The 54311-nt window shown below is 71.2% G+C and carries 57 protein-coding genes and 1 riboswitch (1 of these 58 cut by a window edge); of the genes, 29 read left to right on the top strand and 28 right to left on the bottom strand.

Annotated features, from left to right (window positions below; translation table 11 throughout):
* The 4 genes from ACFY0D_RS08020 to def form a co-directional block, all read left to right on the top strand.
* Nucleotides 1-496 carry the final stretch of an HD-GYP domain-containing protein gene (locus ACFY0D_RS08020; RefSeq protein WP_390797537.1) on the top strand. 1013 nt of this gene lie to the left of the window's left edge, so only the last 496 of its 1509 coding nucleotides appear in the window; the start codon falls outside the window, past its left edge; it ends in the stop codon at nucleotides 494-496.
* The gene (locus tag ACFY0D_RS08025; protein ID WP_390797538.1) at nucleotides 493-1752 is read left to right on the top strand and encodes an HD-GYP domain-containing protein; all 1260 of its coding nucleotides are present in this window, start codon (nucleotides 493-495) and stop codon (nucleotides 1750-1752) included. The genes ACFY0D_RS08020 and ACFY0D_RS08025 overlap by 4 nt, the downstream gene beginning before the upstream one ends.
* A 131-nt stretch (nucleotides 1753-1883) precedes the next feature.
* A complete protein-coding gene (locus ACFY0D_RS08030; RefSeq protein WP_030011692.1) occupies nucleotides 1884-2873 on the top strand; it encodes a hypothetical protein in 990 nt (329 codons plus the stop codon).
* Nucleotides 2874-2955: 82 nt separating this feature from the next.
* Complete coding sequence (gene def / locus ACFY0D_RS08035) at nucleotides 2956-3591, top strand: peptide deformylase (protein WP_266604740.1); 636 nt, start codon at nucleotides 2956-2958, stop codon at nucleotides 3589-3591.
* Nucleotides 3592-3606: 15 nt separating this feature from the next.
* Here def and ACFY0D_RS08040 read toward each other — a convergent pair whose 3' ends face one another.
* Nucleotides 3607-4572: a helix-turn-helix domain-containing protein gene (locus ACFY0D_RS08040; protein ID WP_390797539.1), complete on the bottom strand. Its 966-nt coding sequence runs from the start codon at nucleotides 4570-4572 to the stop codon at nucleotides 3607-3609.
* An 81-nt stretch (nucleotides 4573-4653) separates the two neighbouring features.
* Here ACFY0D_RS08040 and ACFY0D_RS08045 point away from each other — a divergent pair, with 81 nt between their 5' ends.
* Nucleotides 4654-4881, top strand: coding sequence for a hypothetical protein (locus ACFY0D_RS08045; RefSeq protein WP_390797540.1), 228 nt, complete (start codon nucleotides 4654-4656; stop codon nucleotides 4879-4881).
* Between the two features lie 108 nt (nucleotides 4882-4989).
* On the opposite strand, the gene ACFY0D_RS08050 is transcribed toward ACFY0D_RS08045, so the two are convergent.
* From ACFY0D_RS08050 to ACFY0D_RS08060, 3 genes are all read right to left on the bottom strand, one after another.
* Entirely contained in the window at nucleotides 4990-6006 is a 1017-nt protein-coding gene (locus ACFY0D_RS08050) for a ribonucleotide-diphosphate reductase subunit beta (RefSeq protein WP_389115646.1), read from the bottom strand.
* On the bottom strand, nucleotides 6006-8384 hold the full coding sequence (locus tag ACFY0D_RS08055) for a ribonucleoside-diphosphate reductase subunit alpha (protein WP_390797541.1): 2379 nt from the start codon (nucleotides 8382-8384) through the stop codon (nucleotides 6006-6008). The genes ACFY0D_RS08050 and ACFY0D_RS08055 overlap by 1 nt, the downstream gene beginning before the upstream one ends.
* A 142-nt stretch (nucleotides 8385-8526) precedes the next feature.
* Nucleotides 8527-8656, bottom strand: a riboswitch (cobalamin riboswitch).
* A 44-nt stretch (nucleotides 8657-8700) separates the two neighbouring features.
* On the bottom strand, nucleotides 8701-9198 hold the full coding sequence (locus tag ACFY0D_RS08060) for a GNAT family N-acetyltransferase (protein WP_390797542.1): 498 nt from the start codon (nucleotides 9196-9198) through the stop codon (nucleotides 8701-8703).
* Between ACFY0D_RS08060 and ACFY0D_RS08065 the strand changes: the two genes are divergently transcribed.
* On the top strand, nucleotides 9197-9340 hold the full coding sequence (locus ACFY0D_RS08065; RefSeq protein WP_390797543.1) for a hypothetical protein: 144 nt from the start codon (nucleotides 9197-9199) through the stop codon (nucleotides 9338-9340). The genes ACFY0D_RS08060 and ACFY0D_RS08065 overlap by 2 nt on opposite strands.
* Nucleotides 9341-9471: 131 nt before the next feature.
* Here ACFY0D_RS08065 and ACFY0D_RS08070 read toward each other — a convergent pair whose 3' ends face one another.
* The 3 genes from ACFY0D_RS08070 to ACFY0D_RS08080 form a co-directional block, all read right to left on the bottom strand.
* Complete coding sequence (locus ACFY0D_RS08070) at nucleotides 9472-9669, bottom strand: CstA-like transporter-associated (seleno)protein (RefSeq protein WP_390797544.1); 198 nt, start codon at nucleotides 9667-9669, stop codon at nucleotides 9472-9474.
* Nucleotides 9666-11885: a carbon starvation CstA family protein gene (locus ACFY0D_RS08075; RefSeq protein ID WP_390797545.1), complete on the bottom strand. Its 2220-nt coding sequence runs from the start codon at nucleotides 11883-11885 to the stop codon at nucleotides 9666-9668. The genes ACFY0D_RS08070 and ACFY0D_RS08075 overlap by 4 nt, the downstream gene beginning before the upstream one ends.
* A 125-nt stretch (nucleotides 11886-12010) precedes the next feature.
* Complete coding sequence (locus tag ACFY0D_RS08080) at nucleotides 12011-12775, bottom strand: GntR family transcriptional regulator (protein WP_301366535.1); 765 nt, start codon at nucleotides 12773-12775, stop codon at nucleotides 12011-12013.
* A gap of 289 nt (nucleotides 12776-13064) precedes the next feature.
* On the opposite strand from ACFY0D_RS08080, the gene ACFY0D_RS08085 reads away from it, so the two are divergent.
* From ACFY0D_RS08085 to ACFY0D_RS08100, 4 genes are all read left to right on the top strand, one after another.
* Nucleotides 13065-14345, top strand: coding sequence for an extracellular solute-binding protein (locus ACFY0D_RS08085; RefSeq protein ID WP_390797546.1), 1281 nt, complete (start codon nucleotides 13065-13067; stop codon nucleotides 14343-14345).
* A 127-nt stretch (nucleotides 14346-14472) separates the two neighbouring features.
* Nucleotides 14473-15498, top strand: coding sequence for a carbohydrate ABC transporter permease (locus ACFY0D_RS08090; protein WP_390797547.1), 1026 nt, complete (start codon nucleotides 14473-14475; stop codon nucleotides 15496-15498).
* Nucleotides 15495-16385 (top strand): carbohydrate ABC transporter permease, encoded by an 891-nt coding sequence (locus ACFY0D_RS08095; RefSeq protein ID WP_390797548.1) that lies wholly within the window; start codon nucleotides 15495-15497, stop codon nucleotides 16383-16385. The genes ACFY0D_RS08090 and ACFY0D_RS08095 overlap by 4 nt, the downstream gene beginning before the upstream one ends.
* A 7-nt stretch (nucleotides 16386-16392) precedes the next feature.
* Nucleotides 16393-17874: a glycoside hydrolase family 3 protein gene (locus tag ACFY0D_RS08100; RefSeq protein WP_390797549.1), complete on the top strand. Its 1482-nt coding sequence runs from the start codon at nucleotides 16393-16395 to the stop codon at nucleotides 17872-17874.
* A gap of 184 nt (nucleotides 17875-18058) precedes the next feature.
* Here ACFY0D_RS08100 and nagB read toward each other — a convergent pair whose 3' ends face one another.
* Nucleotides 18059-18844, bottom strand: coding sequence for a glucosamine-6-phosphate deaminase (gene nagB / locus ACFY0D_RS08105; RefSeq protein ID WP_390797550.1), 786 nt, complete (start codon nucleotides 18842-18844; stop codon nucleotides 18059-18061).
* A gap of 313 nt (nucleotides 18845-19157) precedes the next feature.
* Between nagB and ACFY0D_RS08110 the strand changes: the two genes are divergently transcribed.
* The gene (locus tag ACFY0D_RS08110; RefSeq protein ID WP_390797551.1) at nucleotides 19158-19976 is read left to right on the top strand and encodes a leishmanolysin-related zinc metalloendopeptidase; all 819 of its coding nucleotides are present in this window, start codon (nucleotides 19158-19160) and stop codon (nucleotides 19974-19976) included.
* Between the two features lie 14 nt (nucleotides 19977-19990).
* On the opposite strand, the gene ACFY0D_RS08115 is transcribed toward ACFY0D_RS08110, so the two are convergent.
* Nucleotides 19991-20752, bottom strand: coding sequence for an SDR family oxidoreductase (locus tag ACFY0D_RS08115; protein ID WP_390797552.1), 762 nt, complete (start codon nucleotides 20750-20752; stop codon nucleotides 19991-19993).
* 84 nt (nucleotides 20753-20836) lie between these two features.
* On the opposite strand from ACFY0D_RS08115, the gene ACFY0D_RS08120 reads away from it, so the two are divergent.
* Entirely contained in the window at nucleotides 20837-21433 is a 597-nt protein-coding gene (locus tag ACFY0D_RS08120; protein ID WP_390797553.1) for a TetR/AcrR family transcriptional regulator, read from the top strand.
* A gap of 411 nt (nucleotides 21434-21844) precedes the next feature.
* Nucleotides 21845-23314, top strand: a complete 1470-nt coding sequence (locus ACFY0D_RS08125) for a sensor histidine kinase (RefSeq protein WP_301366527.1) — start codon at nucleotides 21845-21847, stop codon at nucleotides 23312-23314.
* Nucleotides 23315-23464: 150 nt separating this feature from the next.
* Here the strand turns inward: ACFY0D_RS08125 and ACFY0D_RS08130 are convergent, their stop codons facing one another.
* Together ACFY0D_RS08130 and ACFY0D_RS08135 are read right to left on the bottom strand one after the other, a co-directional pair.
* Entirely contained in the window at nucleotides 23465-23722 is a 258-nt protein-coding gene (locus ACFY0D_RS08130) for a WhiB family transcriptional regulator (RefSeq protein WP_003953983.1), read from the bottom strand.
* 324 nt (nucleotides 23723-24046) lie between these two features.
* Nucleotides 24047-25012, bottom strand: a complete 966-nt coding sequence (locus ACFY0D_RS08135) for a diacylglycerol kinase family protein (RefSeq protein ID WP_030011937.1) — start codon at nucleotides 25010-25012, stop codon at nucleotides 24047-24049.
* 84 nt (nucleotides 25013-25096) lie between these two features.
* Between ACFY0D_RS08135 and ACFY0D_RS08140 the strand changes: the two genes are divergently transcribed.
* Nucleotides 25097-25546: a hypothetical protein gene (locus tag ACFY0D_RS08140; RefSeq protein WP_390797554.1), complete on the top strand. Its 450-nt coding sequence runs from the start codon at nucleotides 25097-25099 to the stop codon at nucleotides 25544-25546.
* 27 nt (nucleotides 25547-25573) lie between these two features.
* Here ACFY0D_RS08140 and ACFY0D_RS08145 read toward each other — a convergent pair whose 3' ends face one another.
* The 3 genes from ACFY0D_RS08145 to ACFY0D_RS08155 form a co-directional block, all read right to left on the bottom strand.
* Complete coding sequence (locus ACFY0D_RS08145; RefSeq protein ID WP_301366525.1) at nucleotides 25574-26623, bottom strand: RNA polymerase sigma factor SigF; 1050 nt, start codon at nucleotides 26621-26623, stop codon at nucleotides 25574-25576.
* Complete coding sequence (locus tag ACFY0D_RS08150; protein ID WP_030012703.1) at nucleotides 26620-27033, bottom strand: anti-sigma regulatory factor; 414 nt, start codon at nucleotides 27031-27033, stop codon at nucleotides 26620-26622. The genes ACFY0D_RS08145 and ACFY0D_RS08150 overlap by 4 nt, the downstream gene beginning before the upstream one ends.
* Before the next feature lie 205 nt (nucleotides 27034-27238).
* Nucleotides 27239-27499, bottom strand: a complete 261-nt coding sequence (locus ACFY0D_RS08155; protein ID WP_150259170.1) for a UBP-type zinc finger domain-containing protein — start codon at nucleotides 27497-27499, stop codon at nucleotides 27239-27241.
* A 212-nt stretch (nucleotides 27500-27711) separates the two neighbouring features.
* On the opposite strand from ACFY0D_RS08155, the gene ACFY0D_RS08160 reads away from it, so the two are divergent.
* The gene (locus ACFY0D_RS08160) at nucleotides 27712-29292 is read left to right on the top strand and encodes a Na+/H+ antiporter (protein ID WP_390797555.1); all 1581 of its coding nucleotides are present in this window, start codon (nucleotides 27712-27714) and stop codon (nucleotides 29290-29292) included.
* A gap of 209 nt (nucleotides 29293-29501) precedes the next feature.
* Here the strand turns inward: ACFY0D_RS08160 and ACFY0D_RS08165 are convergent, their stop codons facing one another.
* From ACFY0D_RS08165 to ACFY0D_RS08190, 6 genes are all read right to left on the bottom strand, one after another.
* Nucleotides 29502-30410, bottom strand: a complete 909-nt coding sequence (locus tag ACFY0D_RS08165; protein WP_390797556.1) for a 1-aminocyclopropane-1-carboxylate deaminase/D-cysteine desulfhydrase — start codon at nucleotides 30408-30410, stop codon at nucleotides 29502-29504.
* Nucleotides 30411-30473: 63 nt separating this feature from the next.
* A complete protein-coding gene (locus ACFY0D_RS08170; RefSeq protein ID WP_390797557.1) occupies nucleotides 30474-30830 on the bottom strand; it encodes a hypothetical protein in 357 nt (118 codons plus the stop codon).
* Nucleotides 30827-31765, bottom strand: a complete 939-nt coding sequence (locus ACFY0D_RS08175; protein ID WP_390797558.1) for a MerR family transcriptional regulator — start codon at nucleotides 31763-31765, stop codon at nucleotides 30827-30829. Before ACFY0D_RS08175 ends, ACFY0D_RS08170 begins: the two co-directional genes overlap by 4 nt.
* 155 nt (nucleotides 31766-31920) lie before the next feature.
* Nucleotides 31921-32511, bottom strand: a complete 591-nt coding sequence (locus tag ACFY0D_RS08180) for an N-acetylmuramoyl-L-alanine amidase (protein ID WP_390797559.1) — start codon at nucleotides 32509-32511, stop codon at nucleotides 31921-31923.
* A 128-nt stretch (nucleotides 32512-32639) separates the two neighbouring features.
* Nucleotides 32640-33836, bottom strand: coding sequence for a globin domain-containing protein (locus ACFY0D_RS08185; RefSeq protein WP_390797560.1), 1197 nt, complete (start codon nucleotides 33834-33836; stop codon nucleotides 32640-32642).
* Nucleotides 33837-33991: 155 nt separating this feature from the next.
* Nucleotides 33992-34447 (bottom strand): RrF2 family transcriptional regulator, encoded by a 456-nt coding sequence (locus tag ACFY0D_RS08190; protein WP_390797561.1) that lies wholly within the window; start codon nucleotides 34445-34447, stop codon nucleotides 33992-33994.
* Nucleotides 34448-34683: 236 nt separating this feature from the next.
* Here ACFY0D_RS08190 and ACFY0D_RS08195 point away from each other — a divergent pair, with 236 nt between their 5' ends.
* From ACFY0D_RS08195 to ACFY0D_RS08215, 5 genes are all read left to right on the top strand, one after another.
* Complete coding sequence (locus ACFY0D_RS08195) at nucleotides 34684-36090, top strand: family 2B encapsulin nanocompartment shell protein (RefSeq protein ID WP_390797562.1); 1407 nt, start codon at nucleotides 34684-34686, stop codon at nucleotides 36088-36090.
* A complete protein-coding gene (locus ACFY0D_RS08200; protein WP_390797759.1) occupies nucleotides 36081-37139 on the top strand; it encodes a family 2 encapsulin nanocompartment cargo protein polyprenyl transferase in 1059 nt (352 codons plus the stop codon). Before ACFY0D_RS08195 ends, ACFY0D_RS08200 begins: the two co-directional genes overlap by 10 nt.
* 166 nt (nucleotides 37140-37305) lie before the next feature.
* Nucleotides 37306-37899 (top strand): GNAT family N-acetyltransferase, encoded by a 594-nt coding sequence (locus tag ACFY0D_RS08205; RefSeq protein WP_390797563.1) that lies wholly within the window; start codon nucleotides 37306-37308, stop codon nucleotides 37897-37899.
* 109 nt (nucleotides 37900-38008) lie between these two features.
* On the top strand, nucleotides 38009-38596 hold the full coding sequence (locus ACFY0D_RS08210; RefSeq protein ID WP_390797564.1) for a dihydrofolate reductase family protein: 588 nt from the start codon (nucleotides 38009-38011) through the stop codon (nucleotides 38594-38596).
* Between the two features lie 36 nt (nucleotides 38597-38632).
* On the top strand, nucleotides 38633-38836 hold the full coding sequence (locus ACFY0D_RS08215; protein ID WP_327383332.1) for a hypothetical protein: 204 nt from the start codon (nucleotides 38633-38635) through the stop codon (nucleotides 38834-38836).
* A 1-nt stretch (nucleotide 38837) separates the two neighbouring features.
* On the opposite strand, the gene snpA is transcribed toward ACFY0D_RS08215, so the two are convergent.
* Nucleotides 38838-39506 carry a snapalysin gene (gene snpA / locus ACFY0D_RS08220; RefSeq protein WP_390797565.1) on the bottom strand — a complete coding sequence of 223 codons (669 nt, stop codon included), beginning with the start codon at nucleotides 39504-39506 and terminating at the stop codon, nucleotides 38838-38840.
* Between the two features lie 209 nt (nucleotides 39507-39715).
* Between snpA and ACFY0D_RS08225 the strand changes: the two genes are divergently transcribed.
* From ACFY0D_RS08225 to ACFY0D_RS08235, 3 genes are all read left to right on the top strand, one after another.
* Nucleotides 39716-40651 carry a LysR family transcriptional regulator gene (locus ACFY0D_RS08225; RefSeq protein WP_189972299.1) on the top strand — a complete coding sequence of 312 codons (936 nt, stop codon included), beginning with the start codon at nucleotides 39716-39718 and terminating at the stop codon, nucleotides 40649-40651.
* A gap of 144 nt (nucleotides 40652-40795) precedes the next feature.
* Nucleotides 40796-41425, top strand: a complete 630-nt coding sequence (locus ACFY0D_RS08230) for an RNA polymerase sigma factor (RefSeq protein WP_390797566.1) — start codon at nucleotides 40796-40798, stop codon at nucleotides 41423-41425.
* The gene (locus tag ACFY0D_RS08235) at nucleotides 41422-42537 is read left to right on the top strand and encodes a CU044_5270 family protein (RefSeq protein WP_390797567.1); all 1116 of its coding nucleotides are present in this window, start codon (nucleotides 41422-41424) and stop codon (nucleotides 42535-42537) included. Before ACFY0D_RS08230 ends, ACFY0D_RS08235 begins: the two co-directional genes overlap by 4 nt.
* Here the strand turns inward: ACFY0D_RS08235 and ACFY0D_RS08240 are convergent.
* Entirely contained in the window at nucleotides 42509-43411 is a 903-nt protein-coding gene (locus tag ACFY0D_RS08240; RefSeq protein WP_390797568.1) for a hypothetical protein, read from the bottom strand. The two genes, ACFY0D_RS08235 and ACFY0D_RS08240, sit on opposite strands and share 29 nt — an antisense overlap.
* A gap of 149 nt (nucleotides 43412-43560) precedes the next feature.
* Here ACFY0D_RS08240 and ACFY0D_RS08245 point away from each other — a divergent pair, with 149 nt between their 5' ends.
* Nucleotides 43561-44505: a DUF4097 domain-containing protein gene (locus tag ACFY0D_RS08245; protein ID WP_390797569.1), complete on the top strand. Its 945-nt coding sequence runs from the start codon at nucleotides 43561-43563 to the stop codon at nucleotides 44503-44505.
* A gap of 1 nt (nucleotide 44506) precedes the next feature.
* Nucleotides 44507-45433, top strand: a complete 927-nt coding sequence (locus ACFY0D_RS08250) for a helix-turn-helix transcriptional regulator (RefSeq protein ID WP_390797570.1) — start codon at nucleotides 44507-44509, stop codon at nucleotides 45431-45433.
* A gap of 225 nt (nucleotides 45434-45658) precedes the next feature.
* On the opposite strand, the gene ACFY0D_RS08255 is transcribed toward ACFY0D_RS08250, so the two are convergent.
* The 4 genes from ACFY0D_RS08255 to ACFY0D_RS08270 all read right to left on the bottom strand — a co-directional run bounded on the left by ACFY0D_RS08255 (nucleotide 45659) and on the right by ACFY0D_RS08270 (nucleotide 49021).
* A complete protein-coding gene (locus tag ACFY0D_RS08255; protein WP_390797571.1) occupies nucleotides 45659-46231 on the bottom strand; it encodes a Clp protease N-terminal domain-containing protein in 573 nt (190 codons plus the stop codon).
* Nucleotides 46231-46440: a helix-turn-helix domain-containing protein gene (locus ACFY0D_RS08260; protein ID WP_030013034.1), complete on the bottom strand. Its 210-nt coding sequence runs from the start codon at nucleotides 46438-46440 to the stop codon at nucleotides 46231-46233. Before ACFY0D_RS08260 ends, ACFY0D_RS08255 begins: the two co-directional genes overlap by 1 nt.
* 79 nt (nucleotides 46441-46519) lie before the next feature.
* Entirely contained in the window at nucleotides 46520-47482 is a 963-nt protein-coding gene (locus ACFY0D_RS08265) for a zinc-binding dehydrogenase (protein ID WP_390797572.1), read from the bottom strand.
* Between the two features lie 336 nt (nucleotides 47483-47818).
* Nucleotides 47819-49021 carry an NADP-dependent malic enzyme gene (locus tag ACFY0D_RS08270; protein ID WP_373041019.1) on the bottom strand — a complete coding sequence of 401 codons (1203 nt, stop codon included), beginning with the start codon at nucleotides 49019-49021 and terminating at the stop codon, nucleotides 47819-47821.
* A gap of 526 nt (nucleotides 49022-49547) precedes the next feature.
* Here ACFY0D_RS08270 and ACFY0D_RS08275 point away from each other — a divergent pair.
* Genes ACFY0D_RS08275 through ACFY0D_RS08285 form a run of 3 tightly spaced genes read left to right on the top strand, consistent with a single transcriptional unit; the run spans nucleotide 49548 to nucleotide 52255 of the window.
* Nucleotides 49548-50510, top strand: a complete 963-nt coding sequence (locus ACFY0D_RS08275) for an ABC transporter substrate-binding protein (RefSeq protein WP_390797573.1) — start codon at nucleotides 49548-49550, stop codon at nucleotides 50508-50510.
* 39 nt (nucleotides 50511-50549) lie between these two features.
* Nucleotides 50550-51491 (top strand): amino acid ABC transporter permease, encoded by a 942-nt coding sequence (locus tag ACFY0D_RS08280; RefSeq protein ID WP_390797574.1) that lies wholly within the window; start codon nucleotides 50550-50552, stop codon nucleotides 51489-51491.
* A complete protein-coding gene (locus tag ACFY0D_RS08285; RefSeq protein WP_030009417.1) occupies nucleotides 51491-52255 on the top strand; it encodes an amino acid ABC transporter ATP-binding protein in 765 nt (254 codons plus the stop codon). Before ACFY0D_RS08280 ends, ACFY0D_RS08285 begins: the two co-directional genes overlap by 1 nt.
* Before the next feature lie 83 nt (nucleotides 52256-52338).
* Here the strand turns inward: ACFY0D_RS08285 and ACFY0D_RS08290 are convergent, their stop codons facing one another.
* Nucleotides 52339-53118, bottom strand: a complete 780-nt coding sequence (locus ACFY0D_RS08290; protein WP_390797575.1) for a class I SAM-dependent methyltransferase — start codon at nucleotides 53116-53118, stop codon at nucleotides 52339-52341.
* 82 nt (nucleotides 53119-53200) lie between these two features.
* Between ACFY0D_RS08290 and ACFY0D_RS08295 the strand changes: the two genes are divergently transcribed.
* Nucleotides 53201-53830 carry a CGNR zinc finger domain-containing protein gene (locus ACFY0D_RS08295; protein ID WP_301366503.1) on the top strand — a complete coding sequence of 210 codons (630 nt, stop codon included), beginning with the start codon at nucleotides 53201-53203 and terminating at the stop codon, nucleotides 53828-53830.
* Here ACFY0D_RS08295 and sodX read toward each other — a convergent pair.
* On the bottom strand, nucleotides 53734-54156 hold the full coding sequence (gene sodX, locus ACFY0D_RS08300) for a nickel-type superoxide dismutase maturation protease (protein WP_301366502.1): 423 nt from the start codon (nucleotides 54154-54156) through the stop codon (nucleotides 53734-53736). The two genes, ACFY0D_RS08295 and sodX, sit on opposite strands and share 97 nt — an antisense overlap.
* Nucleotides 54157-54311: the final 155 nt, after the last annotated feature.

Below are 54311 nucleotides of genomic sequence, written 5' to 3' on the forward strand. Positions count from 1 at the left end.
CGGCTTCCTCGGCGAGGCCCGGTCCGCGATCCTGCACCACCACGAGCGGGTCGACGGCTCCGGCTATCCGTACGGGCTGACCGGCGAGCAGATCCCGGTACTGGCCCGGGTGGTGGCGGTGGCCGACGCCTTCGACGCGATGACCTCGACCCGCTCGTACAGCCGGGCCCGGCCGGTGCCGGTCGCCCTCGCGGAGCTGGAACGGTGTGCGGGGGCGCAGTTCGACCCGTCGATGGTGCGGGCGCTGGTCGACGCGATCGGCCGGACCGGCTGGCACCCGGTGGTGACCTCCGACGAGGACCTCCAGGTGATCCCGGCGCGTGCGGCCGCGCCGGGGCCGGGGCCGGAGCCGGACCCCGCGGCCCTGGCCGGTCTGCCGGACCAGGGCTCCCGCCCCCTCGCCCCGGCCCCGCCGCCACCGGGCAGGGTCCCCGCCGTTCCCGGCCCGGCCGGCGGCCGCGGCCCGGACGCGGACGGCGCCGGGGCGGGCGGATGAGGGCCCCGGCCGCGTGGACCGTGCGGGGGGCCGCCGGGGTGCTCACCGGCGCCGCGCTCGGCCACACCCTGTGGAACGGCGTCGCCGAGCCCGGCGCCGCCCTGGCCTTCGCCACCCTGATCACCGTCGGGGAGCTCGCCCGCCGGGACCGCCAGGACCCCCTCGGCCGCCACCCCGCCCCGCTCGGCTCCGCCGGAGCCCTCGCCTACGCCCTGCTCGGCCAGAACGCCGGGCAGCCCACCCACCACGGGGTGCTCCAGACCGTCGCGGTCGTCGTCGCGGCCGTCCTCGCCGGGGTCGTCCCGCACATCGCCCGCGGCCACGGCCCCGCCCTCGACCACCTGTCCCGCCGGGTGCTCACGGTCGCCTTCGCCGCCGCCTGTTTCCAGCCGCTCTACAACTCGGGCCGGCTGGAGCAGTGGGTGGGCCAGGGCCCGTACCTCGTCGGCTACCTGCTCTTCCTCCTCGGCCTCACCGCCCTGTGCGACGCCGTGCTCGCCGCCGCGCTCGCCGGGGCCCGCACCGGCCGGCCGTACGGTCCGCTGCTGCAGGACGAACTGCGCGCCCAGCTCGGCATCGGCTCGGCGATCTGCGCCACCGGGGTCGTGATGGCGCTCGGCGCGGCCGTCGCGGGCCTGTGGGCCCTGCCCGTCTTCAGCGTGCCCCTGCTGCTGACCCAGCTGTCCTTCCACCGGATCACCGCGATCCGCACCACCTACCGCCAGACCATCACCTCCCTGGCCCGCGCCACCGAGATCGCCGGGTGCACGCGGCCGGGCCACTCCCGCCGGGTGGCCGCCCTGAGCTGCGCCGTCGGCCGGGAGCTGGGCCTGTCGGAGCGGGAGCTCACGGTGCTGGAGTACGCCGCCCTGATGCACGACATCGGCCAGCTCTCCCTCGTCGACCCGGTCCCGGACGGGGCCACGGCCGGACTGCCCGACGGCGAGGCCCGCCGGATCGCCGAGCTGGGCGGGGAGGTGGCCCGGCAGACCGGGGTGCCCGCCGAGGTCGCCGTGGTGGTGGAGCGGCAGGCGGATCCGTACCGGGAGCAGCCCACGGCGGCCCGGATCGTGCGTACGGTGAATGCGTACGACGATCTGGTCGGCGGGAGCCGTCACCCGGGTGGCTCACTGGCCGCCCTGGAGCGGCTCCGCCTGGGCACCGGGCATGATTACCAGCCGGAGGTCGTGGAGTGCCTGGCAAGGGTTCTGGCCAGGGGCGGACGTCACAGAGTGGTGCCCGTCCCACCTGGGTAACCCATGGGTAATGAGCGGCCGTCCGAGTGGGCATGGTTGGATGCCAGTAAGAGGGAACGCAGGAGTGTCCGCAAGGCTGCACCGTTGTCCCCCAGCGACCGCTGGGAGGTGCCCCCAGGCAGGCGGGAATCGTGAGGATCTTCGGGAAGGTACGGCATCGGCCCTCCGCCTCGTGGCGGCAGGCCACCGACCGCGCGTTCACGCTGATCGGCGACGGGCGGTACGAGGACGCGGGCGCGCTCCTGACCAGAGCTGCGGACCTGGAGCCCTGGCTGTCCGAGTCCTGGTTCAATCTGGCTCTGCTGCACAAGTTCCGGCACGACTGGGAGCAGGCGCGGGCCGCCGGGCTGCGCGCCGTGGCCCTGCTGGACCGTGAGACGGGCGCCCCGGACTGGTGGAACGTCGGGATCGCCGCCACCGCGCTGCAGGACTGGCCGCTGGCCCGGCGGGCCTGGCAGGCGTACGGGCTGAAGGTGCCCGGGGACGCGGCCGGGGCGGGCGAGCCGGTCGGAATGGAACTCGGCAGCGCCGCCGTGCGGCTCTCGCCCGAGGGCGAGGCCGAGGTGGTCTGGGGCCGCCGGCTGGACCCGGCCCGGCTGGAAGTCCTGTCGATCCCGCTGCCCTCCTCGGGGCGGCGCTGGGGTGAGGTCGTCCTCCACGACGGCGTCCCGCACGGCGAGCGGGTGACCGCGGCCGGGCCCTCGTACCCCGTGTTCGACGAGATCGAGCTCTGGGCGCCCTCCCCGGTGCCGACCTGGGTGGTGCTGCTGGAGGCGGCCACCGAGGCGGACCGCGACGCGCTGGAGCAGCTGGCCTCGGACGCCGGATTCGCCGCCGAGGACTGGTCCTCGTCGGTGCGGCTGCTGTGCCGGACCTGCTCGGAGAGCGAGATGCCGAGCGACGAGGGCGACGGCGAGCAGCACCTCGATCCGCACGACCACAGCGAGCCGGGCCACCCCGGACCGCTCGGGCACCGTACGGCCGGCTCGGGCTCCCTGTGGGTCCCCGAGCGCGAATGCGGGATCGCGGCACCGGCCGGTCTGGTGCGCGGACTGCTCGACGGCTGGGTCGCGGACAGCCCGGGCACCAGGGAGTGGCGGGATCTCGAAGAAGTCTGCTGACCCGGGGCCGTACGCTGTACGGGCACATCGGTGGCCACCACGACCATCGGTGACCGGGACTTACGGAAGGCGTACGGCAGACATGGCGCAGCAGGAGAACGAGGTTGTCGAAAGCGTGAACGACGGGTACGTCGTGGACACCGAGGACTGTGAGGCGCGCGAGCTCGCCCACCGTCAGCGCGGCACGGCCCGTCCGATCACCGTGGTCGGCAACCCGGTCCTGCACCGGGAGTGCAAGGACGTCACCGAGTTCGGCGACGAGCTTGCGCAGCTGATCGACGACATGTTCGCCAGCCAGAAGGCCGCCGAGGGTGTGGGCCTGGCCGCGAACCAGATCGGCGTGGACGCCAAGGTCTTCGTCTACGACTGCCCGGACGACGACGGCAAGCGGCACACCGGTGTCGTCGTCAACCCGAAGCTGATCGAACTGCCGGCCGGCGCACGGGTGCTGGACGACTCGAACGAGGGCTGCCTGTCGGTCCCGACGGCGTACGCCTCGCTGGCCCGCCCGGACTACGCCGAGGTCGAGGGCCAGGACGCGCAGGGCAACCCGATCAAGGTGCGCGGCACCGGCTACTTCGCCCGCTGCCTGCAGCACGAGACCGACCACCTGTACGGCTACCTCTACATCGACCGCCTCTCGAAGCGGGACCGCAAGGACGCCCTGCGCCAGATGGAAGAGGGCACCCCGCGCTACGAGACCGTCCCCAACGCCTGATCGTGAAGTGACGGTCTAGGCCGCCTGCGGGCCCCGGAAGGCGCGCCGGAAGGAGTTCGGCGTCGTGCCCAGGGTCCGCAGGAAGTGGTGGCGCAGGGCGGCCGCGTTGCCGAAGCCGCAGCGGCCGGCGATCGCGTCCACCGTCTCGCCGGTCGACTCCAGCAGCTCCTGCGCCAGCAGGACCCGCTGGCGCAGCACCCACTTGTACGGGGTGGTGCCGGTCTCCTGGAGGAAGCGGCGGGCGAAGGTCCGCGGGGACATGTGCGCGCGCTCCGCGAGCTGCTCGACGGTGATCTCCTCGCCCAGGTGGCGGGCCATCCACTCGATCACCTCGCCCACCGTGTCACAGGCCGTGCGCGGCAGCGGCCGCTGAATGAACTGGGCCTGCCCGCCGTCCCGGTGCGGCGGGACGACCATCCTGCGCGCGATGATGTTCGCGACCTCGGCCCCGTGCTCCTGGCGGACCACGTGCAGGCACGCGTCGATGCCCGAGGCCGTGCCGGCGGCGGTGATCACCGGGCCCTCGTCGACGTAGAGCACGTCCGGGTCGACGACGGCCCGCGGAAAGCGGCGGGTCAGGGCCGCGGCGTGCATCCAGTGCGTGGTGCACCGGCGACCGTCCAGCAGTCCGGCGGCGCCGAGGATGTAGGCCCCGCTGCACACGCTGAGGACCCGCGCACCCCGGTCCACGGCCCGGCGCAGGGCCGCGAGCAGGGGCTCGGGGTAGATGCGTACGCCGGCGTCACTGGCGGCGGGCAGACAGACGAGGTCGGCCTCCTCCAGCCGCTCCAGCCCGTGCGCGGGGGTGATCCCGAAGGCGCCCCCGCCCACGGTCAGCGGTCCGTCCTCCGCCGCGCAGACGGCGAAGTCGTACACCGGTACGCCCATGTCACTGCGATCGATTCCGAACACCTCGCAGAAGATCCCCAACTCGAAGGGGGCGACTCCGTCGACGAGGGCCACGGCCACATTGGTCAGCATGACTCCAGTGTGGCAGTAATTCGGTCTTCTATGACAGTACTGCCACTGTCGATCATGGGCGATCAGGCGGACAGTAGAGCTATGACCACCTTCGTGAACTACCTCGCCGTCCTCGCCCTCGCCGCCCTCGTGCTCGCGCCCAGCCTGTACGGGATCCTGCGCGACCGGCGGATCGACCAGCAGCTGCGGGCCGTCGCGACCCGGCTGGTGTGGCTCCCCCGCCAGCGCGCGGGCGGCCTCCCGCCCACCCCGCGGCGGCGCCCCTTCCGGCCCGCCGCGCGGCGGTACTGGGGCCCCATCGCCCACTGAACACCGGGGAACGCGAGAAGCCGGGACACGGAAATCTCCGCATCCCGGCTCCCCGGTCAAGTCCTGCAAGTCCGCACGTCCTGCGAGTCCTACAAGGCCTGGAAGGCCTTAGAAGTCCTCGTCCAGGTCGACCGTGCCCTCGACCGCGACCTGGTAGGCCGACGGACGGCGCTCGAAGAAGTTCGTCAGCTCCTGCACACCCTGCAGCTCCATGAAGGAGAACGGGTTCTGCGAGCCGTACACCGGCGGGAAGCCCAGACGGACCAGGCGCTGGTCCGCGACGCACTCCAGGTACTCGCGCATCGACTCGGTGTTCATCCCCGGCAGGCCGTCACCGCACAGGTCCCGGCCGAACTGCAGCTCCGCCTCCACGGCCTCCTTGAGCATGTCCGTGACCTGCTGCTGGAGGGCGTCGTCGAAGAGCTCCGGCTCCTCCTTGCGGACCGTGTCCACGACCTCGAAGGCGAAGTTCATGTGCATGGTCTCGTCGCGGAAGACCCAGTTGGTGCCGGTGGCCAGGCCGTGCAGCAGACCGCGCGAGCGGAACCAGTACACGTACGCGAAGGCGCCGTAGAAGAACAGGCCCTCGATGCACGCCGCGAAGCAGATCAGGTTCAGCAGGAAGCGGCGGCGGTCGGCGGCCGTCTCCAGCCGGTCGATCTTCTCGACCGAGTCCATCCACTTGAAGCAGAACTGCGCCTTCTCGCGGATGGAGGGGATCTCCTCGACCGCGTCGAAGGCCGCCGCGCGGTCGTCCGGGTTGGGCAGGTAGGTGTCGAGCAGCGTCAGATAGAACTGGACGTGCACGGCCTCCTCGAACAGCTGGCGCGACAGGTACAGGCGCGCCTCCGGGGAGTTGATGTGCTTGTAGAGCGTCAGCACCAGGTTGTTCGAGACGATCGAGTCGCCCGTCGCGAAGAACGCGACCAGCCGGCCGATCATGTGCTGCTCGGAAGGCGTCAGCTTCGCCAGGTCGGCGACGTCCGAGTGGAGGTCGACCTCCTCGACGGTCCAGGTGTTCTTGATCGCGTCCCGGTAGCGCTCGTAGAAGTCCGGGTAGCGCATCGGGCGGAGCGTGAGCTCGAAGCCCGGGTCCAGGAGGTTCTTCTGGTCGTTGGAGCTCATTACTGGCAGGCCTCGCAGGACTCGGGGTTCTCAAGGGAGCAGGCCAGCGCCTCGGCGTCGACGACCGCCTGCGGCAGCTCGACCGGGGTGGCCGCCTGCGCGGCGCGGGCGATCTTCGTCGCCGGGCGCGAGCGCAGGTAGTAGGTGGTCTTCAGGCCCTGCTTCCAGGCGTACGCGTACATCGAGCTGAGCTTGCCGATGGTGGGCGTCTCCAGGAACAGATTCAGCGACTGCGACTGGTCCAGGAACGGCGTACGGGCCGCCGCCATGTCGATCAGACCGCGCTGCGGGATCTCCCACGCCGTGCGGTACAGCTCGCGGACCTCGGCCGGGATCCAGCTGAAGCCCTGGACCGAGCCGGAGGAGTCGCGCAGCGCCTCGCGGGTCTGGGCGTCCCACACGCCGAGCTGCTTCAGCTCCTCCACCAGGTAGCCGTTCACCTGGAGGAACTCACCGCTGAGCGTCTCGCGCTTGAAGAGGTTGGAGACCTGCGGCTCGATGCACTCGTACACGCCGGCGATCGAGGCGATCGTGGCGGTCGGGGCGATGGCGAGGAGCAGGGAGTTGCGCATACCGGTCTCGGCGACGCGGGTGCGCAGCGCGTCCCAGCGCTCCGGCCAGTTCAGCTCGACGTCGTAGTGGTCCGGGTGCAGGACACCACGGGCGGTACGGGTCTGCTCCCAGGCCGGCAGCGGGCCGCTGCGCTCGGCGAGGTCGCAGGAGGCCTCGTACGCGGCCAGCATGATGCGCTCGGAGAGCTTGGTGGACAGGGCCTTCGCCTCGGGGGAGTCGAAGGGCAGCTTCAGCTTGAAGAAGACGTCCTGGAGGCCCATCGCGCCCAGGCCCACCGGACGCCAGCGGGCGTTGGAGCGGCCGGCCTGCTCGGTCGGGTAGAAGTTGATGTCCACCACGCGGTCGAGGAAGGTGACGGCGGTGCGGACGGTCTCGTCGATCCGCTCCCAGTCGATCTCGCCGTCCACGACGAAGGCGCCCAGGTTGACCGAGCCGAGGTTGCAGACGGCCGTCTCGCCGTCGTTGGTGACCTCGATGATCTCGGTGCACAGGTTCGAGGAGTGCACGACCGTGCCCGGCTCGGCGGTCTGGTTCGCCGTGCGGTTGGAGGCGTCCTTGAAGGTCATCCAGCCCTGGCCGGTCTGCGCGAGGGTGCGCATCATCCGGCCGTACAGGTCGCGGGCGGGCATGGTCTTGCGGGCCAGGCCGTCCGCCTCGGCCTTGCGGTAGGCGGCGTCGAACGCGTCGCCCCACAGGTCGACCAGCTCGGGCACGTCGGCCGGGGAGAACAGCGACCAGTCGGCGTCGGCGTTCACGCGGCGCATGAACTCGTCCGGCACCCAGTGGGCGAGGTTCAGGTTGTGCGTACGGCGCTGGTCCTCACCGGTGTTGTCGCGGAGCTCCAGGAACTCCTCGATGTCCGCGTGCCAGGTCTCCAGGTAGACGGCGGCGGCGCCCTTGCGGCGGCCACCCTGGTTCACGGCGGCGACGGAGGCGTCGAGGGTCTTCAGGAACGGCACGATGCCGTTGGAGTGGCCGTTGGTGCCACGGATCAGCGAACCGCGGGCGCGGATACGGGAGTACGAGAGGCCGATGCCGCCGGCGTGCTTGGAGAGGCGGGCGACCTGGTGGTAGCGGTCGTAGATCGAGTCGAGCTCGTCCAGCGGGGAGTCCAGCAGGTAGCAGGAGGACATCTGCGGGTGCCGGGTGCCGGAGTTGAAGAGCGTGGGGGAGGACGGCAGGTAGTCCAGGCGGCTCATCAGCCGGTACAGCGAGGCCACTTCCTCCACGGCCTGGACGCTGTCGTCGGCGGCCAGACCGCAGGCCACGCGCAGCATGAAGTACTGCGGGGTCTCGATGACCTGACGGGTGATCGGGTGGCGCAGCAGGTAGCGGCTGTGCAGGGTGCGCAGGCCGAAGAAGCCGAAGCGGTCGTCGGCGCCCTCGGCGAGGGTCAGTTCGACGAGCGAGTCGAGCCGGCCCGCGTGGGTGCGGACGAACTCGGCCGTGCGGTCGGCGATGAGGCCCTCGCGGTGGCCGACCTCGACGGAGGCCGAGAAGGAGGTGGAGCCCTGGCTCGCGGCCTCGTCGCGCACGGCCAGCGTCAGCAGACGGGCGGCGAGCCGGGAGTAGGCCGGGTCCTCGGAGATCAGACCGGCGGCGGCCTCCGTGGCCAGCCCGCGCAGTTCGGCGTCGTCGGCGGCGGAGCTGCGGCCGCGCAGCGCGGAGGCCGCGACCCGGCCGGGGTCGGTGTCGGGGAGGTCCGCCGTAAGTTCGGTGAGGGTACGCAGCAGCGTGGCCCCCGGGCCCTCGGTGTTGTCGCCAGAAGTGGACTCGGCGCGCGGTGCGGAAGGCGCGATGGTCACGGCGGGAGCTCTCCCTCGCTCGGCCCGGTCATCGGCGGGGCGGGGCGCGAGCGGGCGCATGCGGGCGCGACGAGAACGCGTACCCCTCATGGCGTCCACCGGCCCAACCGCGAGGCCCGGACGAATCGGCATCCGGTTCGGTCGAGCCGGATGCGCTGTCGGCAGGTCATCGGACTTGGCGTCCGGTAGCCGGACACTTCATACCGTTGCGGGACAGTTCCGGATTCGCACCGGATTCCCCTGCGGCGACAGCAGGCATGAGCATACATGTGGGGGCGGCCCTGTGCGGTAACCCCCACATGTAGTGTCGGCGTGGCTACAGCTTGAGCCGGTAAGTGAGGAGTGTCAGGCCCTCGATCGGCGCCCAGTCCCGCTCCGGAGTGCGTACGAAGCCCAGGCGCGCGTAGATCCGGTGGGCGCCGGCCATGCTGCGCTGGGTGGAGAGAACCAGGCCGGTCACGCCCTCCAGGGCCCGCGCCCGCTCGACGCAGGCCCGCACCAGAGCCTCGCCGGCGCCCTGGCCGCGCGCCTCGTGGGCCACCGCGAGCATCCGGAACTCCGCCTCGTCGGGGGCCGCGATGTCGGCGAGCGGACTGCCCGGAGCGGCGAAGGTCACACCGCCGAGCACCCGCCCGTCCCGTTCGGCGACCAGCACTTCGGCCCGGGCGGCCCGGCCGGCCACGTCGCGCAGCACGTTCAGGTACGCGTCGTCCTCGTTGAAGTCCAGATGCCCGTCGGCGAGGTAGGCCTGCGCCGTGATCTCACCCAGCTCCTCGAAGTCGGCGGGCACCGCCGTTCTGATCACCATGTCCATGCGGTCGAGTGTGCAGGACGGTCCCGGCGGCGGCGCTGTCGTCGGAGACCGCACCGTCGAGCAAGGTGAGCGAGGCAGGACCGTGATCGCCGACCGCCCCCACACGCTGACCGAGGAGTTCGAAGAACTCGCAGGGCGCTGAGTGACGGCAGCCACGCAATGATCGTCCAGTGGCTCACACGGATCTGCGTGCAGCACCACCCCGAGCTCTGGCGCTGAACAGCGCGAAGGCCCCGCCGGAAGCGTCCGGCGGGGCCTTCGGTCGGTGCGGGCTCAGCAGCAGCGGAAGCCCTCGCGGGGGTCCGCCTCGCGGGCGTCCGTACGGGCGCGTTCGAAGGCGCGGCGGGTCAGGACCTCCGCGTCCGGGTCGTGGGAGCGGGAGTGGGCCACGTACCGGTCGTACGCGGCCTCCCCCGAGAACTCCCGTACGTAGAACCGGGCCCTGGCCAGCACGCTCCGTACGGTGCTCACGCCACCGGCTCCTTGACGTGTCCGCCGCCCGCCTCCGGACCCGCCGCGGCGAGCTCCGCCCGCTCCTCGGCGGTCGCGATCAGTCCGGCCGGGGCGACGATCTTCGACTCGGTCCACGGGGTCTCGGAGAGGGTCGCCGACCCCGGGTCGCGGACGGCCTTGAGGCAGGTCCGGGCCGCGTCCGCGAGGACCACGATGATCAGGACCGCGAAGAAGGCGCACAGGACGCCGTCGACCGTGGCGTTGGTGACCACGGTGTGCATGTCGTCCATGTTCTTCGCCGGAGCCAGGACCTTGTCGGCGTCGATTCCGGCCTGGTATTTGTCGCGCTGGGCGAAGAAGCCGACCTTTACGTCCTCGGAGAAGATCTTCTGGTAGCTCGCGGTGAGGGTCACCGTGGCGTCCCAGACCAGTGGAACGCCCGTCACCCAGGCCCACTTGAGCCGGCCCGACTTGATCAGCAGCGTGGTGCAGACGGCCAGTGCGACCGCGGCGAGCAGCTGGTTGGCGATGCCGAAGAGCGGGAAGAGCTGGTTGATGCCGCCGAGCGGGTCCTTGATGCCGACCCACAGGAAGTAGCCCCAGCCGCCGACGACGATCGCGCTCGCGAACCACACGCCGGGCTTCCAGCTGACGTCCTTGAAGGACTTGTGCACGTTGCCGAGGGTGTCCTGGAGCATGAACCGGCCCACGCGGGTGCCCGCGTCGAGCGTCGTCAGGATGAAGAGCGCCTCGAACATGATGGCGAAGTGGTACCAGAAGGCCTTCATGCCGGCGCCGCCGACCACGGCGGAGAAGATCTCCGACATTCCGAGTGCGAAGGTCGGTGCGCCACCCGTGCGCGAGAGCAGACTGGCTTCCTCGACGTCCTTCGCGGCCTGGGCGAGCGCCTCGGGGGAGATGGCGAAGCCGAAGTTGGTCACCGCCTGGGAGGCGGACTCGACCGTGGTGCCGATGACCCCGCCGGGGGAGTTGACCGCGAAGAAGAGCCCGGGCTCGATGATGCAGGCCGCGATGATCGCCATGACGGCGACGAAGGACTCGGTCAGCATGGCGCCGTAGCCGATCATGCGGACCTGGGTCTCCTTCTGGATCATCTTCGGGGTGGTTCCCGAGGAGACCAGGGCGTGGAAGCCGGAGAGCGCGCCACAGGCGATGGTGATGAAGACGAAGGGGAACATCGACCCGGCGAAGACCGGTCCGTCGCCGCTCGCCGCGAAGTCGGTGACCGAGGGCATCTTCAGGGTGGGCATCGCGATGACCACGCCGATGGCGAGGAGCGCGATGGTGCCGACCTTCATGAAGGTGGAGAGGTAGTCGCGCGGGGCGAGCAGCATCCACACCGGCAGCACCGATGCCAGGAAGCCGTACACCACCATCCAGATGACCAGCGTCTCCTTCTCCAGGGTGAAGGTGCCCGCGAAGGAGGACTCGGCGACCCAGCCGCCCGCGACGATGGCGAGCAGCAGCAGCGCGACGCCGATGACGGAGACCTCGGTGACCCGGCCCGGCCGAAGGACGCGCAGGTAGAAGCCCATGAAGACGGCGATCGGGATGGTCATGCCGATGGAGAAGACGCCCCAGGGCGAGTGCGCCAGGGCGTTGACGATGACCAGGGCCAGCACCGCCAGCAGGATGATCATGATGGCGAACACGGCGATCAGGGCGGCGGCCCCGCCGACGGGGCCGATCTCGTCCCGGGCCATCTGGCCGAGCGAACGCCCGTCGCGGCGGGTGGAGAAGAAGAGCGTGACCATGTCCTGGACGGCCCCGGCGAAGATGACGCCGGCGACGATCCAGATGGTGCCCGGCAGATAGCCCATCTGCGCGGCGAGCACGGGTCCGACGAGCGGGCCGGCGCCGGCCACGGCCGCGAAGTGGTGGCCGAAGAGGACCCGGCGGTCGGTGGGGTGGAAGTCGACACCGTTGTCAAGGCGTTCGGCGGGGGTGGCCCGGGTGGCGTCCACCTTCAGCACGCGGTCCGCGATGAAGCGTGCGTAGAAGCGGTAGGCGATCGCGTACGAGCCCAGGGCGGCGGCGAGCAGCCAGGCGGCGGAGATCTCCTCGCCGCGCGAGAGCGCCAGCACGCCCCAGCCGATGGCGCCGACGAGTCCGACGAGCACCCACGCGGCGATGGACCTCGGAGAAGGCGAGTCCGGCGTGCTGCCCGGACTCGCCGCGTCCCGTTCTGTCCCTGTTGCTTCCGGTTCAGGCATGACCTCGTCCCCTCGTCGATCATCTGCGTAAGCAGGCGGAATCTACGGGGGATTGCCTGGTGAACGTAAGACCCCGTCCGCATTCCGGTCGTGGAATTGCGGTACGCGGAGCGGGGGGACGGGTGTCAGGCGGCCGGGCGCTTGAGCCTGGCGACGAACTTGTACCGGTCGCCGCGGTACACCGACCGCACCCACTCCACCGGTTCGCCGTCCGCGTCCAGGGAGTGCCGGGAGAGCATCAGCATCGGCAGCCCGACGTCGGTGCCGAGCAGGCCGGCCTCGCGCGGGGTGGCCAGTGAGGTCTCGATGGTCTCCTCGGCCTCGGCGAGGTGCACGTCGTACACCTCGGCGAGGGCGGTGTAGAGGGAGGTGTACTTGGCCAGCGACCGGCGCAGTGCGGGGAAGCGCTTGGCCGAGAGATGGGTGGTCTCGATGGCCATCGGCTCACCGCTGGCCAGGCGCAGCCGCTCGATGCGCAGCACCCGTCCGCCGGTGGTGATCTTGAGCAGTCCGGCGAGGGTGTCGTCGGCCGTCACGTATCCGATGTCGAGGAGCTGGGACGTCGGTTCCAGACCCTGGGCCCGCATGTCCTCCGTGTACGAGGTCAGTTGCAGGGCCTGGGAGACCTTGGGCTTGGCGACGAAGGTGCCTTTGCCCTGGATTCGTTCCAGTCGCCCCTCTACGACCAGTTCCTGGAGGGCCTGCCGGACGGTGGTCCGCGAGGTGTCGAACTCGGCCGCGAGCGTGCGCTCGGGCGGCACCGGCGTGCCGGGCGGCAGTGTCTCGGTCATGTCGAGCAAGTGCCGCTTGAGTCGGTAGTACTTGGGCACACGCGCCGTGCGAGTGGCTGCCCCGCCTTCCGGCTCCGTGGTCGCCCCTTCGGTGGCCATCGCCGCCCGCCTTCCCGACTCCAGTTTCGCTGCCGTCACCGGCTCCTCCGATATGTGCGGTCACATCGTGACACGTAAGGGGGGACAGGCCTTCTCTCTCCCCAGGTGTCGGTCCGATAACGGACCTGGCACCCGCTCATTAGACCCTTGACACCCCTAAAGGTCTAGGCCAAGGTTCAGCTACTGGTCTAAACCAATATGGATCAGATCCCGGCCCCACGGCAGTACTTCGCGTATGTCACCGCGGCGGGCAAGGGAAGTGCAGGCAGGCATCCCTGAGGAGGGTGGCGTGAAGCGCAAGCTCATCGCGGCGGTTGGAGTCGCGGGCATGGTTGTCGGCCTCGCGGCTTGTGGCAACGGGGACGACGACAAGGCCAAGGCCGACGCGGGCCCCAAGGAGATCACCGTCTGGGTCATGGACGGCTCCGCGCCGAAGGCCTGGATCGAAGAGGTCAACAAGGAGTTCTCGGCCAAGCACCCCGGTGTGACGGTCAAGGTCGAGGAGCAGAAGTGGACCGGCATCCAGGAGAAGGTCACCACGGCCCTCTCCGAGAACAACCCTCCGGACGTTCTTGAGCTCGGCAACACCCAGACCGCGGGCTACGCGGTCACCGGCGGTCTCGCCGACCTCACCAAGGACAAGGCCGCGCTCGGCGCCGACGCCTGGCAGAAGAGCATGCTCGCCTCGGCCGAGGTCGAAGGCAAGCTCTACTCCGCCCCGTGGTACGCCGCCAACCGCGTCGTCATCTACGACAAGAAGGCCTTCACCAAGGCCGGCGTCACCCCGCCCACCACCCGCGACGAGTGGATCGCCGGGCTGGAGAAGCTGAAGGCGGCCGACCCGGCCTCGCAGCCGATCTACCTGCCCGGTCAGAGCTGGTACGTCCTCGCGGGCCTGATCTGGGACGAGGGCGGCGACCTCGCCGTCAAGGACGGCGCCAAGTGGAAGGGCGGACTGGCCACCCCGCAGGCCGCCTCCGCGATGGAGTTCTACAAGAAGCTCCAGTCCTTCTCCACCGCCCCCAAGGACAAGGACGAGGCCACCCCGCAGCAGTCCACCGACATCGTTCCCAAGGGCGGCGTCGCCTCCTGGATCGGTCTCGGCTGGGAGGCCGGCGGAGCCGAGAAGGCCCTGAAGGACGCGGGCAAGGAAGCCGACTTCGGCTACTTCCCGATCCCGGGCAAGACCGCCGACAAGAGCGGCACCGTCTTCCTCGGCGGCTCGAACCTCGCCGTCGCCGAGCGCTCCAAGAACAAGGCGCTCGCCAAGGAGTGGCTGGCCCTCGCCGCCGGCAAGGAGCAGATGACCAAGTACGCCGCCGAGACCAAGGGCGCGCTGCTCCCGAACCAGGCCGGTGCCAACTTCACCCCCGCCGCGGGCTCCTTCGCCGAGGCCATGGCCAAGGCCGGCGCCAACGGCAAGATCACCCCGGTCACCCCGGGCTGGGCGAACGTCGAGACCGAGCCGAACCCCGTCAAGGAGTTCATGACCAAGGTCCTGAAGGGTGAGGACGCCGCCAAGGCGGGCGCCGACGCGGACGCGGAGATCGCGAAGCGCATCAACAAGTAGTCCCGCCCCGCAGTACCCGCACGACCCAGCAGTGTGAACGCACCGGGGAGTGCGGCAGGTGCCCGGACACCCGCCGCGCCCCCGGTCGCGCATTTGACTCCACAGTCAACCGCGAGGAAGCCAAGCCATGACCGTGCACTCCCAGGGAGCGGTGACCAGCGCTCCACAGGACGCACCACCGAAGTCCGACGGACTGCCCGAGACGCCGGCCCCAGCAACCGGCCCCGGCCCCGGCCCCACGCCGCCTCGCGGGGGCGGGAAGTCGCTCCCCACGGGGTGGCTGCCCTATCTGCTGGTCGCGCCCGCGGTGCTCGCCCTCGCGACGCTCCTGCTGTACCCGCTGATCAAGAACGTGATCCTGTCCCTCCAGGACATCAACAAGATCGAGTTCATCCAGCGGAAGTACCCCTTCGCGGGACTCGACAACTACACCGAGCTGCTCGGTGACACGAACTTCTGGACCGTCGTCGTCCGCAGCTTCGGCTTCACCCTGGCCAACGTCGCGCTGATCATGGTGCTGGGAAGCCTCATCGGCATCCTGCTGAACAAGCTCGGCAAGAAGATGCGACTGGTCCTCTCGATGGCCCTGGTGATGGCCTGGGCCATGCCCATCGTCGCCTCGGTACAGGTCTTCCGCTGGCTGTTCGACGAGCAGTTCGGCGTCATGAACTGGGTCATGCGCACCGCCGGCTTCTCCGGCTACGAGCAGCACAACTGGATGGAGACCGGCCTCTCCACCATGGTGATCGTCACGATCCTGGTGGTCTGGGGTTCCATCCCGTTCGTCGCCCTCAACATGTACGCCGGCCTCACCACCGTCGGCGCCGAGCTGTACGAGGCCGCCCGCATGGACGGGGCCAACGGCTGGCAGACCTTCTGGAAGATCGTCTTCCCGAATCTGAAGCCCTTCTTCCTCATCACCACCTTCCTTGAGGTGATCTGGGTGTTCAAGGCCTTCACCCAGGTCTACGCGATGAACAAGGGCGGCCCGGACCGCGCCTCCGAGATCCTGCCGGTCTTCGCCTACGTCGAAGGCCAGAGCCAGGCCCACTACGGCCTCGCCGCCGCGATCTCCGTCCTGACGATCGTGATCCTCGTGATCGTCATGTCCTTCTACTTCCGCCTGATCCTGAAGCAGGAGGAGGAGCAGTGAGCACCACCACCGCCCCGAAGCCCGCGGCTCCCGAGAGGCCCGCACAGCAGCTCCGGACCCGCCGCCCGGTGCGCCCCGGAGCCGTGGCCAAGAACCTCGGCGCACTCCTGCTGGCCCTGGTCTTCGTCTTCCCCGTGTACTGGATGTTCTCCTCGGCCCTCAAGCCGGCCGACCAGATGCTCACGAAGGACCCCGTCTTCGTCTTCACGCCGACGATGGACAACTTCGGCAAGGCCACCGGGGTCGAGAACTTCTGGACGTACGTCACCAACAGCGTCCTGGTCACCGTCGGCGCCGTCCTGCTGGCCCTGCTCGTCGCCCTCGCCGCGAGCTTCGCCATCGCCCGGATGAGGTTCAAGGGCCGCAAGGGCCTGGTCCTGACCGTGATGATGGCCCAGATGGCCCCGTGGGAGGTCATGGTCATCGCGATGTACATGATCGCCCGCGACGGCGAGATGCTGAACAGCCTCCCGCTGCTCACCGCGATCTACTTCGTGATGATCCTCCCCTTCACCATCTGGACCCTGCGCGGCTTCATCGCCGCCGTCCCGGTGACCCTGGAGGAGGCGGCCCAGATCGACGGCTGCACCCGTGGCCAGGCCTTCCGCAAGGTGATCTTCCCGCTGCTGGCCCCCGGCCTGATGTCCACCTCGCTCTTCGGCTTCATCACGGCCTGGAACGAGTTCGCCATGGTCCTGATCCTGAACAAGGACAAGAGCGCGCAGACCCTGCCGCTGTGGCTGACCGAGTTCATGTCCGCCTTCGGCAACGACTGGGGCGCCACCATGGCCGCTTCCTCGCTCTTCGCGGTCCCGGTCCTGCTGATCTTCATCTTCCTCCAGCGCAAGGCCGTCGGCGGCATGACCGCCGGCGCCGTGAAGGGATGACGCCGTCATGACTGTTCTTGCGCACCGCACCGATACGGTCACCCGCGACGCCCTCGCCGTCCTCCAGCCCGGCTTCGAGGGCACCACCGCCCCCGCCTGGCTGCTCCGCCGGGTCGGCGAAGGCCTCACCGCCGTCGGCCTGTTCGGCCGCAACATCGCCTCGCCCGAGCAGCTCGCCGCTCTGACCGCGCAGCTGCGTACCGAGCGCGACGACGTCCTGGTCGCCATCGACGAGGAGGGCGGCGACGTCACCCGCCTGGAGGTCCGCGGCGGCTCGTCCTTCCCCGGCAACCTGGCCCTCGGCGCCGTCGACGACACCGGCCTCACCCGGGACGTGGCCCGCGAGCTGGGCCGCCGCCTCGCCGAGTGCGGGGTCAACCTCAACTGGGCCCCGTCCGCCGACGTCAACTCCAACCCGGACAACCCGGTGATCGGCGTACGGTCCTTCGGCGCCGACACCCACCTCGCCGCCCGGCACACCGCCGCCTACGTCCAGGGCCTGCAGGCCGCCGGCGTGGCCGCGTGCACCAAGCACTTCCCGGGCCACGGCGACACCAACGTCGACTCGCACCACGCCCTGCCGCGCATCGACGTGGACCTGGACACCCTCCAGGCCCGTGAACTCGTCCCGTTCAAGGCGGCGATCGAGGCCGGCACCAAGGCCGTGATGAGCGCGCACATCCTGGTGCCCGCCCTCGACCCGACCCGCCCGGCCACCCTCAGCCCGCAGATCCTGACCGGCCTGCTGCGGGGGGAGCTCGGCTACGAGGGCCTCATCGTCACCGACGGCATGGAGATGAACGCCATCGCCGGGACGTACGGGATCGAGCGCGGCTCGGTCCTCGCCATCGCGGCCGGCGCCGACGCCATCTGCGTCGGCGGCGGACTCGCCGACGAAGCCACCGTCCTGCGGCTGCGCGACGCGCTGGTCGCGGCCGTCCGCGAGGGGGCACTGCCCGAGGAGCGCCTCGCCGACGCCGCCGCCCGCGTCCGCGCACTCGCCGCATGGACCCGCGGAGCCCGGCCGGACGCGCAGCCGGAGGGGAGCCGCGCGTCCGGCATCGGGCTGACGGCCGCCCGCCGCGCCGTGCTCGTCACCGGCTCGGCGAAGCCGCTCACCGAGCCCTACGTCGCCACGCTCGCGCCCGTCGCGAACATCGCGGTGGGGGACGAGACCCCGTGGGGCGTGGCGGCGGAACTCGCCGAGCTGCTCCCGGGCACCGGGGCGGGCGTCTACCCCGAGGGCTCCTGTGCCGGGGACGTCCTGGCGGCGGCGGGGGACCGTACGGTCGTCGCGGTGGTCCGGGACGCGCACCGGCACCCCTGGATGACCGAGGTCCTCGACGCGCTGGTCGCGGCCCGGCCGGACACGGTCGTGGTCGAGATGGGCCTGCCGATGGCCGCGCCGCGGGGTGCGGTCCACATCGCCACCCATGGCGCGTCCCGGGTCTGCGGGCGGGCCGCGGCGGAAGTCATCGCGGGGGCGTAGCCCTGCGGTTGCCGCTGCGCGGAGCCTTCCGGACTCTGCCCGGACCCGGTCCTCGAACTCCCCCGGCTACCGCTGGGAGGCGCCCCTGGACGGGCTGGGTACCGCGCAGCGCCCCGCACCCGCACACGCCGAAGGGCCTGGCCCCCCCAGGGGGTACCAGGCCCTTCGTGTCGTGCCGGTGCGGCTACAGGCCCTGCCAGGCGGGCTTGTTGGCGTAGGCGTGCCGGAAGTAGTCGGCCAGCTTCAGCTTCGATGCGGCGGCCTCGTCCACGATCACGGTGGCGTGCCGGTGCAGCTGCAGCGCGGAGGCCGGGACCAGCGCGGACAGCGGGCCCTCGACGGTCTGCGCGACGGCCTCGGCCTTGCCCTCGCCGGTGGCCAGGAGGACCAGGTGCCGGGCGTCGAGGATGGTGCCGATGCCCTGGGTGACGACGTGGTGCGGCACCTGCTCCAGGTCGTTGTCGAAGAAGCGCGCGTTGTCCACGCGGGTCTGCTCCGTCAGCGTCTTGATGCGGGTGCGGGAGGCGAGGGAGGAGCAGGGCTCGTTGAAGCCGATGTGGCCGTCCGTGCCGATGCCGAGCAGCTGCAGGTCGACGCCGCCGGCCTCGGCCAGGGCGCGGTCGTAGGCCTCGCACGCGCCGACGATGTCCTCGGCCGAACCGTCGGGGCCCATGAAGGAGGCCTCGGACAGGCCCAGGGGCTCGACGACCTCGCGGAGCACGACCGCGCGGTAGGACTCGGGGTGCCCGGCCGGCAGGCCGACGTACTCGTCGAGCTGGCAGATCCGGGCCTGGGAGGCGTCGACCTGGCCGGCCTTGACCTTGGCGGCGAGGGCCTCGTAGACGGGCAGCGGGGTAGAGCCGGTCGCCACGCCGAGCAGGGCGTCGGGCTTGCGCCGCACCAGGGCGGCCATGGCCTCCGCGATGAGCTCGCCGCCTGCCTTGGCGTCCGGGACGATGACAACTTCCACGCGGGGCCTGCCGATCTGGAGTGGGTCGGGTGGTATAGACCAATCTAGCAGAGGTCGTCGCGTACGGCGGGGGTCTCGCCGCCATCCGTCGTGATGAGGATTCCCGGGTCCGGCCTCCCCTGTGGCCGGGAGGGTTCGGAGGGGCTGGAGGGGTCGAGGGGTCGGGAGAACCTTCAACCTTTTGGTTGTCCTGTCTACAACTCCATTCTCCTTTACGGTGGTTTATATAGGTAAATCATGGTACGTGCGATTGGAGTGGTCGTCATGGGCAGGCACACCAGCTACGCCTTCGAGACCTACAGAGCTGTCGCGGATGCCGGTCGCGCCGAGCTGCTCGCCGCGACCACCTCCCCGTTCCAGATCGAGGTGCGGTTCATCGGGGGGGCTGACGAGTGGCCAGCGGGACGTCTTCGCGCAGGCCGCCGAACGCTGGGCCCGGGTCATCGTCGGTGACCTGGAGACCGCGATCCTTCGCGACTTCACCGGCGACGTCGTCATCGACGACCTCTTGATCGACGCCGAAGGCGTGGCGATCGACGGGGTCTTCGGCACGCTCGGGGAGGCGGGGCCGATCCGCTTCCGGCGCGAGACGGCGGTCACCGGAGCGCGCCTGCCCGCCACGGGCATCATGCGGTTCGACAAGGCCGACCTGGGACAGATGGAGGACGACGGCTCGCTGCTCGACGTCATCACGCACGAGATGGGCCATGTCCTGGGGATCGGGACGATCTGGGGCGTCTTCGGCCTGCTGAAGGACTTCCCCGGCTCCAACCCCACCTTCGTCGGTCCCGGCGCCATGAAGGAGTTCGGCGAGCTCATCGGAGCCGGGCAGCCCACACCCGTACCGGTCGCGAACGTCGGCGGCGCGGGAAGCGCGGGCGGCCACTGGCGGGAGCGGGTCTTCGGCGACGAGTTGATGTCGCCGACCATCGGGGGCCCCGGCAACCCCCTGAGCAGGCTGACCGTGGCGAGCCTCGGGGACCTCGGCTACCAGGTCGACCTCGATGCCGCGGAGCCCTACGCACTCCCCGACCCCTTCGTCATCGCGATGGCCGGCGGCGCGGAAGCCGCGGCTCCGAGAGGCGTCATGCTCCCGACCGTCCCCAGCAGCATCCCCGCCGACCGGCCGTAGGGGTGTGTGTCCCCCTAGATCAGCGCGAGCTGCAGGCCGCCCGTCGCGTCCAGGTGCTGGCCCGTCACCCAGCGGGAGTCCGGCGAGGCCAGGAAGGCCACCACGTCGGCGACCTCCTGCGCCGTGCCCACCCGGTGGAAGACGGACCGGGCGGCCAGGTGGGCCCGGGTCGCGCCGTCCGCGAGGAGGTCCGCGTTGAGGTCGGTCTCGGTGATGCCGGGGCCGACCGAGTTCACGGTGATCCCGCGCGGAGCCAGTTCGGCGGCCAGCGACCGGGTCAGCGCGTTCGCGGCACCCTTGGCCATGACCGTGGCCAGGATGGCGGGCAGGGCGATGTCCGGGGTGCCGGTCACGTTCACGATCCGGCCCCCGTCGCGCAGCCGCTCCAGCCCGTACTTGATCACGAAGAACGGCGCCTTGGCGTTGAGCGCGTGCGCCCGGTCGTACATCTCCTCGTCCGTGTCCCCGATCCCCGCGAAGGCCGCCGCCCCGGCGTTGTTGACCAGGATGTCGACGCCCTCGGTGTGGTCGGGATGGGCCGCGTACGCCGCCCACAGGGCCTGCGCGTCGCCGGGGACGCCGAGCTCGGCCCCGATGGCGAAGGCCCGTCCGCCGGCCGCCCCGATCGCCGCGACCGTCTCCTTCGCCGCCGCCCGGTCGCGTCCGTAGTGCACCGCGACGAGTGCCCCGTCCCGCGCCAGCCGCTCGGCCACGGCCCGCCCGATGCCCCGGCTGCCGCCGGTGACCAATGCCGTCTTCCCCTTGAGCACGCCCATGACGCGCCCCCCTCCGGTAATCGCTAGTGGTCGCTACAGAAAGGAACGTACCAGATTTCCTAGCGACCGCTATAGAATGCGGGCATGGTGACCGGACAGCGCGGCAGACCCCGTTCCTTCGACCGCGACGCCGCCCTCGACAAGGCGATGCTGGCCTTCTGGGAGCGCGGCTACGAGGCGACCTCCATCTCCGACCTGACCGCCTCGCTCGGCATCAGCGCACCCAGCCTCTACGCGGCCTTCGGCGACAAGCGCACGCTCTTCGACGAGGTCGTGGTGGTGTACGGCGGCCGGTACGGGGACTTCGCGAGCGTGGCGCTCGCCGAGGAGCCCACCGCCCGGGCGGCCGTCGCCCGCATCCTGCGCGAGGCCGCCGACGTCTACACCGACCCGGCCCACCCGCCGGGCTGCATGGTGATCAGCGCCGCGATCAACACCACCTCGGACGAGGTGGCGCAGGCGCTGCGCGAGCGCCGCAACGCCAACCTGGTGATGTTCGAGAGCCGGATCCGGGCCGACATGGCCACGGGCGTGCTGTCCGCGGACACGGACGCGCGGGCGCTGGCCCGGTACGCCGGAGCGGTGCTTCAGGGGATGTCCCAGCAGTCGCGCGACGGGGCGAGCCGGGAAGAGCTGGAGGCGGTGGCCGAGCGGGCCCTGCTGGCCTGGCCCGCGGCCTGACCGGCCGGGGGTCCGGGGGAGCCGGGACGTCCGCCCGGAACGCACCCTGCGCGTCCACGCGGAGGAGTTCCTCTGGGCCACGGTGCAGGACGGGACCCTCGACCCGCCCGGCACCGTAGCCCGGAGTACTTACGGCCGACAGGTGTGCGGTTCCCGACGGCCGGTGGAGGTGCCTGCGCGGTCAGGGCAGAGCGCGCGGCTTACCTCGATCCGTCCTCCTGTGCGGGGAGGGCGGAGGTTCTGCAATCAATTGTGGACTAGACCATTCTGTTCTGTCCATCCAATGACAGGGCCTGGAAACCCGTCACTTCCTCCAACAGTACGCGGCCCGCGCCCCCCTTGGATACTCCTGAGTACCGCCGTGGGGAAAGTCATGGCGCGTACCCGGGGTACGCTCGCAAGGTGCCCTCCATGAACGACCTCGTACGCCAGCACACCGCTCTCGGAGAAACCGACCTGGAGTGGCTCCACCTGCTGGTCTCGGAGTGGCAGCTGCTCTCCGACCTGTCCTTCGCCGACCTCGTGCTGTGGGTGCCCACCCTCGACGGCACGCGGTACGTCTCGGTCGCCCAGATGCGCCCGAACACCGGCCCCACCTCTTACCAGGACGACATGGTCGGCCACCTGGTGCCCCGCGGCCGCCGCCCGCTGCTGGACGCCGCGCTCGACGAGGGCCGGATCGTGCGCGAGGGCGACCCCGAGTGGCGCGAGGAGGTGCCGGTCCGCGTCGAGTCGATCCCCGTCCGCCGCGAGGGCCGGGTCCTGGGCGTGATCGCGCGCAACACCAATCTGCTCACTGTGCGTACACCGAGCCGGCTGGAGCTGACCTACCTCCAGTCCGCCTCCGACCTCGCCCAGATGATCGCGGCGGGCTCCTTCCCGTACCCCGGCCAGCAGGTCGACATGGACGCCTCCCCGCGCGTCGGGGACGGCCTCATCCGGCTCGACGCCGAGGGCGTGGTCACCTACGCCTCGCCGAACGCGCTCTCCGCCTACCACCGGCTCGGCCTCGCCTCCGACCTCGTCGGCCAGCACCTGGGCAACACCACCGCCGAACTCGCACCCTCCCGCGGACCGGTGGACGAGGCCCTGGTCAAACTCGCCAGCGGCTGGGCCCCCCGGGAGACCGAGGTCGAGGGCAACAGCGGGGTCATCCAGCTGCGCGCCATCCCGCTCAAGCCGAAGGGCACCCGGATCGGCTCCCTTGTGCTGTGCCGCGACGTGACGGAACTGCGTCGTCGCGAACGTGAATTGATCACCAAGGACGCGACCATCCGGGAGATCCACCACCGGGTGAAGAACAACCTCCAGACCGTGGCCGCACTGTTGCGGCTCCAGTCCCGCCGGATGGATTCCCCGCAGGGCCGCGAGGCGCTGAACGAGGCCGTGCGCCGTGTCGGATCGATCGCGATCGTGCACGAGACGCTGTCTCAGAACCTCGACGAGCGGGTCGAGTTCGACGAGATCGCCGACCGCGTCATCGCGATGGTCTCGGAGATCTCACCGGGCAAGGTCGACTGCCGACGCACCGGCAGGTTCGGGATCCTGGACGCGGAGGTCGCCACTCCGCTGTCGATGGTGCTGACCGAGATCCTGCAGAACGCCCTGGAGCACGCCTTCACCCAGGGGGAGCGGGGCACCGTGGAGGTGGCCGCGATCCGCACCGGAACCGGTCGCACCGACGGCCGGCTGCTGATCACCGTGCTTGACGACGGCAGCGGTCTGCCCGAGGGGTTCGACCCCCAGCGGGCCGGCAACCTCGGGCTGCAGATCGTACGGACCCTCGTGGAGGGGGAGCTCGGCGGCACGTTCGACATGCTCCGGGCCGAGCCGCGCGGCACCAAGGTCGTCCTCGACATCCCGTCCAGCCCGCAGAAGTAGCAGCCGAATCGTGACTCAGCGTGACGCATCGCGTCGCGCCCCGCACAGCACTGAGCCCCGGACCGAATGATTCGGTCCGGGGCTCAAGAGCACAGTGCTGAGCGCTTGTTCGGTTACTACGCGCTGCGCGTCGAGGCTCGAAAGTCGTTGTCAGGCGCTGGCGTTGCGCGCCCGGTTGCGAGCGGCGCGGCGCTTCATGGCGCGGCGCTCGTCCTCGCTGAGACCGCCCCAGACGCCGGAGTCCTGACCGGACTCGAGCGCCCACTGCAGGCACTGCTCCATGACGGGGCAACGGCGGCAGACGGCCTTGGCTTCCTCGATCTGCAGCAGCGCAGGACCGGTGTTGCCGATGGGGAAGAAGAGTTCCGGGTCTTCCTCACGACAAACGGCGTTGTGACGCCAGTCCATGGCTGCTCCATCTCCTTGTATTGCGGGCAAGTTGCTTGTGAATGTGAACGCTTTCACGAATCCCCCCGTGAGGGAAGCGCGACCGCCCGGTTTCACGCGGGTGATCAGTCAGAGATTCGTGGAGGGGTTCTGGCGGTCTGTGTGGGTGCCGGGTGTTGCGGGCTGTCCCGATCGCCATGAAGAGATTCGCAAACCTCGGACGGGGATACAACCCCTTCCGGAAAGTTTTTTTTGATTCGTCGGTGTCTACTAGGTCACAGCCCTACATCGTGAGGGTGGACCGACGTGTAAACGTTCGAGTGAAAGGCCTCCGGGCCCTTCCACTCACACAATCACACGCAGTGCACGGCGTACGCCTGTGAACCGAACGCTGGTCCGCAGTCCGAGGTGATCGCCGTCCATCTGGAAGGGAAGCGGAACCTTCGAATGCAAGGTGAAGTCGGTCAGATCGTGCAGAGACACCGCGTGCTTGCCGTGCGGACCCCGCTCAGGAGTGGAGGTCAGGAGCTGTGTCGCGTACCGCGCGACCGCCGGAGTTGACAAACGGTCCAGTGCCAATACGTCAAGCGCAGTATCGAACGAGGCTTCGGGGGAGGCGTAAAGCGGACGATTCCCCAGATACGTCCACGGTGACGTATTGCACACTATCGACAGCACCAGATCGGTCACCGGGTCCGCTCCGGGGCGCTCCAGCGTGACCGTGCCGTGACGCCGGTTCGGTTCCTCCCAGAACTGGCGCATCAGCTGTCGCACATACAGGGCGTGCGTCGAACGCTTGCCGCGCTCGCGCTGCTGCTCCACCCGGCCCACCACACCCGCGTCGAAGCCGAAGCCCGCGCAGAACGTGAACCAGCGGGCCGGGACCGACTCGTCCTCCGTGCCCGGGGTACCGGCCGCCAGGCCCAGACCCACCGTCCGCTCGCGCTGCTCCCGCAGCGCGTCCAGCAGGGCGCCGGTCGCCTCGACCGCGTCGTTCGGCAGTCCCAGGGCGCGCGCGAACACATTGGTGGAGCCGCCGGGAACCACCGCCAGCCGCGGCAGCCGCTCAGGATCGGGCCCGTTGTGCAGGAGCCCGTTGACCACCTCGTTGACCGTGCCGTCGCCGCCGAGGGCGACGACGAGGTCGAGCCCCTCGTGCGCGGCCTTGCGCCCCAGGTCCCGGGCGTGCCCGCGGTACTCGGTGGTGACCGCCTCCAGCTTCATCTCGCTGGCCAGGGCATGGGTCAGGACATCGCGCGTGCGCGCACTGGTGGTCGTCGCTGCTGGGTTGGCCACGAGAAGTGCACGCATGAGCGCCAGACTACCCACCCCTTCACAGGCCGACCCTACTGCCCGTCCCCTCCGGGGTCCGGAGCACGCCGCTACCCTGCTGGAGTGAGTAAGAAGCAGCCCGCGAACGCCCCCGCCCCCGCCCCCGCCCCGACCGCCGCGCTGCCCGGCCGGCTGACCGCGGCCGCCGCGCTCACCGCCCTGGAGGGCCTGGCGCTGGCCGGCCTCGGGATCTACATGCTCTTCGTGGGGATCGCCGGTGACCCCGACTCCCCGCAGCAGGCCGAGACGGGCGGGATCACCCTGCTCGCGCTCGCCGCGCTGCCGCTGGTCGCAGCCCGCGGGCTGCGCCTGGGCCGCCGCTGGAGCCGCGGCCCGGCCCTGATCACCCAGCTGATGGCACTGCCGGTGGCCTGGACCCTCTACAGCACCGGCGGCGCGATGATCGCCGCCGCCGTGGCGCTGGCCGTGGCCGCGGTGGCCGTCGTGGCGCTCCTGGTGAATCCGACGGCGACCGAGGCTCTGGGTATCGGGCCCGGGGAGCAGGCCCGATAACCGGTCGTCCGGTCTTCCTCCGCCCGCCTACTCCTCGACGAGGAGCTTCTCGCGGAGCTGGGCCAGCGTGCGGGCCAGCAGCCGGGACACGTGCATCTGGGAGATGCCGACCTCCTGGGCGATCTGCGACTGGGTCATGTTGCCGAAGAAGCGAAGCAGCAGGATCCGCTTCTCCCGCGGCGGCAGGCCCTCCAGCAGCGGCTTGAGGGACTCGCGGTACTCGACGCCCTCCAGGGCCTCGTCCTCCGCGCCCAGGGTGTCCGCGACCGCCGGCGACTCGTCGTCGGTGTCCGGGACGTCGAGGGAGAGCGTGCTGTAGGCATTGGCCGATTCCAGCCCCTCCAGCACCTCCTCCTCGGAGATCCCCAGCCGCTCGGCCAGTTCGTGCACCGTCGGGGAGCGGCCGTGCTGCTGGGACAGTTCGGCCGTGGCCGTCGTCAGCGAGAGCCGCAGCTCCTGCAGACGACGCGGCACCCGCACCGCCCAGCCCTTGTCACGGAAGTGGCGCTTGATCTCGCCGACCACCGTGGGCGTGGCGTACGTGGAGAACTCGACCCCGCGGTCCGGGTCGAACCGGTCCACCGATTTGATGAGGCCGATCGTCGCGACCTGGGTCAGGTCGTCGAGCGGCTCACCGCGGTTGCGGAAGCGCCGTGCCAGGTGTTCCACCAGCGGCAGGTGCATCCGTACCAGCCGGTTGCGCAGCTCGGCCTTCTCCACCGACCCGTCGGGCAGCGCCCGCAGCTCGATGAACAGGGCCCGCGCGCCGCTGCGGTCGCGCGGATCCGGCAGCGCCGGGGTCACCGGGAACACCGGCACCGGCGCTACCGGAGGCACCACGGGAGCCGTGGCCTCGGCCTCGGCTCCCGTCCCGGCCGGCCGGGATGGTTGTGGCTGTTCCTGCTGGTTCTCGCTCATAGGGCCCGCCCGTCGCTCCGCCGAGTCCAAAAAGCCGTCTTCCGCATCCGCGTCAGCCGGGTGCGGCCGGGCGTGCTGCTGCTCCGGGATGCCGCCGTCGACCTCGTGCCGTACCCGGGGCCGATCCCCGCCCCGCACCGGGATCTCCCCGCCGCTCACGCCGGGCCTGGTCCCGCGCCGCGCTGTTTGTAGAGGCTGATGCTCACCGTCCGGTTCTCCTCGACCGTGGCCTCGACCTTGCCGGCCAGTGCCGACAGGACCGTCCACGCGAACGTGTCACGCTCCGGTGCGCGCCCGTCGGTGGTCGGCGCCGAGACGGTCACCTCCAGCGAATCGTCGATCAGCCGGAACACGCAACTGAGGACGGAGCCCGGCACGGCCTGCTGGAGCAGGATCGCGCAGGCCTCGTCCACCGCGATGCGGAGGTCCTCGATCTCGTCGAGGGTGAAGTCCAAACGTGCCGCGAGACCGGCCGTGGCCGTCCGCAGCACCGACAGGTAGGCACCCGCAGCGGGCAGCCGGACTTCCACGAAGTCCTGAGTCCCGGGCTCGCCTGCGATCTGGGACACCCTCACCTCCAAGGTGGTACGAGCTCTGTTCGCCGGTGACGCTATCGCGATCCGGGCGATCGTGTCGCGGCACCCCTCTTGGTGCCCGCTTCGAGCACCCCGCCTGCGAGCCAGTGACTGATGGTAAGCCCATGGGTACGCACAGTGGCTAGGGGTCTGCGGGGCCCAAATCAGGGGAACCGGCGGAGGGTTGAACTACCCCGCTTCAGACGATCGAACCGTCGACAAAACACCAGCGCCAGGTCTCACCCGGTTCGAAGCTCCGCATCACCGGATGTCCTGTCTCCTGGTGGTGCGCCGTGGCGTGCCGGTGGGGCGAGGAATCGCAGCAGGCCACCTGCCCGCACACCAGGCACATCCGCAGCTGCACGGGGTGGCTGCCGAGGGCCAGGCACTCGGGGCAGGTGTGGTGGGAGGGCACCGGTTCGGGACGCGGCAGTTCGGCAACATGGGTGCACTCGCTCATCGCATTCTCCTTGTACCGGAACCCCGGCCTTCAGTCTCGGGGCGTACCGCGCGCACGGGCCGGAGCTGAGATGCAGCGGAGTGTCGATGCGTCACGCTTTGACCGGAGCTTGATCTCGTACAGAATACGTTCCCGCCGTGCGAGTCATGGGGATCTCCTCGGCCAAGCCCGCGCGTTCGGGGCGAGCGGCCGACGATTGAGGTGGATCTTCGATGGAGGTATTGCCGCTGGTGGCGCTGATCGCCGGCAGCGCGGCCGTCGCGGGGGTGGCCCGCCGGACCCCGGTGCCGGCGCCGCTGCTGCTGGTCGCCGCCGGTCTGCTGGCCGGCTACGTGCCGGGGGTGCCCGCCTACACGCTCGACCCGCACATCGTGCTGCCGCTGCTGCTCCCGCCGCTGCTGTACACGGCCGCCGTGGACAGCTCGTACCTGGACCTGCGCGCGAACATCCGGCCCATCGCGATGCTCTCGGTGGGCTACGTCCTCTTCGCGACGCTCGCCGTCGGGTACGCGGCGTACCTGCTGGTGCCGGGGCTCAGCGTGCCGGTGGCGCTGGTGCTGGGCGCGGTGATCGCACCTCCCGACGCCGTCGCCGCCACCGCGATCGCCCGCAAGCTCCGGCTGCCGAACCGCATCACGACCATCCTGCAGGGCGAGTCCCTGGTCAACGACGCCACCGCGATCACCGCCTACAAGGTGGCGCTGGCGGCGGCGGTCGGGGTGAGCGCCGGCTGGGCGGGCGGGATCGAGGAGTTCCTGCTGGCCTCGGTCGGCGGCATCGCCGTGGGCCTGCTGCTGATGGTGCCGATCCACCACCTGCGCACGCGGCTGCGGGAACCCCTGCTCCAGAACACCCTGTCGCTGCTGATCCCCTTCGTGGCGTACGCGGCCGCCGAGCGGGTCCACGCCTCCGGGGTGCTCGCGGTGGTCGTGGTCGCGCTGTACCTCGGGCACCGGAACTGGCAGGTCGACTTCGCCACCCGGCTCCAGGAGGAGGCGGTGTGGAGGGTGGTCGCCTTCGTGCTGGAGTCGGTGGTCTTCGCGCTGATCGGACTCCAGCTGCCGGTGGTCCTCAAGGGGCTGGGCGAGTACGACGGCATGCACGCGGCCTGGTACGCGATCGCCGTGTTCCTCGCGGTGGTGGCGGCCCGCTTCCTGTGGGTGTTCCCGGCGACCTTCGTGCCCCGCTGGATGTCGCCGCGGATCCGGGACCGGGAGCCGGAGACCGACTGGAAGGCCCCGGTGATCGTGGGATGGGCCGGGATGCGGGGCGTGGTCTCGCTGGCCATCGCCTTCTCCGTGCCGATGCATGTGGCGCACCGGAACCTGATCCTCTTCCTGACCTTCACCACGGTCATCGGGACCCTGGTGGTGCAGGGGCTGACGCTGCCGCCGCTGATCCGGGCGCTGAAGCTGCCGCCGAAGGACGTGCAGGCCGAGACCCTGGCGGAGGCGCAGGCGCAGAGCGAGGCCTCGCGGGCGGCCGAGGAGCGGCTGGCGGAGCTGCTGGAGGAACCGGAGAACAGCACGCTGCCACCGCCGCTGGCGGACCGGCTGCGGACGGTCATGGAACGCCGGCGCAACGCGGTGTGGGAGCGGCTGGGCGAGGTCAACCCGGAGACGGGGGAGTCGGCGGACGATGTCTACCGGCGGCTCGCGCGGGAGATGATCGCGGCCGAACGGGAGGTCTTCGTGACGCTGCGGGACCAGCGGCGGATCGACGACGAGATGCTGCGGGCGCTGCTGCGCAGGCTGGACCTGGAGGAGGCCGCGGCCTACCGCGAGGAGACGTAGCCTCCGCGGGGGTCGCGCGGGGCAGCGGGGCCGTTTCGGCCTCGCCGGCGTTCGAGGCGCGGGTCCGGGGCGGAGCTCCGGGAAACGGTGAAAGGGCGGGACGGGGACCGGCTCCGCGCTGCGGCGGGGTGCCGGGTGCGGCGCTGCGCGCGGGGCTTCGCGGGCTTCGCGGGAGGCGGCCCGGGTGGGCTGCCCGCGCACCCGGCGGGTCACGGTCGGCCGGTGATCACCGCGGCGAGGACCGTGCCGTGCGGGAAGGCGCCGGCCGAGGTGAGCCCGGTCAGGGCCCAGAGCAGCTTGGCCACGTAGATCCGCTCCACCGGGAGGCCGTGGCGGGAGCCGAAGTCGGCGGCGAAGGCCTCCAGCTCGGCCGGGACCCGGGCGTAGCCGCCGTGGTGGAAGTCCTCGGCCAGGGTCCACGCGCCGGCCGGGCCCCCGAAGGCGGCCGCCTGGAGGGAACGTATCTCCGCGGCCAGGAAACCGCCCGCCAGGACCGGAACCCCGAGCGCCCGCTGTCCGGGGGCCAGCCCGGCCGCGAGGCCCGCGAGCGTCCCGCCGGTACCGCAGGCCACCGCCACCACGTCGGCGGCGCCGCGCAGTTCACGGCCGAGTTCGGCGCAGCCGTGCAGGGCGAGGGCGTTGCTGCCGCCCTCGGGGACCACGTACGCACCGTTCGCGCCCGCCGAGTCCACCAGCCGGGGCAGCTCCTGCGGGTCGGCCTTGCGGCGGTACTCCGACCGGGACACGAAGTGCAGTCGCATTCCGTCGGCGGCGCACCGGGCGAGCGAGTCGTTCAGGGGCCGCCCGGCCAGCTCGTCCCCGCGCACGATGCCGACCGTCCGCAGCCCGAGCAGCCGCCCGGCGGCGGCGGTGGCCCGCAGGTGGTTGGAGTACGCCCCACCGAAGGTGACCAGGCCGTCGTGGCCGGCGTCCAGGGCCGCGCGCAGGTTGGGCGCGAGCTTGCGCCACTTGTTGCCGGGCAGCTCAGGATGCACGAGGTCGTCCCGTTTGAGCAGGAGACGTACGCCGTGCCGGCCGAACCTGTCGTCGCGGATCTCCTGCAGGGGCGACGGCGGGCGCGGCTGCAGGAGCGCGTCAACGTTCGGGGGGCGGTTCACCCGTCCATTGTGAACGGCTCGCCCCGAGCCGCGGCACGTCCACGCCCGGTGCCGGTCCCCGCCTCAGCGAGCCATCCAGGGGACGCGGCAGGAGTGCGGGGCCGAGCCCTCCGGGCAGAGGGTTTCGATCACTGTCCGGCGGATCGCCCGCCATGTGCGCAGGGAGCACGCCAGACGGACGCGCAGCTCGACCGGGCGGCGTGCGCCGCTGCTGAGGCCGGGATGTTCCACGTCCCACTGTTCCGCGAGGAAGTCGTACATGTCGGCGGTCGACAGCCCGCTCCCGGGGAAGGCGTCGATGACCGTCTCGCCGATGATGCGGGCGCTCCGGGGGCCCACGGCGTCCTCGACGAGCCGCACGACCCAGGCCAGCCCCTGTTCGTCCGCGTACAGGCCGAACCTCAGCTCGCGCGTCCTCATCGCGCCCCGCCTTCGAAGGCGCTGGTGAACCAGGAGCGCACGGGCGCGAGCGTGGGTGAGTCGGGCCGGCCGTCGACCGTGGCCAGGAGCTGCCAGTAGCGCTCGGTGTGCGGGTCGGCGGTGGCATGCAGGCGGGCGAGGAGCCAGCGGCGCAGGCCGCCTTCGCCGGCCCGCCCGTAGGCGTCGGCGTAGAGGCCGCCCAGCGCGTCGGCGAGGGACCCACCGGTGGCGGAGGCCGGCAGGAGGCCGGCGGACACGGCTTCGTCGACCCGTTCGCGCATCGCCCGGTCGATGGCCTCGTGCAGGGCGCCGACCTCGTCCTGCCCGGAAGGCTCCTGTGCCTGCTCCTCGGCCGTGCGGCGCAGTGCCGCACGGAAGTCCGGGTCCTGGCAGAGCCCGGCGAGTTCCACCCAGGCCTCGATCTGGCCGGGTGTGGGGTCGTCGGGCAGCTCGGGTACGGCGGAGCGCATCAGGCTCACGAACTCGGGGTTGGTGTCGAGGCCTTCGAAGGTGCCGTCGATGAAGCCGGACACCAGGCGGTGCTGTTCGGCCCGGGAAAGCGTGGCGAGTCGGTGCATGAGGTTCATCTCCATGAGGGTGGGGCCGCGTCCGGCGATCGCGCGGAGCACTGCCCGGCGCAGGCGGAGCGTGTGGATCTGCACGTCCAGGGCGTTGGCGTGGGCTTCCGCGACGTCCGGTACGGATGCCTCCCGGTCCAGCACCTTGCGTACGGTCGCCAGATCGAGGCCGAGGTCGCGCAGCGTGCGGGCCAGGTCCAGGCGTGCGAGCGCGTCGGGGCCGTAGAGCCGGTAGCCCGACGGGCTCCGGCCGGTCGGCGGGACGATGCCCTTGTCGGAGTAGAACCGGATGGTCTTCACCGGCAGGCCCGTCCGGCGGGATAGCTCTCCGATGGAGTAGAGCGTGTCGCTGTCCATGCCCCCACCTTCATGTCTCCCCCCACGGGAGACTCAACCAGGGGCGGCGGCTTCGGGCCACGGGATTTCCGCTGCCGGGCGCGGCCGGACCGCGCAGGGCGCGGGGCCCGCCTCCCGAGGTCCTCCCGGGTACGGGCCGCGCGCGGTGAGACGAGCTACTTCAGGCGCTCGGCGATGCGGTTGCGCATGGAGTCCATCGTGAAGCCCCTGGGGTCGACCTTGCCGGGCTGCCATTCGCGGTGGCCGATCACCGAGCGGGCCGTCCAGCGGTGGATCCGGCAGACGGCTGCCGCGGCGCGGGCGATGGCGTCGAGCTGGACCGCCGGCCAGGGGTCCTCGCCGTCGCCGAGGTTCTCGCACTCGAAGCCGTAGAAGTGGCGGTTGCCGTCGGTGTCCGTCTCGTTGTCCGGCGGCAGCCGCTTCTCGGCGATCACCGCGGCCAGGACGTCGGAGTCGCCGGCGCCCGCGTGGTTGGCGCGGCCGTAGCCCACGAGGTGGACGCGGCCGTCCTTGGCGATCACTCCGTGGCAGAGCGGGCCGGGCAGGGCGCTGTGGCCCTCCCGGCAGAGCTCCACCGTGGACGGGGTGCCGCGGGTGACGGTGTGGTGGATCATCACCCCGTGCACGGGCCCCCAGGGGCCCTTGTGATTGCGGTTGTGGGTGCGCCAGGCGCCGACTTCGACGACGGTCAGGCCCTCGTTGCGCAGTGCGTTGATGAAACGGTCCGCGGACATGGGTGCGGCCATGGCCGCCTCCTTCGTTGCGGTGCGCGGCGGGCACCCTCTGTGCCCGTCTCGTCACCCTCCGGTTTAGTGGAGGCGACCCTTCCGCGGCTAGTGCATTCGTACGGTGAGCGAGTCGATCCGGCCAGGGATCAGGCCGGTGCGAGCCACAGGTCCGGGCCGAAGACCTCGTAGTGGATGTCGGCGGCCGGCAGCCCCTTGGCGATCAGCTGCTCGCGTACGGCCCGCATGAAGGGGAGCGGTCCGCACAGGTAGGCCCTGGTGCCCGGGGCGAGGGGGACGGCCGAGAGGTCCATGCGGCCCTCGCCGTCGCCCGGCTCCGCCGACTCCTCGTACCAGAACCGGGCCGAGGCGTCGGGGAGCTTGTGCGTCAGCGCCCGGTGGTCGCCCCGCAGCGGGTGGTCGGCGGGGGAGCGGTCGGCGTGCAGCACGGTCACCGGGGCGGTGTGCCCGGTGTCGGCCAGGTGCTCCAGCATCGAGAGCATCGGGGTGCAGCCGATGCCGGCCGAGGCGAGCAGCACCGGGCCGGCCGAGTCCGCGAGGACCAGGTCGCCGTACGGAGCCGAGACGCGCAGGCTGTCGCCGGTGCGGACCCGGGCGTGCAGGTGGTTGGAGACCTCGCCGTCGGGGCTCGCGGCGGCCGGGCCGTGGACCCGCTTGACGGTGATCGCGCGGACCGCGGAGCCCGGGGAGGTGATGAGGCTGTACTGGCGGATCTGGCGGGCGCCGTCCGGGAGTTCGACCTGGACCGAGACGTACTGGCCGGGCCGGTGGGCGGGCGCCGGGGTGCCGTCGGCGGGGGCGATCCGGAAGGTGGCGCAGTCCGCCGTCTCCGCCACCCTGGCGGTGACGGTCCACTCGCGCCACACGTCACCGGCGACGACCCGCTGCTCGGCGTAGAGGCGCTCCTCCAGGGCGATCAGGGCGTTCGCCATCAGCCAGTACACCTCGTCCCAGGCCTGGGCGACCTCGGGGGTGACGGCCTCGCCGAGGACCTCGGTGATCGCCTCGAAGAGATGCCGGTGGACGACCGTGTACTGCTCGCGGGTGACGCCGAGGCTGGCGTGCTTGTGGGCGATGCGGCCGAGCATCACGTCGGGCCGGGTGTCCGGGTGGGCGAGGAGGTGGGTGGCGAAGGCGGCGACGGAGCCCGCGAGGGCCTGCTGCTGGAGGCCGGTCTTCTGGTTGCCCCGGTTGAAGAGGTCGCGGATCAGTGCCGGGCGGGCCGCGAAGAGCTTGGTGTAGAAGAGCTCGGCTATGTCGCCGATCGCCGCTCCGACGGCGGGCAGGGTGGCTCGTACGGTCGCGCTCGACTTCTCGGACAGCATGCGGAACTCCTGGCGTGATGGACGTGACTGTGTGAATTTGCATCTAAGATGCATATTTTTGATCGCAGAAGGGCCGCCGTGGTGCGGACTTCTGTTCGGACTTCCGCCGGGTCGGTCCGGCGGGCGGCGTTAATCGGCCATCCGGCCCGGACGGGTCAGGGGCTCCCGGATCCGGTCGGCGCCCTGCTCGAAATCCCCAGCAGGAGCGGTCCGGTGGGCGACGCCACCAGGTCGTTCACCGTGAGCGGGTCCAGCGCGGCGTAAAAGGCCTCCTGGGCCCGGCGCAGCGCGCCGCGCAGGACGCAGGCCCCGCGCAGCGGGCAGGGGGTGGCGCCCTCGCAGTCCACGACGTCCCCCTCGCCCTCCAGTTCGCGCACCACCGTGCCGACCTGTGCGGCGCGCCCGGCGGCGGTCAGGGTGAGCCCGCCGCCACGGCCGCGCCGGGCCTCGACGAGGCCGAGATGCTGCAGCCTGGCGACCACCTTGGCGGTGTGCGTGTAGGGGACCTCCATGGTCGCCGCCACGTCACGGGTGGTCGGGAGGTCTGTCTCCTCGACGGCCAGGCGCATCAGGACGCGCAGGGCCAGGTCGGTGAATCGGGTCAGCCGCATGGGGCCACCGTAGGGAAACTTGCATCCCTGATGCAAGTTAGACCTTCGCGAGGCTCGCGCTTGGCCGAAATCGATGGGGTGCGTGGGGCGGAAGAGGCTCATGGGGGAGATGGGTGACCCCAAAGGGTGCCCCGCGCCCGGACGGAGTAGTCCCACCCTTTTGTGTAATGGTCCGACCATGTTCCGTACTGACAGGCTGCATCCGCAGATCCATGGAGTGATCGAAAGGGAAAGACATGTCGGTCCAGGCAGGTTCCGAGTCCGAGGCCCAGACACCGCAGCGCAGTCTTGGGACGACGGCCGCACGGAACTTGGCAACCACGACCAAGTCCGCGCCGCAGATGCAGGAGATCACCTCGCGGTGGCTCCTGAAGATGCTGCCGTGGGTGCCGGTGCAGGGCGGCACGTACCGCGTCAACCGCAGGCTGAGCTACTCGGTCGGCAACGGCGTCGTGGAGTTCATCAAGACCGGCACCCAGGTCCAGGTGATTCCGGCCGAGCTCGGCGAGCTCCCGCTGCTGCGCGACTACGAGGACCTCGACGTCCTCGGTGAACTCGCCCAGCGGTGCCGGCAGATCGACTTCGAGGCCGGCCAGGAGCTGACCTCCTTCGGCAGTCCCGCCGACCGGGTCTTCCTGCTCGCCCACGGCCGCATCGACCAGATCGGCCCCGGCCCCTACGGGGAGGACGCCGTCCTCGGGACCGTCGCCGACGGCGCGTACTTCGGCGACGAGTCCCTCGTCGATGAAGAATCGATTTGGGAGTACACCGCCCGTGCCGCCACCTCCGGCACCGTGCTCGCCCTGTCCCGGCAGGACTTCCAGCTCCTCGCCGACCGGGTCGAGTCGCTGCGCGAGCACGTGGAGGACGTACGGACCCGGCCCGGCCGGGAGACCAACAAGTACGGCGAGGCCGCGATCGAGCTCTCCGCCGGCCACCAGGGCGAGGCCGTCCTCCCCGGCACCTTCGTGGACTACGAGGCCCGGCCGCGCGAGTACGAACTCTCCATTGCACAAACGGTCCTGCGGGTGCACAGCCGCGTCGCCGACCTCTACAACCACCCCATGAACCAGACCGAGCAGCAGTTGCGGCTCACGGTCGAGGCGCTGCGCGAGCGCCAGGAGCACGAGATGCTCAACAACCGCGACTTCGGCCTGCTCCACAACGCCGACTACGACCAGCGCATCCAGCCGCACGACGGCGCGCCCAGCCCCGACGACATGGACCAGCTGCTCAGCATGCGGCGCGGCTCCAAGCTGTTCCTGGCGCACCCCAAGGCGATCGCCGCCTTCGGCCGCGAGTGCAACAAGCGCGGCATCTACCCGGAGTCGGTGGACGTCGGCGGCAACCGGGTGCCGGCCTGGCGCGGGGTGCCGATCTTCCCGAGCAACAAGATCCCGATCAGCGACGCCCGCACCACGTCCATCCTGTGCATGCGCACCGGCGAGGACGAGCAGGGCGTGATCGGGCTCCACCAGCCGGGCATCCCGGACGAGATCGAGCCGAGCCTGTCGGTCCGCTTCATGGGGATCAGCGAGCAGGCGATCATCTCCTACCTGGTCACCGCCTACTTCTCCGCCGCGGTGCTGGTGCCGGACGCGCTCGGCGTGCTGGAGAACGTCGAGATCGGCCGCTGGCGCTGACCGCGGTGAACGCCATCGCGACCGGTGAGGGCCAGGACGCCGCGGCCCTGCTGGAACGGACGAGAGAAGCGGTCGACCCGCAGCTGCGCCGCACGGTCGAGAGCCTGCCGGGTTCGATGCGGCGCGTGGCGATGTACCACTTCGGCTGGGAGCACGAGGACGGCAGCCCCGCCTCGGGCGGGGCCGGGAAGGCGATCCGGCCGGCCCTGGTGCTGGCCGCCGCCCAGGCCCTGCGCGGTCCCGGGGCCGGCCCGGTCGAAGAGGCCGTACGGGCGGCGGCGGCCGTGGAGCTGGCGCACAACTTCACGCTGCTGCACGACGACATCATCGACAAGGACGTCCGGCGGCGGGGCCGGCCCACGGCCTGGACCGTCTTCGGGACACCGGACGCCATCATCACGGGTGACGCGATGATGGCGCTCGCGCTGCGGCTGCTCGCGGAGGACCCGCATCCGGCCGCCGCGGCGGCCTCGGCCCGGCTCGCGGCCTGTGTCATCGAGCTGTGCGCGGGCCAGCAGGCGGACTGCGCTTTCGAGCGGCGTCCGCAGGTGACGCTCGACGAGTGCCTGGACATGGCCACGGCCAAGACCGGGGCGCTGCTGGGCTGCGCGTGCGCGCTGGGGGCCCTGTACGCGGGGGCCGGGCCGGACGAGGTCGACGCCATGGACGCCTTCGGGAGGGAGGCCGGGCTGGCCTTCCAGCTGATCGACGACCTGATCGGCATCTGGGGGGATCCGGGGCACACCGGCAAGCCCGCCGGGGCCGACCTGATCGCCCGCAAGAAGTCCCTGCCGGTCGTGGCCGCCCTCACCTCGGACACCGCGGCGGGTGCGGAGCTGGCCGCGCTCTACGCGGGCCCCATGGCCGGGGACGACGTACGCCGGGCGGCCGACGCGGTGGACCGGGCCGGCGGGCGCGACTGGGCGCAGGCCCAGGCCGCGGACCGGATGGGGCGGGCGGTCCAGCAGCTGTCCCGGGCCGTTCCGGACCTCGGGGCGGCGGGCGGGCTGCTGGCACTCGCGGAGTTCGTGACGCGCCGTACGAGATGAGCGCGCGGGGGCGCGAGCGGATCCGGCGAGCCCGGGGGGAGGGGGAGGGGGAGGGGGCGCCAGGCCCGTTCCGGTACCGCGCGGTGCCGGAACGGGCCTTACCTCATGTCTGTGTCAACTCTAGGATCACTCACGGTTGTTGACGCGTGAGTGAAGGGTGTGACCAGTGGTGCTGGAGATACGTCAGGCGGATCAGTCGGACCGGGACGCCGTGGCGCGGCTGCTCGACGAGGCCTTCCGTACCGACCCGGTGAGCAGCTGGGTCTTCCCGGACCCGGAACACCGGGCCGCGGTGCACGGGAAGTTCCTGGGCGTCTTCGTGGACGTGGCGCTGGAGGAGGGCCGGATCGACTACGCCGTGGACGGCTCGGCGGCCGCGCTGTGGCTGCGGATCCCGGCGGGCGTTCCCGAGGGTGAGGACGAGGTCCCGGCGAGGATGCGGGCCGTGGCGGACCCGGACAACGAGCGGTGCGAGCTGGTCGGGCGCCTCACGGGCGCGGTGCACCCGACGGCGGAGGAGCACGAGTACCTGCTGATGATCGCGGTCGCCCCGGGCCGGCAGGGGCAGGGGCTGGGGAGCGAGCTGATCCGGCCGGTGCTGGAGCGCTGCGACCGCGAGGGCGTGCCGGCGTACCTGGAGGCGAGCAGCGAGCGCAGCAAGGGGCTGTACGAGCGGCTCGGCTGGGAGTTCACGGGGGAGGCGGTACAGCTTCCCGACGGGCCGCTGATGTGGCCGATGTGGCGCAAGCCGCGCGGCTGAGCGCCGCGGGTCCGGCCCGGGGAAGAGGGTCCTTGCGTAACCACTACAGGTGAAGTACTTTATGCGGCGTGCCCCGATGCGGTGGCACTCCCCAGTGAAAGAGAATCGCTTGCGCAAGCTGACGTACTTCATCGCCACGTCCGTCGACGGGTTCATCGGTGACCCGAACGGCGACGGCGATTTCTTCTACAGCCAGCTCGACGCCGAGTTCGTCGGGCACCTCGCGGCCGAATACCCCGAGACCGTCTCGGCCCAGGGGCGCGCCCACCTCGGGATCGCCGACGCCGCGCCCAAGCGCTTCGACGCGGTGATCATGGGGCGCAACACCTACGAGCCGGGCCTCAAGGCGGGCATGACCAGCCCCTACGGCCACCTGCCCGAGCAGTACGTCGTCTCGCGCTCCCTCGCCACCCCGCCGGACCCGCAGGTCCGGCTGATCAGCGGCGACCTGGCGGCCCAGGTCCGTGAGCTCAAGGCCCGGGACGGTCTCGGCATCTGGCTGTGCGGCGGGGCGGACCTCGCCACCCAGCTGATCGACGAGATCGACGAGATCATCGTCAAGACCTACCCGGTCTTCGCGGGCACCGGTCTGCCGATGTCCCGCGCCGGCTTCGAGCCGCGCCTCCTGGAGCTGACCGGCGTCGAGACCTTCGGCGGCGGCCAGATCATCAGCACGTACGCCGTCCGCCGGAGCTGACCCGCCGAACGCGCGGAACCGGCCTACCGTGGAGGTATGGCCGGTGAACAGCAGCACCACGCGCACGAGACGGTGGCCCCGCAGGCCGGGCACGAACAGCAGACGTGCCCGGCGTGCGGGCGCCGCGTCGACACGGTGGTCAGGCGGCGCAAGTCCCTCGGGATCTTCATCCCGGTGTGGGGCCGGGGTCCCTGCCGGAACCCCGACTGCCCCGATCACGCGGATCCCGAGGAGCGGTGACTCAGCCCTTGGCGGCGAGATCCTTCGCACCCAGACCGGAGGCGAAGCCGTTGGCCCAGAGCTGGTTGACCCGTGCCCGCTCGGCGGAGTTCGGGTTGGCGTTCGTGCACGAGGTGCCCGGGCCGCCACCCGACATCAGCTCGCTGCACGGGCCCGAGTAGTGGTCCGGCAGACCCAGCACGTGGCCGGTCTCGTGCGCCGTCACCCGGGTGGAGTTGTACTGCTGGTTCTGCCGGTAGTCCAGGAAGATGTAACCCCGGCCGTGCCCGTCCGTGCTCGCGTACGAGCCGCGTGAGTCGTTGCCCTCGCGGTACGAGAAGTTCCCGCCCGAGGACACCTCCTGCAGCTTGACGTTGGACACCGAGCCGTTCCAGATCTGCGTGGAGCGGGCTATCTGGCTGCGGAAGCTCGGGGCACTGCGGGTGTTGTACGTGACGGTCACGGCCAGGGCGCCCGGGTTCGCGGCCCGCTGCTCGGCGACCGCGCGCTGCACGGCCTCGAAGAAGGCGGCGTTGGCGGCCGCGTTCTCCGGCGAGCGCTCGTACGCGGCGTAGCTCACGGCGTTTCCGGCGGGGGCGGGCGCGGCGGTGGCGGTGGGGACGACACCAAGGGTGGCGGCGAGGCCGAGGCCGACGGTCGTGGCCAGCATGGCCTTACGGGAGTGGCGCATGTGGGGGAGCTCCTACTCGTCCGGTGCGGTGGGGGGTGGTCTTTCGAACCGGAGTCTGCGGGAGGGGAAGTGCCCGGCGGATGATGTCACTCCCCGATAACGCGGGCCTATCGGGGAGATTTCGGCAGCCCAACTAGCGTGAGAATGGCGGGATTCGGGGGGCTATCGGTGGCTGGTGCGGTCAGCGGTGACCGGCCTACCCTCGGGACATGGAGCTTGAGGTCAGGCACCTGCGCGCGCTGTGCGCCATCGCCGACGCCGGAAGCCTGCACAAGGCCGCCCGGCAACTCGGCGTGAGCCAGCCCTCCCTGACGACCCAGCTGCGCCGCATCGAACGGGCCCTCGACGGCGAGCTGTTCCTGCGCGAGCGGACCGGCTGCCGGCCCACCCCCTTCGGCCGGACCGTGCTGGGCCGCGCCCGCCCGCTGCTCGCCGAGATGGCCGCGCTGGTGGCGGAGGCCCGCGAACTGGCCCATGCCTCGCGGCTGCGCATCGGCTCCACCGCCAGCAGCGCGCTGCCGGGCTGGCTGCGGCGCATCCACCGGCGGCTTCCGGACACCGAGACCTCGCTCGTCGTCGACGTCTCCGCCAACGCGCTGCTCAGGATGGTCGCCGCGGGACAGCTGGACGTGGCGTTCGTGCACGAGGTGGAGGGCAGCCCGCTGCGGGTGCCGCCCGGACTGCAGATGCACGTACTGATGGAACGGGAACCGCAGTTCGTGTCGATGTCCCGGGACCATCCGGCCGCCGGGCAGGCAGTGGTCTCCTTACGGGACCTGGCCGCCGACCGCTGGATGGTCGACCCCTCGGTCGACGGCGAGTGGGACGGCCTGCGCCGGGTCTTCGCCGGGGCCGGACTCGATCCGCCGGTGCTGCACGCCGACTACCACACGGCGACCTCGCTGATCATTTCCGGCGAGGCGGTCGCCCCGTGCCAGCCGACCTCCGGGCCGCGCGAGGACATGGCGATCCGGCCGCTCTGCGGGGACCCCCTCGCCGTGCGCCTGCTGCTGGCCACCAGACCGGGCGCTCACGCGGAGGTCTACGAGGACCTGCGCGCCGCCTATCGCGAGGCCGCCCTGCGGACGCCCCCGTACCGGGCCTGGCTCCACCACCACGCGAGCCCGCTGCTGGAGGTGGCGTAGCACCGCACCCCGGGATCTCTCCCAGGCTGTGGCTTCCGGACCGGGCGACGCCCCTCCGGCGGCCGACCGCTCCGCGGTGGACGTGACGCAGGTCACGGGAACCCCGCCCCCGGCGCCGGACAGCCGACAGGAGTGACGACAGAGATGCGAACCCGGGTGCGGTCCGGGGATCCGGACGCCTATGCGGAGCTGTTCGACAGCTACGCCCGCACCCTCTACAACCACGCCTTCCGGATGACCGGCGACTGGGCCGCCGCGGAGGACGTCATGTCGGCCGCCTTCCTGGAGGCATGGCGGCTGCGCGGCACGATCGACCCCGAGGGCGGCTCGCTGCGGCCCTGGCTGCTGGGCATCGCGACCAACCTCGCCCGCAACCACTGCCGCAGCAACCGGCGCTATCGGGCCGCCGCTGCCGCCGCCACGGCGGCGGCCGGTGCCGCATCCGTCCCCGATCACGCCGAGGAGGTGGCCGGCCGGCTGGACGACCGGCGGCGGATCGCGGCCACGCTCGGGCAGTTGAGTGCGCTGCGCGGACCCGAACGCGAGGTCCTCCTGCTGTGCCTGGGGGAGGGCCTGGAGTACGCGGAAGCCGCCCGAGTCCTCGGCATCCCGGTCGGAACCGTGCGTTCCAGGCTGTCCCGCGCCCGTACGAAGCTACGCAAACTCGCTGAGGCAGAACTGAAGAAGAAAAAGCGGGAACTCGCGGCTCGGCCCCGACAGACACATGGCGACCGCACGAACACGGTCCGGTCCGCACAGGAAGGAACCCGATGAACCCCGACCTCTCCCGGCCCCGCCCGGCCGGCGGGGAGGAGCACCCGCTCCTTCTGCCGTTCGCCGAACGGGAACTGCCCGCGGGCCGCCACCAGTTCCACAAGGAGCGCCTGATGGCCCAGATCCACGAAGACCTCCGAGCCGCCGACGTCGCCACCCCGGGCACCGCCCCCGCCCGCGGGACCGGGGCACGCAACCCGTTCCTGCGCCGGGCGGTCTTCGTGCCCGCCGCGGCCTTCGCGCTGGCCGGAGTGCTCGCCGTCGGCTTCCTCTCCTACGTGGACCGGGGCGCCGCCGACGGACCCGGTTCCACCGTCGCCACGGGCCCGGCGCTGACCACCCGGATCGGCACCGCCGACCCCAAGGGGGCACCGCAGCTCCTGGACCGGATCTCGCTGGCCTCCGCCTCGGCCTCCGGCCCGGCCGTGCGCGCGGACCAGTTCATCTACATCGGCAGCAAGACGGCCAACACCTATGTGAAGACCGAGGGCGACAAAAGCACCCTGGTCAGCGAGCAACTGCACATGCGCCACCAGTGGAACTCCCCGGACGGCAGCAAGGGCTGGCTGATCGAGCCCGGCAACACCGGACCGGAGGGCGTGACCCTGGCGGGCCCCGACGAGAAGGGCAACACCCCGACGCCGTACCTGAACGCACCCACCCACAACTACCTCGCCACGTTGCCCACCGACCCCGACGCGCTGCTCCGGCGGATCTACCAGGAGACCGTGGGCATGGGCACCGGCCCCGACCAGGAGGCCTTCACCACGATTGGCGACCTGCTGCGCGGCAGCCACCCGCCGGCCGAGCTCACGGTCGCGCTCTACAGGGCGGCGGCGAAGATCCCCGGCGTGGTGACGGTCGACGAGGCGGTCGACGCCGCGGGCCGCAGCGGCATCGCGGTCGCCCGCCTCGACGAGAACTCCGGCCGGCGAGAGGAGTGGATCTTCGACCGCCAGTCCCTCGCCTTCCTCGGCGAGCGCAGCGTCCAGGTGCAGGGCGAGTCCGGCGAACAGGGCCTGATCAAGCCCGGCACGGTCGTGTACACCACCGCCATCATGACCCGGACGGTCGTCGACCGGATCAAGGAACTGCCGCCCACGGCCCGCTGACCGCCCACCCGGTGTCCGGGCCCGGCGCCGTGCCCAGGGGGGTGTGTTGCCCCCTGGGGCGTGTCTTGCGCCGCGCCCGGTCGTATGCCAGGGACGCGGTCCCGTGCGCCAGCAGGACCGCACCCGCCGCCGCCCAGCCCGGGCTGCGGCGGTGGGCCGCCCAGGCCAGCAGGGGCGCGCCGGCCGCCACGTGGGCAGCGCCCAGCAGCCGGGCCCGCGGGCCGCGGACCCACGGGCCGAGCGGGCCCCGCTCCACCGCGTCGAGCTCGGCCCGTACCGCGTCGCGCCAGCCGGACCACTCCAGCGTCTCCACGCCGGGAGCCACCCGGGCCGCACCCCGCAGCCGGTCGGCCGACTCGCCCGGGGCGAGCCCGGGCGGCAGGGCCAGGCCGGCACGCGTGAGCAGGGCGACCAGCGCGAGCAGCCGGGCCTCCCCGTCCACGGCGGGGTCGGCGTCGGCGCGGGTGAGGCGCTCCAGTTCCTCCAGGTCGAGTACGGGATCCAGGCCGAGCCGCGCCGACAGGGCCCGCATGGCGTCGGGCTCGCCGGCCGGGCGCCCCGCCGGGTCCCACGCGTAGGTGACGGTCCGCCGGAACCCGCCGGCCAGGGCGAATCCGGTCCGGCCGTCCTCCCACCACAGGCTCAGCACCGGCCGGTCGGTGCCGATCGCGATCGCCGCGCCCCAGCCGGAGAGGACCTCCGTCACGGACTGCGGGCCGTCCCGCCACGGCTTGTCCTCGGGGACGAGCACGCTCCACGCGCCCGCCGGGGCGAGCAGCAGACGTACGCGCAACAGGTGTGCCGGGGGCCGGACGGCAAGTGGTTCGGCGCGGCAGAGCAGCATTCCGCCGGTCGCGGCCCTGGTTATTGACATGCGCACACAATAGTGCAAAACATCCCGAACCGTGGGGGTTTCGGGAGGCCGCTTGACTTCCCTCAACCGCGATATATCGTGTTAGCAGAAGACGCGATATGTTGCGTGCGTCGAGCCCGGTCCGTGAACGCACGAGGAGGATCAGCACCATGGCAGAGCAGTCGCCCGAGTCGTCGTCGACGTCGACGTGGCACTTCGACGAACCGCAGAAGCTCACCTTCGAGGAGCCGGTGACCGAGCTCCGCGTCCGCCTCGTGAGCGGCACGGTGAACGTGGTCGCCGCCGAGGAGGGCCCGGCCCGCCTGGAGGTGACCGAGGTGGACGGACCGCCGCTGTACGTCGTACAGGACGGCGGCACGCTCACCGTCTCCTATGAGGACCTGCCCTGGAACGGCTCCCAGGGCCTCAAGCAGTGGTTCGAGACCAAGCCGTGGAAGGCCTGGGCCGGTTCCGCCTCCGGCCGCAAGGCCTGGGAGCGCAGCGTCGCGATCACCCTCACCGTGCCCGCCGCCACCCAGGTCCACGTGGCCGCCGTCGGCGCCGCCGTCTTCGTCTCCGGCATCTCCGGCGGCACCGATGTCAACGGGGTCTCCGGTGACGCCACGCTGGTCGGGCTGTCCGGCCGGGTCAAGGCGCACACCGTCTCCGGCAGCGTCGAGGCCCAGTCCGTCTCCGGCGAGTTCGGCTTCCACTCCGTCTCCGGCGGCCTGACGGTGGTCGACGGCTCGGGCGGCAACGTGCGGGCCGACTCGGTCAGCGGCGACATGCTCATCGACCTCGCCGCGGACCCCGCCCACCCCGAGCCGGTGGACATCTTCCTCAACTCCGTCTCCGGGCAGGTCGCGATCCGCCTCCCGCACCCCGCCGACGCCAGGGTCGAGGCCAACACCGCCACCGGCCGCGTCTCCAACGCCTTCGAGGACCTGCGGGTCTCCGGTCAGATGGGCGCCAAGCGGATCACCGGAACCCTCGGCTCCGGTGCCGGCACCCTGCGGGCGACCACGGTCTCCGGCTCGATCGCCCTGCTGCGCCGCCCGCAGGCCGACGCGGACCGCCCCGCCGCCCCCCTCAAGCTCGACAAGAAGGTGCTCTGACATGCCGCCCGTCTTCGCCCACGGCCGACTCCGCCTGTACCTCCTCAAGCTGCTGGACGAGGCCCCGCGCCACGGGTACGAGGTGATCCGCCTGCTGGAGGAGCGCTTCCAGGGCCTGTACGCGCCCTCCGCGGGCACCGTGTACCCGCGACTGGCGAAGCTGGAGGCCGAGGGCCTGGTCACGCACGCCACCGAGGGCGGGCGCAAGGTGTATTCGATCACCGATGCAGGCCGGGCCGAACTCGCCGACCGCGGCGGCGAACTGGCCGACCTGGAGCTGGAGATCCGCGACTCGGTCACCGAGCTCGCCGCCGAGATCCGCGACGACGTCCGGGGCGCGGCGGGTGACCTGCGCCGCGAGATGAGGGCCGCGGCCTCGGCGTCGGCGACCCAGGTCGAGGACGAGTCCTGGAAGGCCGCCAAGGAGGACCTGCGCAAGGCGCGGCAGGAGTGGAAGGAACAGGCGCGCCGGGCGAAGGACGAGAGCCGCCGCGCCCGCGAGGAGGCGCAGCAGGCCCGCCGCCAGGCCAAGGAGGCCCAGGAGCGGGCCCGTGAGGAGGTCCAGCGCATCGCGGGCCAGCTTCAGGAGCAGTTCGCCAAGTCCGGCGGCGTCCTGGGCAGTCTGGCCGGAGCCTGGCTCGGGGGCGGTACGCAGACCACGGCCCCGGCGGGCGCGGAGCCCCGTGCGGCGGACGGAGCGGATGGGGCGGGCGCGGCGGGCGCGGCGGCAGCCGCGGACTGGGCCGCCGACCTGGCGCCCACCGGCGACCCGGCGCGTGACCTGGACCGGCTGCTGGACCGTTTCCGCGACGAGGTCCGCGATGCGGCGCGGGACCGCGGGGTGACCGCGGCCCAGGTGGCCGAGGCGCGCCGCCACCTGGAGGCCGCCTCCGGCCGGCTGGGAACCACGTTCGGCGCCAGGCCGTAGGGGTGTCTTGCCGATCATGCCGGGCTCGCGGCGGCCGGCACCGCGCCTCGCCGCGTTGTCCTCGGTCGGCGACGCTCCGCGTCGCCTCCCTCGTCCGCCTTGCGATGCACGGCACCGGCCACCGCTCCCTGATCCGGCCTGATCGACAAGACACCCCCTAGCCCCCCCGCGGCGCCGCTGCCGGGGCGCTGCCCCGGACCCCGCGCTTCGAATGCAGGGGGCCGGTCAGGCCGCCAGGCCTGTTTCGGCCGTGCTGTAGGTGATGCCGTGGTCCGAGAGGACCTCGGAGACGGTGCCGGGGCGGGAGAGCAGGGCAAGCAGCAGGTGCAGGGTGCCGATGTGGTTGTCCTTGCGGCCCAGTGCGATGCGCAGGGACTGCTCCAGCACCTTCTTCGCCCCCTCGGTGAAGGGGACCCGGTAGCCGCCGGTGCGGTCGTCCGCGGCCTCGCGCCCGAAGGCGGAGCGGATCGAGGCGCCCAGGGTCCGCCTGCGGGGCGCCGGGGTGGCGAGGGCGCCCTCGCCGTGGGTCTCCTCGATGCGGGAGACGATCTCGGTGAGGTCGATGCCGAGTCCGGCCAGCGCCTCCTCGTCCGCCCTGGACATGCCGCCCCGGCGGCGGGCCGCCGTGAGGTCGGCGGCCACCGCCGCGCGGTCCACGCCGAGCGGGTCCAGGGTGCCCAGGGCCAGCAGGGAGAGCAGCAGGTGTTCTTCGGTGACGGTGGGGGCCCCGGCCTGCCGGGCCTCGGTCACCGCCCCGGTCACGGTCGACCGGGCGTCGCGGGTGAAGCGCTCGAACATCAGAGCCTCCCGTATTTCTTGTGCACGGCCTGCCGGCTGACGCCCAGCTCGGCCGCGATCTCCTGCCAGGACCACCCCTGCGCGCGGGCGCTGCGTACCTGTACGGCCTCCAGCTGCTCCAGCAGCCTCCGGAGGGCGGCCACGGCACGCAGGCCCACGCGCGGGTCACGGTCACCGGCCCGTTCGGCGAGATCAGTGGCTTCGGTCATGGATGTCAATGTAGGTTGACGCGAGAGGTCCGTCAACCCCCGTTGACATCCAAGGTGGTCAGGGGTCAGGGGTCGGGGGTCAGGGGGTGAGGACGATCTTGCCGAAGAGGTCGCCCGACGCGAGCTTCTCGAATCCCTCGCGCGCCCGGTCCAGCGGCAGCACCTCGTCGATGACCGGCCGCAGCCCCGTGTTCGCGCAGAAGGCGAGCAGGTCCTCCAGCTCGTCCTTCGAGCCCATGGTCGAGCCGACCACCTTCAGCTCCAGGAAGAAGATCCGGGTCAGCTCGGCGTGCGCGGGGCGGTCGCCGCTCGTGGCGCCGGAGATGACCAGGGTGCCGCCCGGACGCAGGGACTTCACGGAGTGCGACCAGGTGGCGGCGCCCACCGTCTCGATCACCGCGTCCACCCGCTGCGGCAGGCGCGCACCCGGCTCGAACGCCTCCACCGCGCCCAGTTCCACGGCCCGCTTGCGCTTGGACTCGTCCCGGCTCGTGGCGAACACCCGCAGGCCGGCCGCCTTGCCGAGGGCGATCGCGGCGGTCGCGACACCGCCGCCGGCGCCCTGCACCAGGACGGAGTCCCCGGGGCGGACCCCGGCGTTCGTGAACAGCATCCGGTACGCCGTCAGCCAGGCCGTCGGGAGGCAGGCGGCCTCCTCGAAGGTCAGCTCGGCGGGCTTGCGCAGCACGTTCCAGGCGGGGACGGTCACCTGCTCGGCGAAGGTCCCCTGGTAGCGCTCGGTCAGGATCGAGCGCGGCTCGTCCGGGCCGACCCCGTGGCCGCTCTGGCCGATCACGGAGTGCAGGACGACCTCGTTGCCGTCCTGGTCGATCCCGGCGGCGTCGCAGCCGAGGATCATCGGGAGTCTTTCCTCGCCGAGGCCGACCCCGCGCAGCGACCACAGGTCGTGGTGGTTGAGGGAGGCGGCCTTGACGTTCACGGTCACCCAGCCCGGCCGGGCCTCGGGGGCCGGGCGGTCGCCCAGCTCAAGGCCGTTCAGCGGCTGGTCACGGTCGATTCGGGCGGCGTAGGCAGCGAACATGCGGCGACGCTACCGCTCGGTAGGGGCGGGTTCCAGTCCCTCGGGGACCGCCCGCCTGAGGCCTTCGTCTCAGCCCGCCCCGGCCACCCCGGCCACCCCGGCCCCGGCGGGGGACGAGAACGATCCGCCGGCGCGATCTCGATGCAGGGCGCAACAAGGAGAACCTGTGCCGTACTTGAGCGAATCGGACCCCCGTTGGGGCCGGGCCGCGTACGCGGTCGGGCTCTTCGTGGCCGCGATCTTCCCGGCGGCCCTCGTCCGCTGCGGCAGATGAACGGAAAGGCCCGGCCGGAGGGGATCCGGTCGGGCCTTTTCTCGTACTGCTCAGGTCCGGTCTCAGACCAGACGGGCCACTCCGTCGGCCTTGGCCGCGGCGGCCACGGCGTTGGCGACGGCCTCGGCCACGCGCTCGTCGAACGGCGACGGGATCACGTAGTCGGCGGCGAGCTCGTCACCCACGACACCGGCGATGGCGTCGGCGGCGGCGATCTTCATGCCCTCGGTGATCCGGGTGGCGCGCACCTTGAGGGCGCCCGCGAAGATGCCCGGGAACGCCAGCACGTTGTTGATCTGGTTCGGGAAGTCCGAACGGCCCGTGGCCACGACCGCCGCGTACTTGTGCGCGACGTCCGGGTGGACCTCCGGGTTCGGGTTGGCCATGGCGAAGACGAACGCGTCCTTCGCCATCGAGGCCACCGCCTCCTCCGGGACCGTACCGCCGGAGACGCCGATGAAGACGTCCGCGCCGTTCAGCGCGGTCTCCAGGGAGCCCGTCTGGCCGGTCTTGTTGGTCAGGCCCGCGATCTCCGCCTTGACGTCCGTCAGGTCGGAGCGGTCCGCGGACACGACGCCCTTGCGGTCGGTGACGCAGACGTCGCCGATGCCCGCGTCCACCAGGATCTTGGCGATGGCGATACCGGCCGCGCCCGCACCCGAGATCACGGCGCGCAGGTCGCCGAGGGTGCGACCCGTCAGCTTCGCGGCGTTGCGCAGCGCGGCGAGCGTCACGATGGCGGTGCCGTGCTGGTCGTCGTGGAAGATCGGGATGTCCAGCGCCTCCTGGAGGCGGCGCTCGATCTCGAAGCAGCGGGGCGCGGAGATGTCCTCCAGGTTCACCCCGCCGAAGGACGGGGCGAGACGGATGACCGTCTCGATGATCTCGTCCGTGTCCTTGGTGGCGAGCGCGATCGGGACCGCGTCCACCCCACCGAACTGCTTGAAGAGGATCGCCTTGCCCTCCATCACCGGGAGGGAGGCCTCGGGACCGATGTCACCGAGTCCGAGCACGGCCGTACCGTCGGTGACGACGGCGACCACGTTGGACTTCCAGGTGTACTCGTTCACCAGCTCCGGCTGCTCGGCGATGGCGCTGCACACCTTCGCCACGCCCGGCGTGTACGCGAGGGAAAGGTCATCCTTGTTGGTGACCGGCACTGTGGCCTGGATGGCCATCTTGCCGCCCCGGTGCAGCGCGAACACCGCGTCCGGGTTGTTGTCCGTGACGCTGTCACTGCGAGGGTTGAAGATTTCCGCTGCCACTTCGTGTGACCCCTTAAGTCCTTTGAATCGTTGAGGGTGGCCACTCCTGGTTAAGGGGTGGGCGGGCACCGCGTCCGTACTCCGCGTCAACGGTTGGCCCGTCTCCGCGAAGGGGAGGTTCGTACGCGCGGGCGCGCCGCACGCGCGCCCTGAGCCCCGGATGAGGGGTGTAAGGATCTGTTCTACCCGAAGAACGCTCGCCCAGACGAGTCGATTCCCGCTCAACTGTAGGTCCCTTGCCCGGCTTTTGGCGAAAAGTCCAAACCTTGCCGTCCAGTGGGCGAGACGCTCGGGAGAAACTTCGGTAAAACCAGCAGGTCACAGCAGTATCTGCGGCCTCGAACCCCCTTCCCCGCAGTCCTGTTGGGCTACCCCGGGCGCCCGTTATGCGATTTTGACCTGACGGGCACCCTGAATGTCTCAGTCCGAATGGCAAGATGCCGTAATCACACAAGGTCGCGACACTCGATGGTGCGTGTTCGACCGTTTTTCGTTGCTTTTCCACCAGCGCCGGAGGAACCAAGCCATGACCGCTAGCACCACCCGTCGTACGACCGCCGCACGGTCCCGGATCGCCGCGGTCGGCGCGATCGCGGTCGCGGGCGCCCTGATCCTCACCGGCTGTGGTGACCAGACCGACAAGGCCTCCAGCACCCCGTCGGGCGCGGCGAACAACAGCAGCGCCCCGCTCTTCTCCAAGCTCCCGAAGAAGATCCAGGACGCTGGTGTCATCAAGGTCGGCACGGACGCCACCTACGCGCCGATGGAGTTCACCGAGGGCGGCAAGATCGTCGGCGTCGACCCCGACGTGGCGGCGGCCATGGCCAAGCAGCTCGGCGTGCAGTTCAAGTTCGAGTCGGGCACCTTCGACACGCTGATCGGCAGCATGCAGACGGGCCGCAGCGACCTGGTCATGTCCTCGCTCACCGACACCAAGGCCCGTCAGGAGGGCCTGGACGACAAGGGCGCCAAGACCGGTGCCGGTGTCGACTTCGTCGACTACTTCTCCTCCTCGACCGGCATCCTGGTCAAGAAGGGCAACCCCCAGGGCATCAAGACCCTCGACGACCTGTGCGGCAAGACGGTCGCCGTGCAGCGCGGCACCACGTACGAGGAGTCGGCCAAGGCCCAGGCCGAGAAGTGCAAGACGGACGGCAAGGGCGAGCTCAAGATCGAGTCCTTCCCGACCGACGCCGAGGCCCAGACCCGCGTGAAGGCCGGCGGCGCCGCCGCTGACCTGAACGACTCCCCGGTCGCCGCGTACATCGCGCAGACCGCCGGTGGCGGCAACGACTTCGAGGCCATCGCCAACCCGACCGACGCCGGTCTCTTCGGCATCGCGGTGGACAAGAAGAACACCCAGCTGCGCGACGCGCTCAAGGAAGCCCTTGACGCGGTCATCAAGGACGGCACGTACAAGGCCGCCCTGGACAAGTGGAACGCGGGCTCCGGCGCCGTGACCGAGGCCAAGATCAACGCCGGTTCCTGATCTCCGCGTACCACCGCAGCACACTGAAGGGCAGTCACTGTGACTGACAAGCTCGACAAGGTCCCGGGCCCGGCGGACACCCCGCCGGCCGGGGCCGTCCCCCCCGAGGCGATCCGCGCCATTCCGGTCCGCCACTACGGCCGCTGGATCAGCGCCGTGGTCGTCATCGGCCTGGTGGTGGCGCTCGTCGTCGCCTTCTCGCAGGGCAACGTCCGCTGGGCGACCGTGCCGGAGAAGCTGTTCGACCCGACGATCCTCCGCGGTGTCGTCAACACGGTCTGGATCAGCGTCACCTCCATGGCCCTGGGCCTGGTCCTCGGTATCCTCTTCGCCGTCATGCGGCTCTCGAAGAACCCGGTGACCAGCACCATCGCCTGGTTCTACATCTGGCTGTTCCGCGGCACCCCGGTGTACGTGCAGCTGCTGATCTGGTTCAACCTCGCCCTGATCTTCCCGATCCTGAACCTCGGGTTCTACAAGGACGAGATGACGCAGGTCATGACCCCGTTCCTGGCGGCCCTGCTGGGTCTGGGTCTGAACGAGGGCGCGTACATGGCGGAGATCGTCCGGGCCGGCATCCAGTCGGTCGACGAGGGCCAGACGGAGGCCTCGCACGCGCTGGGCATGACGCGCACGCAGACGATGCGCCGGGTCGTGCTGCCGCAGGCCATGCGGGTGATCGTGCCGCCGTCCGGCAACGAGTTCATCAACATGCTCAAGACCTCCTCGCTGGTGGTCGCCGTGCAGTACTTCGACCTGCTGCGCGCGGCCCAGGACATCGCCTCGACCTCGTTCGCGGTGATGGAGATGTTCTTCGTCGCGTCGATCTGGTACCTCGCCCTGACCAGCGTGTTCAGCGTCGGCCAGTACTACCTGGAGCGCCGCTACGCCCGTGGCGCGCTGCGCTCGCTGCCGCCGACGCCGCTGCAGAAGATCAAGGCGAAACTGTCCAGCTTCTCGAACCGCAAGGCGGTGGCCTGATGACGACTGCCATGGTGAAGGCCGAGGGCGTCCACAAGTCCTACGGTGCGGCGCACATCCTCAAGGGCATCGACCTGGAGGTCGCCCCGCGTGAGGTGTTCTGCCTGGTCGGCCCGTCCGGCTCCGGCAAGTCGACCTTCCTGCGGTGCATCAACCACCTGGAGCAGGTCAACGCGGGTCGGCTGTACGTCGACGGGCAGCTTGTGGGCTACCGCCAGAAGGGCGACAAGCTCTACGAGCTGAAGGACAGCGAGGTCGCGGCGCAGCGCCGGGACATCGGCATGGTCTTCCAGCGGTTCAACCTGTTCCCGCACATGACGGCCATCGAGAACGTGATGGAAGCCCCGGTCATGGTCAAGGGCGAGTCGAAGGCGGTGGCGCGCGAGCGCGCCGTCAAGCTCCTGGACCGGGTGGGTCTCGGTGACAAGGGCGGGAACTACCCCACCCAGCTCTCCGGCGGGCAGCAGCAGCGCGTGGCGATCGCCCGTGCGCTGGCCATGGAGCCGAAGCTGATGCTCTTCGACGAGCCCACCTCGGCCCTCGACCCGGAGCTGGTCGGTGACGTCCTGGACGTCATGCGGGACCTCGCCGAATCGGGCATGACCATGATCGTGGTCACGCACGAGATGGGCTTCGCCCGCGAGGTCGGCGACAACCTCGTCTTCATGGACGGCGGCGTGGTCGTCGAGTCCGGCCACCCCCGCGACGTCCTGGGCAACCCCCAGCACGACCGGACCAAGGCATTCCTCTCCAAGGTGCTGTAGCTCCAGGACGCTGTGGTCCGCACCCGCGGACCGACGAGGGGCGGTACGGGATCCCGTACCGCCCCTCAGTCGTTCCCAGGTCCCTACTTCAGACCTAGGACCAGCGCGTCCGAGGGGGAGCGCCAGACCGTACGGGCCTCCGCGAAGCCCGCGGCGCGCAGGGTCTCGGCGTGCCAGGCCTCGGAGGGGGTGTCGCCGTCCGCGTGCTCCCCGTAGATCTCGAAGCGCTGCTTCACCTGCTCGGCCAGTGCCGGGTCGGCGCCCGCCAGCGCCCACCACTCGCGCCAGTCCACCGCTCCGGCCGTCTTGGCCCGGTCCATGCCGGCGTGCCGGTGGGCGTGCTCGGCGGCGTCGATGCGCGGGGTGGCCGGGTCGGGCATGTGGTCGGCGTTCATGAACACCCCGCCCGGGGCCACGAGCGGTACGAGCTGCCCGTACAGGACGGCCAGCTCCGCGCTCGGCAGCCAGTGCAGGGCGGTGGCCGTCAGGACGGCGTCGTAGCTGTCGTGCGGGAGGGCGGCGCGCCAGTCGGGGTCCTTGAGGTCGGCGGTCACGAACGTGACCCGCGCGTCCCCGGCGAAGTGGCCCTCGGCGATGGTCAACAGGGCGGGGTCGAGATCGACGCCCGTACTGGTGGCTTCCGGGAACCGCCCAAGGAGGCGGTCCGTAATACTTCCCGTACCGCATGCGAGATCCAGCACCCGGGGGGCGGGTCCCACCAGTGCCTCGACCATGTCCAGCATCACGCGGAACCGCTCCTCGCGGTCGGGCATGTACCACTCCTGCTGCCGGTCCCAGCTGTCCTGCCAGGCCTGCCAGTCGGTCGTGCCCGTCGCTTCGGTCGTATCCGCCCTGTCCGTCATCCCGAACCCCTCCATACGTAATACCCTCGAAGACGTCTCAGCCGTTACCGGAGACATTAATCCGCAGCCGTAAGGACTACAAGTGGAACTGGCCCATTACTCGGACTTCGCCGTGCGCCTGGTCAACACCGAGGAGCCGGCCCGCAACAAGGACGCACTCACCTCGGTGGACGCCGTCCGCGCCCTGTTCGGCGCAAGTCAGCAGATGGCGCGCCGCGTCACCGACGGTGACGTCACCCGCTTCCGCAACGTCCGCGGCCGCCTGCGCTCCGTCTTCGAGGCCGCCGACGGCGGCGACCACGTCCTCGCGGTCGACCTGCTGAACTCGCTGCTCATGGAGTTCCCCGTCAGTCCCCAGGTGTCCGGCCACGAGACCCTCGACGACGACGGCCGCCCCGACTGGCACATCCACCTCGCCGAGCACCCCTCGAACGCCTCCGCCGGCTACGCCGCCATGGCCTCCATGGGCCTGGCCTTCGCCCTCACCGAGCACGGCCCCGACCGCCTCGGCCTGTGCCAGGCCGCGCCCTGCCGCAACGCCTACCTCGACACCTCCACCAACCGCTCCCGGCGCTACTGCTCCGACCGCTGCGCCACCCGGGCGAACGTGGCCGCCTACCGCGCCCGCAAGCGGCTGGAGGCCGAGGAGTCCGCCCGCAGCGGGCGCAGCGCCGAGACCGCCCAGGACAGCCGGGCCCTCAGCGAACGCTGATCCTCCTCGCGCGGCCGGAAACGCAGCACCGCCGTCGCCAGCACCAGCTCCGCCGGCACCGCGCCGTAGACGGTGCTGTCGCCGGTCTCGTTGTACGGGTTGTCGCCGAGCACCCACCAGCTGCCGCCCGGCCGCCGCTCCACCGCGCGCTTGACCACCAGCAGGTCCTGCTGGAGCGGATGCCGCAGCACGACCACGTCGCCCGGCCGTACGGCAGCCCCGTACCGGACCACCAGCTGGTCCCCGTTCAGCAGCGTCGGCACCATCGACGCCCCCGTCACGTCCACCACCCCGAACCGCTTGCGCGGGCGCCCGTTCTCCACCATCCGTGTCCTCCTCGTCACCCCCGCATGCTGTCGCACGGGTCCGTACATTCGCTCACCGGTCCGGCCGAGCCCCTGGACTTTTGTCCTAAGCCCATGGGGGCGCCCGCGAAATCCGGTTGTTCAGCGAGTAATCTCCCCCTTGAGAAGACGATCAC

The sequence above is a fragment of the Streptomyces sp. NPDC001502 genome, from assembly GCF_042894785.1.
In the GTDB taxonomy this organism is placed as follows: domain Bacteria; phylum Actinomycetota; class Actinomycetes; order Streptomycetales; family Streptomycetaceae; genus Streptomyces; species Streptomyces kutzneri.

Excerpts from the sequence above, each read along its gene's own strand:
- ACFY0D_RS08130 (WP_003953983.1), bottom strand. The coding sequence starts at position 23,722 with ATGGACTGGCGTCACAACGCCGTTTGTCGTGAGGAAGACCCGGAACTC.
- ACFY0D_RS08045 (WP_390797540.1), top strand. The coding sequence starts at position 4,654 with ATGACCACCTTCGTGAACTACCTCGCCGTCCTCGCCCTCGCCGCCCTC.
- ACFY0D_RS08260 (WP_030013034.1), bottom strand. The coding sequence starts at position 46,440 with ATGACCGAAGCCACTGATCTCGCCGAACGGGCCGGTGACCGTGACCCG.
- ACFY0D_RS08025 (WP_390797538.1), top strand. The coding sequence starts at position 493 with ATGAGGGCCCCGGCCGCGTGGACCGTGCGGGGGGCCGCCGGGGTGCTC.
- ACFY0D_RS08180 (WP_390797559.1), bottom strand. The coding sequence starts at position 32,511 with ATGGCCGCACCCATGTCCGCGGACCGTTTCATCAACGCACTGCGCAAC.
- ACFY0D_RS08135 (WP_030011937.1), bottom strand. The coding sequence starts at position 25,012 with ATGCGTGCACTTCTCGTGGCCAACCCAGCAGCGACGACCACCAGTGCG.
- ACFY0D_RS08110 (WP_390797551.1), top strand. The coding sequence starts at position 19,158 with ATGCCGGTCGCGCCGAGCTGCTCGCCGCGACCACCTCCCCGTTCCAGA.
- ACFY0D_RS08125 (WP_301366527.1), top strand. The coding sequence starts at position 21,845 with ATGAACGACCTCGTACGCCAGCACACCGCTCTCGGAGAAACCGACCTG.
- ACFY0D_RS08225 (WP_189972299.1), top strand. The coding sequence starts at position 39,716 with ATGGAGCTTGAGGTCAGGCACCTGCGCGCGCTGTGCGCCATCGCCGAC.
- ACFY0D_RS08285 (WP_030009417.1), top strand. The coding sequence starts at position 51,491 with ATGACGACTGCCATGGTGAAGGCCGAGGGCGTCCACAAGTCCTACGGT.
- ACFY0D_RS08275 (WP_390797573.1), top strand. The coding sequence starts at position 49,548 with ATGACCGCTAGCACCACCCGTCGTACGACCGCCGCACGGTCCCGGATC.
- ACFY0D_RS08060 (WP_390797542.1), bottom strand. The coding sequence starts at position 9,198 with ATGGACATGGTGATCAGAACGGCGGTGCCCGCCGACTTCGAGGAGCTG.
- ACFY0D_RS08175 (WP_390797558.1), bottom strand. The coding sequence starts at position 31,765 with ATGGACAGCGACACGCTCTACTCCATCGGAGAGCTATCCCGCCGGACG.
- ACFY0D_RS08155 (WP_150259170.1), bottom strand. The coding sequence starts at position 27,499 with ATGAGCGAGTGCACCCATGTTGCCGAACTGCCGCGTCCCGAACCGGTG.
- ACFY0D_RS08170 (WP_390797557.1), bottom strand. The coding sequence starts at position 30,830 with ATGAGGACGCGCGAGCTGAGGTTCGGCCTGTACGCGGACGAACAGGGG.
- ACFY0D_RS08185 (WP_390797560.1), bottom strand. The coding sequence starts at position 33,836 with ATGCTGTCCGAGAAGTCGAGCGCGACCGTACGAGCCACCCTGCCCGCC.
- ACFY0D_RS08190 (WP_390797561.1), bottom strand. The coding sequence starts at position 34,447 with ATGCGGCTGACCCGATTCACCGACCTGGCCCTGCGCGTCCTGATGCGC.
- ACFY0D_RS08065 (WP_390797543.1), top strand. The coding sequence starts at position 9,197 with ATGCGGTCGAGTGTGCAGGACGGTCCCGGCGGCGGCGCTGTCGTCGGA.
- ACFY0D_RS08080 (WP_301366535.1), bottom strand. The coding sequence starts at position 12,775 with ATGGCCACCGAAGGGGCGACCACGGAGCCGGAAGGCGGGGCAGCCACT.
- ACFY0D_RS08290 (WP_390797575.1), bottom strand. The coding sequence starts at position 53,118 with ATGACGGACAGGGCGGATACGACCGAAGCGACGGGCACGACCGACTGG.
- ACFY0D_RS08240 (WP_390797568.1), bottom strand. The coding sequence starts at position 43,411 with ATGTCAATAACCAGGGCCGCGACCGGCGGAATGCTGCTCTGCCGCGCC.
- ACFY0D_RS08245 (WP_390797569.1), top strand. The coding sequence starts at position 43,561 with ATGGCAGAGCAGTCGCCCGAGTCGTCGTCGACGTCGACGTGGCACTTC.
- ACFY0D_RS08265 (WP_390797572.1), bottom strand. The coding sequence starts at position 47,482 with ATGTTCGCTGCCTACGCCGCCCGAATCGACCGTGACCAGCCGCTGAAC.
- ACFY0D_RS08050 (WP_389115646.1), bottom strand. The coding sequence starts at position 6,006 with ATGAGCTCCAACGACCAGAAGAACCTCCTGGACCCGGGCTTCGAGCTC.
- ACFY0D_RS08090 (WP_390797547.1), top strand. The coding sequence starts at position 14,473 with ATGACCGTGCACTCCCAGGGAGCGGTGACCAGCGCTCCACAGGACGCA.
- ACFY0D_RS08040 (WP_390797539.1), bottom strand. The coding sequence starts at position 4,572 with ATGCTGACCAATGTGGCCGTGGCCCTCGTCGACGGAGTCGCCCCCTTC.
- ACFY0D_RS08100 (WP_390797549.1), top strand. The coding sequence starts at position 16,393 with ATGACTGTTCTTGCGCACCGCACCGATACGGTCACCCGCGACGCCCTC.
- ACFY0D_RS08120 (WP_390797553.1), top strand. The coding sequence starts at position 20,837 with ATGGTGACCGGACAGCGCGGCAGACCCCGTTCCTTCGACCGCGACGCC.
- ACFY0D_RS08215 (WP_327383332.1), top strand. The coding sequence starts at position 38,633 with ATGGCCGGTGAACAGCAGCACCACGCGCACGAGACGGTGGCCCCGCAG.
- snpA (WP_390797565.1), bottom strand. The coding sequence starts at position 39,506 with ATGCGCCACTCCCGTAAGGCCATGCTGGCCACGACCGTCGGCCTCGGC.
- sodX (WP_301366502.1), bottom strand. The coding sequence starts at position 54,156 with ATGGTGGAGAACGGGCGCCCGCGCAAGCGGTTCGGGGTGGTGGACGTG.
- ACFY0D_RS08255 (WP_390797571.1), bottom strand. The coding sequence starts at position 46,231 with ATGTTCGAGCGCTTCACCCGCGACGCCCGGTCGACCGTGACCGGGGCG.
- ACFY0D_RS08235 (WP_390797567.1), top strand. The coding sequence starts at position 41,422 with ATGAACCCCGACCTCTCCCGGCCCCGCCCGGCCGGCGGGGAGGAGCAC.
- ACFY0D_RS08075 (WP_390797545.1), bottom strand. The coding sequence starts at position 11,885 with ATGCCTGAACCGGAAGCAACAGGGACAGAACGGGACGCGGCGAGTCCG.
- def (WP_266604740.1), top strand. The coding sequence starts at position 2,956 with ATGGCGCAGCAGGAGAACGAGGTTGTCGAAAGCGTGAACGACGGGTAC.
- ACFY0D_RS08195 (WP_390797562.1), top strand. The coding sequence starts at position 34,684 with ATGTCGGTCCAGGCAGGTTCCGAGTCCGAGGCCCAGACACCGCAGCGC.
- ACFY0D_RS08230 (WP_390797566.1), top strand. The coding sequence starts at position 40,796 with ATGCGAACCCGGGTGCGGTCCGGGGATCCGGACGCCTATGCGGAGCTG.
- ACFY0D_RS08250 (WP_390797570.1), top strand. The coding sequence starts at position 44,507 with ATGCCGCCCGTCTTCGCCCACGGCCGACTCCGCCTGTACCTCCTCAAG.
- ACFY0D_RS08160 (WP_390797555.1), top strand. The coding sequence starts at position 27,712 with ATGGAGGTATTGCCGCTGGTGGCGCTGATCGCCGGCAGCGCGGCCGTC.
- ACFY0D_RS08115 (WP_390797552.1), bottom strand. The coding sequence starts at position 20,752 with ATGGGCGTGCTCAAGGGGAAGACGGCATTGGTCACCGGCGGCAGCCGG.